Source organism: Mesorhizobium sp. M1088, from assembly GCF_040318575.1.
Taxonomy (GTDB): domain Bacteria; phylum Pseudomonadota; class Alphaproteobacteria; order Rhizobiales; family Rhizobiaceae; genus Mesorhizobium.
The window spans coordinates 225,579-277,102 of record NZ_JAMYMO010000007.1 but is presented as its reverse complement, the minus strand read 5'-3'; the positions used below and the strand labels follow the sequence as shown (position 1 = coordinate 277,102).

47 protein-coding genes and 2 pseudogenes (1 of these 49 only partly in view) are annotated in these 51,524 nt (G+C 62.4%); 32 read left to right on the top strand and 17 right to left on the bottom strand.

Going from position 1 to position 51,524, the window contains the following annotated elements; genetic code table 11:
- Positions 1-204: 204 nt before the first annotated feature.
- Positions 205-501, bottom strand: coding sequence for a co-chaperone GroES (gene groES, locus NKH49_RS12285; protein WP_006203049.1), 297 nt, complete (start codon positions 499-501; stop codon positions 205-207).
- 217 nt (positions 502-718) lie between these two features.
- Here groES and NKH49_RS12280 point away from each other — a divergent pair, with 217 nt between their 5' ends.
- Entirely contained in the window at positions 719-1,654 is a 936-nt protein-coding gene (locus NKH49_RS12280) for a bifunctional helix-turn-helix transcriptional regulator/GNAT family N-acetyltransferase (protein ID WP_352686993.1), read from the top strand.
- Positions 1,655-1,694: 40 nt separating this feature from the next.
- Here NKH49_RS12280 and NKH49_RS12275 read toward each other — a convergent pair whose 3' ends face one another.
- Together NKH49_RS12275 and NKH49_RS12270 are read right to left on the bottom strand one after the other, a co-directional pair.
- Entirely contained in the window at positions 1,695-1,940 is a 246-nt protein-coding gene (locus NKH49_RS12275) for a BBE domain-containing protein (protein ID WP_352474504.1), read from the bottom strand.
- Positions 1,909-2,340, bottom strand: coding sequence for a hypothetical protein (locus NKH49_RS12270; protein ID WP_352474506.1), 432 nt, complete (start codon positions 2,338-2,340; stop codon positions 1,909-1,911). Before NKH49_RS12270 ends, NKH49_RS12275 begins: the two co-directional genes overlap by 32 nt.
- A 135-nt stretch (positions 2,341-2,475) precedes the next feature.
- Here NKH49_RS12270 and NKH49_RS12265 point away from each other — a divergent pair, with 135 nt between their 5' ends.
- The 4 genes from NKH49_RS12265 (at position 2,476) to NKH49_RS12250 (ending at position 8,845) form a co-directional block, all read left to right on the top strand.
- Positions 2,476-2,955: a MarR family winged helix-turn-helix transcriptional regulator gene (locus tag NKH49_RS12265; RefSeq protein ID WP_352503401.1), complete on the top strand. Its 480-nt coding sequence runs from the start codon at positions 2,476-2,478 to the stop codon at positions 2,953-2,955.
- Positions 2,952-4,130 carry an HlyD family secretion protein gene (locus NKH49_RS12260; RefSeq protein WP_352926235.1) on the top strand — a complete coding sequence of 393 codons (1,179 nt, stop codon included), beginning with the start codon at positions 2,952-2,954 and terminating at the stop codon, positions 4,128-4,130. Before NKH49_RS12265 ends, NKH49_RS12260 begins: the two co-directional genes overlap by 4 nt.
- A gap of 318 nt (positions 4,131-4,448) precedes the next feature.
- Complete coding sequence (locus NKH49_RS12255; protein WP_352503380.1) at positions 4,449-5,984, top strand: DHA2 family efflux MFS transporter permease subunit; 1,536 nt, start codon at positions 4,449-4,451, stop codon at positions 5,982-5,984.
- 173 nt (positions 5,985-6,157) lie between these two features.
- Complete coding sequence (locus NKH49_RS12250) at positions 6,158-8,845, top strand: EAL domain-containing protein (protein ID WP_352926232.1); 2,688 nt, start codon at positions 6,158-6,160, stop codon at positions 8,843-8,845.
- A gap of 43 nt (positions 8,846-8,888) precedes the next feature.
- Here the strand turns inward: NKH49_RS12250 and NKH49_RS12245 are convergent, their stop codons facing one another.
- Positions 8,889-9,407 (bottom strand): CAP domain-containing protein, encoded by a 519-nt coding sequence (locus tag NKH49_RS12245; RefSeq protein ID WP_352503378.1) that lies wholly within the window; start codon positions 9,405-9,407, stop codon positions 8,889-8,891.
- Positions 9,408-9,642: 235 nt separating this feature from the next.
- Complete coding sequence (locus tag NKH49_RS12240) at positions 9,643-10,098, bottom strand: MarR family winged helix-turn-helix transcriptional regulator (RefSeq protein WP_352503377.1); 456 nt, start codon at positions 10,096-10,098, stop codon at positions 9,643-9,645.
- A 62-nt stretch (positions 10,099-10,160) separates the two neighbouring features.
- Between NKH49_RS12240 and NKH49_RS12235 the strand changes: the two genes are divergently transcribed.
- Positions 10,161-10,610, top strand: coding sequence for an SgcJ/EcaC family oxidoreductase (locus NKH49_RS12235; RefSeq protein WP_352541600.1), 450 nt, complete (start codon positions 10,161-10,163; stop codon positions 10,608-10,610).
- A gap of 275 nt (positions 10,611-10,885) precedes the next feature.
- Here NKH49_RS12235 and NKH49_RS12230 read toward each other — a convergent pair whose 3' ends face one another.
- Positions 10,886-11,251, bottom strand: coding sequence for a winged helix-turn-helix transcriptional regulator (locus tag NKH49_RS12230; RefSeq protein WP_352503375.1), 366 nt, complete (start codon positions 11,249-11,251; stop codon positions 10,886-10,888).
- A 108-nt stretch (positions 11,252-11,359) separates the two neighbouring features.
- Between NKH49_RS12230 and NKH49_RS12225 the strand changes: the two genes are divergently transcribed.
- A complete protein-coding gene (locus NKH49_RS12225) occupies positions 11,360-12,064 on the top strand; it encodes a glutathione S-transferase family protein (protein WP_352503374.1) in 705 nt (234 codons plus the stop codon).
- A gap of 101 nt (positions 12,065-12,165) precedes the next feature.
- Here NKH49_RS12225 and NKH49_RS12220 read toward each other — a convergent pair whose 3' ends face one another.
- Positions 12,166-12,537: a winged helix-turn-helix transcriptional regulator gene (locus NKH49_RS12220; protein WP_352503373.1), complete on the bottom strand. Its 372-nt coding sequence runs from the start codon at positions 12,535-12,537 to the stop codon at positions 12,166-12,168.
- Between the two features lie 110 nt (positions 12,538-12,647).
- On the opposite strand from NKH49_RS12220, the gene NKH49_RS12215 reads away from it, so the two are divergent.
- Together NKH49_RS12215 and NKH49_RS12210 are read left to right on the top strand one after the other, a co-directional pair.
- Entirely contained in the window at positions 12,648-13,397 is a 750-nt protein-coding gene (locus NKH49_RS12215; RefSeq protein ID WP_352569766.1) for an SDR family oxidoreductase, read from the top strand.
- A 133-nt stretch (positions 13,398-13,530) separates the two neighbouring features.
- Positions 13,531-14,355 (top strand): DUF2189 domain-containing protein, encoded by an 825-nt coding sequence (locus NKH49_RS12210; protein ID WP_352926230.1) that lies wholly within the window; start codon positions 13,531-13,533, stop codon positions 14,353-14,355.
- 6 nt (positions 14,356-14,361) lie between these two features.
- Here NKH49_RS12210 and NKH49_RS12205 read toward each other — a convergent pair whose 3' ends face one another.
- Positions 14,362-14,994 carry a LysE family translocator gene (locus NKH49_RS12205; RefSeq protein WP_352685524.1) on the bottom strand — a complete coding sequence of 211 codons (633 nt, stop codon included), beginning with the start codon at positions 14,992-14,994 and terminating at the stop codon, positions 14,362-14,364.
- Between the two features lie 119 nt (positions 14,995-15,113).
- Positions 15,114-17,081 carry a pilus assembly protein TadG-related protein gene (locus NKH49_RS12200; RefSeq protein ID WP_502895757.1) on the bottom strand — a complete coding sequence of 656 codons (1,968 nt, stop codon included), beginning with the start codon at positions 17,079-17,081 and terminating at the stop codon, positions 15,114-15,116.
- 338 nt (positions 17,082-17,419) lie between these two features.
- Between NKH49_RS12200 and NKH49_RS12195 the strand changes: the two genes are divergently transcribed.
- Together NKH49_RS12195 and NKH49_RS12190 are read left to right on the top strand one after the other, a co-directional pair.
- A complete protein-coding gene (locus NKH49_RS12195) occupies positions 17,420-18,280 on the top strand; it encodes a TIGR01459 family HAD-type hydrolase (RefSeq protein ID WP_352503369.1) in 861 nt (286 codons plus the stop codon).
- A gap of 9 nt (positions 18,281-18,289) precedes the next feature.
- Positions 18,290-19,273, top strand: coding sequence for a bifunctional riboflavin kinase/FAD synthetase (locus tag NKH49_RS12190; RefSeq protein WP_352926228.1), 984 nt, complete (start codon positions 18,290-18,292; stop codon positions 19,271-19,273).
- Between the two features lie 79 nt (positions 19,274-19,352).
- On the opposite strand, the gene NKH49_RS12185 is transcribed toward NKH49_RS12190, so the two are convergent.
- The gene (locus tag NKH49_RS12185) at positions 19,353-19,907 is read right to left on the bottom strand and encodes an HdeD family acid-resistance protein (RefSeq protein WP_352474525.1); all 555 of its coding nucleotides are present in this window, start codon (positions 19,905-19,907) and stop codon (positions 19,353-19,355) included.
- Positions 19,908-20,060: 153 nt separating this feature from the next.
- Here NKH49_RS12185 and NKH49_RS12180 point away from each other — a divergent pair, with 153 nt between their 5' ends.
- The 3 genes and pseudogenes from NKH49_RS12180 to NKH49_RS12170 all read left to right on the top strand — a co-directional run bounded on the left by NKH49_RS12180 (position 20,061) and on the right by NKH49_RS12170 (position 22,398).
- Positions 20,061-20,495, top strand: a complete 435-nt coding sequence (locus NKH49_RS12180) for a hypothetical protein (RefSeq protein WP_352926226.1) — start codon at positions 20,061-20,063, stop codon at positions 20,493-20,495.
- Positions 20,496-20,614: 119 nt separating this feature from the next.
- Positions 20,615-21,396, top strand: a pseudogene (locus tag NKH49_RS12175) (alpha/beta hydrolase).
- 198 nt (positions 21,397-21,594) lie between these two features.
- The gene (locus NKH49_RS12170) at positions 21,595-22,398 is read left to right on the top strand and encodes a MipA/OmpV family protein (protein ID WP_352926224.1); all 804 of its coding nucleotides are present in this window, start codon (positions 21,595-21,597) and stop codon (positions 22,396-22,398) included.
- Between the two features lie 35 nt (positions 22,399-22,433).
- Here NKH49_RS12170 and NKH49_RS12165 read toward each other — a convergent pair whose 3' ends face one another.
- Together NKH49_RS12165 and NKH49_RS12160 are read right to left on the bottom strand one after the other, a co-directional pair.
- Positions 22,434-22,586 (bottom strand): antitoxin Xre/MbcA/ParS toxin-binding domain-containing protein, encoded by a 153-nt coding sequence (locus tag NKH49_RS12165; protein WP_352926222.1) that lies wholly within the window; start codon positions 22,584-22,586, stop codon positions 22,434-22,436.
- A gap of 134 nt (positions 22,587-22,720) precedes the next feature.
- On the bottom strand, positions 22,721-22,906 hold the full coding sequence (locus tag NKH49_RS12160; RefSeq protein ID WP_352926220.1) for a hypothetical protein: 186 nt from the start codon (positions 22,904-22,906) through the stop codon (positions 22,721-22,723).
- A gap of 42 nt (positions 22,907-22,948) precedes the next feature.
- Between NKH49_RS12160 and ileS the strand changes: the two genes are divergently transcribed.
- Positions 22,949-25,939: an isoleucine--tRNA ligase gene (gene ileS, locus NKH49_RS12155; protein WP_352926218.1), complete on the top strand. Its 2,991-nt coding sequence runs from the start codon at positions 22,949-22,951 to the stop codon at positions 25,937-25,939.
- 195 nt (positions 25,940-26,134) lie between these two features.
- The gene (locus tag NKH49_RS12150; RefSeq protein WP_352453465.1) at positions 26,135-26,815 is read left to right on the top strand and encodes a hypothetical protein; all 681 of its coding nucleotides are present in this window, start codon (positions 26,135-26,137) and stop codon (positions 26,813-26,815) included.
- Between the two features lie 70 nt (positions 26,816-26,885).
- On the opposite strand, the gene NKH49_RS12145 is transcribed toward NKH49_RS12150, so the two are convergent.
- Positions 26,886-27,338: a nucleoside deaminase gene (locus NKH49_RS12145; protein ID WP_352770845.1), complete on the bottom strand. Its 453-nt coding sequence runs from the start codon at positions 27,336-27,338 to the stop codon at positions 26,886-26,888.
- A gap of 76 nt (positions 27,339-27,414) precedes the next feature.
- Here NKH49_RS12145 and NKH49_RS12140 point away from each other — a divergent pair, with 76 nt between their 5' ends.
- The 5 genes from NKH49_RS12140 to NKH49_RS12120 all read left to right on the top strand — a co-directional run bounded on the left by NKH49_RS12140 (position 27,415) and on the right by NKH49_RS12120 (position 33,749).
- Entirely contained in the window at positions 27,415-29,343 is a 1,929-nt protein-coding gene (locus tag NKH49_RS12140; RefSeq protein ID WP_352926216.1) for a pseudouridine synthase, read from the top strand.
- Positions 29,324-29,878, top strand: coding sequence for a 16S rRNA (guanine(966)-N(2))-methyltransferase RsmD (gene rsmD, locus NKH49_RS12135; protein ID WP_352475003.1), 555 nt, complete (start codon positions 29,324-29,326; stop codon positions 29,876-29,878). Before NKH49_RS12140 ends, rsmD begins: the two co-directional genes overlap by 20 nt.
- A 97-nt stretch (positions 29,879-29,975) precedes the next feature.
- On the top strand, positions 29,976-31,340 hold the full coding sequence (locus NKH49_RS12130; protein WP_352817440.1) for a M16 family metallopeptidase: 1,365 nt from the start codon (positions 29,976-29,978) through the stop codon (positions 31,338-31,340).
- Between the two features lie 190 nt (positions 31,341-31,530).
- Positions 31,531-32,889, top strand: a complete 1,359-nt coding sequence (locus tag NKH49_RS12125; RefSeq protein WP_352926240.1) for a M16 family metallopeptidase — start codon at positions 31,531-31,533, stop codon at positions 32,887-32,889.
- Positions 32,886-33,749 (top strand): patatin-like phospholipase family protein, encoded by an 864-nt coding sequence (locus NKH49_RS12120; RefSeq protein WP_352541582.1) that lies wholly within the window; start codon positions 32,886-32,888, stop codon positions 33,747-33,749. The genes NKH49_RS12125 and NKH49_RS12120 overlap by 4 nt, the downstream gene beginning before the upstream one ends.
- Before the next feature lie 172 nt (positions 33,750-33,921).
- On the opposite strand, the gene NKH49_RS12115 is transcribed toward NKH49_RS12120, so the two are convergent.
- The 3 genes from NKH49_RS12115 to NKH49_RS12105 all read right to left on the bottom strand — a co-directional run bounded on the left by NKH49_RS12115 (position 33,922) and on the right by NKH49_RS12105 (position 36,888).
- Positions 33,922-34,464, bottom strand: coding sequence for a dihydrofolate reductase family protein (locus NKH49_RS12115; RefSeq protein ID WP_352926214.1), 543 nt, complete (start codon positions 34,462-34,464; stop codon positions 33,922-33,924).
- A 212-nt stretch (positions 34,465-34,676) separates the two neighbouring features.
- Positions 34,677-36,407, bottom strand: coding sequence for an adenylate/guanylate cyclase domain-containing protein (locus tag NKH49_RS12110; RefSeq protein ID WP_352926212.1), 1,731 nt, complete (start codon positions 36,405-36,407; stop codon positions 34,677-34,679).
- Between the two features lie 103 nt (positions 36,408-36,510).
- Entirely contained in the window at positions 36,511-36,888 is a 378-nt protein-coding gene (locus tag NKH49_RS12105; protein WP_352926210.1) for a dihydrofolate reductase family protein, read from the bottom strand.
- Positions 36,889-37,164: 276 nt separating this feature from the next.
- Here NKH49_RS12105 and NKH49_RS12100 point away from each other — a divergent pair, with 276 nt between their 5' ends.
- The 10 genes and pseudogenes from NKH49_RS12100 (at position 37,165) to NKH49_RS12055 (ending at position 50,142) form a co-directional block, all read left to right on the top strand.
- Positions 37,165-38,115 carry a HamA C-terminal domain-containing protein gene (locus NKH49_RS12100; RefSeq protein ID WP_502907872.1) on the top strand — a complete coding sequence of 317 codons (951 nt, stop codon included), beginning with the start codon at positions 37,165-37,167 and terminating at the stop codon, positions 38,113-38,115.
- Positions 38,112-40,733, top strand: a complete 2,622-nt coding sequence (locus tag NKH49_RS12095) for a DEAD/DEAH box helicase (protein WP_352926206.1) — start codon at positions 38,112-38,114, stop codon at positions 40,731-40,733. The genes NKH49_RS12100 and NKH49_RS12095 overlap by 4 nt, the downstream gene beginning before the upstream one ends.
- A 17-nt stretch (positions 40,734-40,750) precedes the next feature.
- On the top strand, positions 40,751-41,050 hold the full coding sequence (locus NKH49_RS12090) for a DCL family protein (protein WP_352926204.1): 300 nt from the start codon (positions 40,751-40,753) through the stop codon (positions 41,048-41,050).
- A 371-nt stretch (positions 41,051-41,421) separates the two neighbouring features.
- Positions 41,422-41,644, top strand: a pseudogene (locus NKH49_RS12085) (LacI family DNA-binding transcriptional regulator); the annotation flags it as partial.
- Between the two features lie 171 nt (positions 41,645-41,815).
- The gene (locus NKH49_RS12080) at positions 41,816-43,258 is read left to right on the top strand and encodes a DUF6600 domain-containing protein (protein WP_352926202.1); all 1,443 of its coding nucleotides are present in this window, start codon (positions 41,816-41,818) and stop codon (positions 43,256-43,258) included.
- Positions 43,259-43,574: 316 nt separating this feature from the next.
- Positions 43,575-44,636 (top strand): LacI family DNA-binding transcriptional regulator, encoded by a 1,062-nt coding sequence (locus tag NKH49_RS12075; protein ID WP_352926200.1) that lies wholly within the window; start codon positions 43,575-43,577, stop codon positions 44,634-44,636.
- 83 nt (positions 44,637-44,719) lie between these two features.
- Entirely contained in the window at positions 44,720-45,973 is a 1,254-nt protein-coding gene (locus NKH49_RS12070; RefSeq protein WP_352926198.1) for an ABC transporter substrate-binding protein, read from the top strand.
- Between the two features lie 368 nt (positions 45,974-46,341).
- A complete protein-coding gene (locus NKH49_RS12065) occupies positions 46,342-47,271 on the top strand; it encodes a carbohydrate ABC transporter permease (protein WP_352452309.1) in 930 nt (309 codons plus the stop codon).
- Positions 47,271-48,128: a carbohydrate ABC transporter permease gene (locus tag NKH49_RS12060; RefSeq protein ID WP_023674366.1), complete on the top strand. Its 858-nt coding sequence runs from the start codon at positions 47,271-47,273 to the stop codon at positions 48,126-48,128. Before NKH49_RS12065 ends, NKH49_RS12060 begins: the two co-directional genes overlap by 1 nt.
- A gap of 28 nt (positions 48,129-48,156) precedes the next feature.
- On the top strand, positions 48,157-50,142 hold the full coding sequence (locus NKH49_RS12055) for a glycoside hydrolase family 127 protein (protein WP_352926196.1): 1,986 nt from the start codon (positions 48,157-48,159) through the stop codon (positions 50,140-50,142).
- Between the two features lie 18 nt (positions 50,143-50,160).
- Here NKH49_RS12055 and NKH49_RS12050 read toward each other — a convergent pair whose 3' ends face one another.
- On the bottom strand, positions 50,161-50,940 hold the full coding sequence (locus NKH49_RS12050; RefSeq protein ID WP_352926194.1) for a response regulator: 780 nt from the start codon (positions 50,938-50,940) through the stop codon (positions 50,161-50,163).
- Positions 50,941-51,171: 231 nt separating this feature from the next.
- Between NKH49_RS12050 and NKH49_RS12045 the strand changes: the two genes are divergently transcribed.
- Positions 51,172-51,524 carry the 5' portion of a cytochrome-c peroxidase gene (locus tag NKH49_RS12045; RefSeq protein ID WP_352926192.1) on the top strand. It continues 562 nt past the right edge of the window, so 353 of the gene's 915 nt are visible here — the first part of the coding sequence; the start codon lies at positions 51,172-51,174; the stop codon falls past the right edge of the window.

The following is a 51,524-nucleotide window of genomic DNA, read 5'->3' as shown; positions in this document are numbered from 1 at the left end:
GCGGTGCGCCGAACGACTTGTCGATGACGACGTTGCGGCCCTTGGGGCCGAGCGTGACCTTCACCGCGTCGGCGAGGATGTTGACGCCGCGCAGCATGCGCTCGCGAGCGTCGCGGGAGAATTTTACGTCTTTGGCAGCCATTTTTAGCTCCTGGCAGGGGCTTGGATTGAGCCCGAAGATTTAAATGAGGGTGAGGCCGATATTCAGCCGATGATGCCCATGATGTCGGATTCCTTCATGATCAGAAGGTCTTCGCCATTGAGCTTGACTTCGGTGCCCGACCACTTGCCGAACAGGATGCGGTCACCGGCCTTGACGTCCAGCGGGACGAGCTTGCCGGCTTCGTCGCGGGCGCCGGAACCGACGGCGATGATCTCGCCTTCCTGCGGCTTTTCCTTAGCCGTATCGGGGATGATGATCCCGCCCGCGGTCTTGGATTCGGATTCGACCCGACGAACGACCACGCGGTCATGAAGCGGGCGGAACTTCGACTTTGCCATTTTTTATTCCTCGATGAGAATGGTGAGAACAGTTCCTCCGTCCGGCGGCGCCGGACATGTGGTTAGCACTCATCTTGGGGGAGTGCTAACGTGGCGCTGAAATAGGCTGGCAACTCGCGCGAGTCAAGGCGCCCGCTGGGCATAATCAGGACAATTGCTTCAAACGGATACTTGACCAAGTCAACTAAATCGCTGATCTTGCCGGGAGGAGGATGCCATGACCATTCATCATCACCCAGGCAAGGAGCGGATCGACGCGGTGCGGGCCTTCAACCGCTTCTACACCCGCCAGATCGGGCTGCTCGACGAAGGGCTGCTGAAAAGCACCTTCTCGCTGACCGAGGCGCGGGTGCTCTATGAGCTGGCGCATCGCGATGGCCTGACCGCCACCGACCTTGCACGCGATCTCGGCCTCGATGCCGGTTATCTCAGCCGGCTGCTGAAGAAGTTCGAGGAGCGTGACCTGGTCGAGCGCGCCACGATCGAGGCGGATGCACGGCGCTCGTCGATCGCGCTGACCAAGGCCGGGCGGCAGGCCTTCGCGCCGCTGAACCAGGGTTCGCACGACCAGGTCGCGGCTTTGCTCGAACGGCTTTCGGTTGCCGAACAGGACAGGCTGGTCAAGGCCATGCAGACGGTGCAGCGTCTGCTGGGCGGAAGCGCCGAGCCCAAAATTCCCTATATGCTGCGGCCTCTGCAAGTCGGCGACATCGGCTGGATTATCCATCGGCAGGGCCTGCTCTACGCACAGGAATATGGCTGGGACGAAACCTATGAGGCGCTGGTCGCCGAAATCCTCGGCGCATTCGTCAAATCCTTCGATCCGAAATGGGAACGCAGCTGGATCGCCGAGCGGCAAGGCGAGGTCGTCGGCTCGGTCTTCGTCGTGCGCCAGTCGGACGCGGTGGCGAAGTTGCGCCTGCTCTATGTCGAGCCGTCGGCGCGCGGCCTCGGTATCGGCAAGCGGCTGGTCGAGGAGTGTATCGGCTTTTGCCGCGCCACGGGTTACACGACACTGACGCTGTGGACCAACGACGTGCTCGCCGCCGCCCGCCACATCTATGAGGCTGCGGGCTTTAAATTGACCAACGAGGAGCGCCACCATTCCTTCGGCAAGGATCTGGTCGGCCAGAACTGGAATTTGGAGCTGTAGCAGCGCCGCAGAATTTCGAGCATCGGCCTGGGGCGGTCGCTCAGGTCGCAGGCTTAATGTTTTGGTTCAAGCGAAAGAAATTGGTGGGATCATACTTGTTCTTTAGTGCGGCCAACCTCGGATAATTCTCGCCGTAAGCCGCCAGAACCCGATCAGTGCCTTCTTCGCCGAGATTATTCGCATAGACGCCGCCGGTCGAGAACGGTCTCATTGCATCCCACAGGTCGCGCGCCCATCGGATGTGCGTTTCGTCGTCAGACGGGTAGTCCCAGATCGTAAAGCGCATCCCGATTGGCGTAGGGCGTTCCGTCCATCGGTACTCGCGAGATGGCGCCGCCAACCTGCTGCAGGACCAGAAGCGATTCGCTGGGTGCAGTCATGTAAGCCGCAAGCATGGTATCGATCGCCTGATCTGTGATTTCGCGCATGAACTGCGCCTTCCAGTAGTAGCGCCGCCCGCGCGGAAAGAGGCTGTCCCCGGCCGATTGGATTTGAAGATAGGGGACAGGAGCAATCCGGCGCTCAACTGGCGTGCCATACTCTCTCAGAGGTTGAATGATTTGCTGGCCTTCGTCGAGGGGGCCGATGTAGCACGCCGATATGCTGAAGAAGCGTTCGCCCGAGGGCGCCGTCACAAGTGCTGCATCCAGGCTCAGCTCATCCGGGGCGCCGCTCGAGAACCGCATCGCTTCGCGTCACAAGCGCCCGGCGTAATAAATTGCTAACCACGATCGCCCTGCACCGACTGCCATGCACACTCGCCGGCTTCTGGCACAATCCGGCTCCTTGAATTATAAGCACGCTTATTATATATGTCGCTCATGGTTTCCGACGGCATCGACAGATTGGGCTTTTTGATCCACGACGTGCAGCGCCTGATGCGCAAGCGCTTCGAAGCGCGCGCCAGTGGTTTCGGCCTTTCTTCGGCGCAGTGGCGGCTTCTGGTCCGCGTCGCCAAGGAGGCGGGTGTCGCGCAGGCGCGGCTTGCCGAGCTTCTCGAAATCGAGCCGATCAGCGTCTCGCGTCTTGTCGATCGCATGGAGGAGGGCGGCTGGATAGAGCGTCGTCCCGACGCAACCGACAGGCGAGTGCGCATGATTTTCCCGACCGCCAAGGCAAACGCGGCCTACACCCACGTCAAGAGCCTTGCCGGCGAGGTCTATGAGGAATCGCTCGTTGGCGTTTCGCCGGAAGATCGCCGCGTCCTGGTCAGGGCGCTGGAGACAATGGTGCAGAATCTTGCAGATGGTGAGGCGCCGCCCTCGGAAAAAGTGAAGAATACGGAAGGCGCAGCAGCATGAACGCGGTAGCCAAACTAGATGAGAATGCGGCCAAGCTGGAGCTGGAAGCTCCCGCGAAGCCGGCGGCAGCTCCGGTAACGGTCGCTCCGCAGATAGCTCCGGCGCCGGTGGCGCCGAAGCAGAAGCGCCGTGCCGGCCGCTTCCTTTTGATGTTTGTGCTGCCCGCTGCGTTGATCGCCGGCGGCAGCTATGTCTGGGTGACCGGCGGCCGCTATCAGGAGACCGAGAACGCCAATCTGCAGCAGGCCAAGGTGTCGATAGCCGCCGATACGGCGGGCCGCATCGTTCAGGTCGACATTTTCGACAACCAGTCTGTCAACCAGGGCGACGTGTTGTTCGCTATCGATCCCGAGCCCTACCGGATCGCATTGGCCCAGGCCGACGCGGCGGTGGCCGGCGCACGGCTCAATGTCGAGCAGCTGCGTGCGGCCTACAGCCAGGCGCTGGCGCAGGAGAAGTCCGACGAAAGCCAGGTCCAGTACGCGCAGTCGCAATATGACCGCGCCGCCGACCTTGCCCGCAAGGGCATCAACGCCAAGTCGTCTCTGGACGAAGCCAAGAACGACCTCGACAAGGCGAAGCAGCAGCTGGCCGTGGCCCAGCAAGGGATCGTCAGCGCCAAGGCGGCACTTGGCGGCAATCCCGACATCGAGACCGACAAGCATCCAACGGTAATGGCGGCGCTCGCCGCACGCGACAAGGCGGCCTACGATCTGGTCCAGACCACGGTCAAGGCACCAGCCGACGGCATCATCAGCCAGGCCGCTTCGTTCAAGGTCGGCCAGTATGTCGGTTCGGGCACGCCGCTGTTTTCGCTGGTCGAGACCGGCGACACCTGGGTCGACGCCAATTTCAAGGAAACCCAGCTCACCAACATGAAACCCGGCCAGAAGGCCGAGATCATGGTCGATACTTATCCGGGCAAGACGTTCGAAGCCACCGTCAAGGCGATCGGCGCCGGCACCGGCGCCGAGTTCTCGCTGCTGCCCGCGCAGAACGCTACCGGCAACTGGGTCAAGGTCACGCAGCGCATTCCGGTCCGCCTGGAATTGACCGATGCCGACGCCAAGGCGGCGCTGCGCACCGGCATGAGCGCGACCGTCACGGTGGACACCGGCGTTTCCCGCGGGCTGCCGAGCATTTTCCGCCGCGCCACGGCAGGCGAGGCCAGGTAAGAGGCCAGGTAAAGAGGCCTGGTAGCGGCCGCATATAGCAAACAGCGAGATGGATGCAGGATTGGTCCGAGGGAGGCGCAGGAAAAGTTGAATGCGTAGACGGGCTGCGCTGTAGCCTGCCTCAGCAGACAACGTCGCGCAGGATCTTCGGTCCTCAGGTTTCCGGGCGGCAGGCGCCCGCTTTGTCGAGACGCTCAGTCGATGTAACCCCCACATCGATGCTCGCGTCCCACCGCGATGAGGGTCTCTCTACAGCGGGGCCTCGCCGTCCGGAAACCTAATGTACACGTTTTTGTTACCTGCTGGAAGTTTTACGTCATGAGCAGCCCAGAACCCTTTCGCGAAGTACCGCACCGCGGCCTGATCACAGTTGCGCTCATGCTTGCGACGATCATGCAGGCGCTCGACACGACGATCGCCAACGTTGCGCTGCCGACCATGACCGGCGATCTCGGCGCCTCCCCCGACAACATCAACTGGGTGTTGACCTCCTACATCGTTGCCGCGGCGATCATGACGCCGGTGACCGGTTGGCTGGCCGACCGCTTCGGTCGCAAGGAGCTGTTCCTGACGGCCGTGGTCGGTTTCACCGTCTTTTCAATGCTGTGCGGCATCGCCTGGAGCCTTGAGACCATCGTTTTGTTCCGGCTCATGCAAGGCGTGTTCGGTGCGGCCATCGTGCCGCTGTCGCAGACCTTCCTGCTCGACATCAACCCCAGGGAACGCCACGGCCAGGCCATGGCCATCTGGGGCGCCGGCATCATGCTGGGACCGATCCTTGGCCCGACGCTGGGTGGCTGGCTGACCGAGAATTTCAACTGGCGCTGGGTGTTCTTCATCAACCTGCCGGTCGGCATCATCGCCTTCCTTGGCATGGCGGCATATCTTCCCAGCGTCGCCCGGCGGGTGCGCAGCTTCGATTTCTTCGGCTTCACCATGCTCTCGCTCGGTGTCGGCGCGCTGCAGCTGATGCTCGATCGCGGCGGCGAGGTCGACTGGTTTTCCTCGATCGAGATATGGATCGAGCTTGGTCTTTCCATCACCGGTTTCTGGGTATTCACCATCCACACGTTGACGGCGGAGCACCCCTTTATCGACCCGAAGATCTTCCTCGATCGCAATTTCGTCACCGGGCTCGCGTTCATCTTTGTCATGGGCGTGCTCATCCTGGCGAGCATGTCGCTGCTGCCGCCAATGCTGTCGACCATCTTCGGTTATCCGACCCTCACCATAGGCATCGTCTTGGGCCCGCGCGGTGTCGGCACGATGATCGCGATGCTGTTCGTCGGGCGGATCATGCACAGGATCGATGCCAGGATCCTCGTCGTCATCGGCTTCCTGCTGACCGCGCAATCGCTCTACACGATGTCGAGCTTTTCGCCGCAGATGGACAACTGGCTTATCCTCAGTTCCGGCGTCATCCAGGGCCTTGGAATGGGAATGGTGTTCGTGCCGCTGTCCACCGTGGCTTTCGCCACGCTCGACGCACGTTTCCGCACCGATGCAACGGCGCTGTTCAGCCTGGTGCGCAATCTTGGCTCGTCGATCGGCGTATCGGTGGTGACGGTTCTGCTGGTACGCAACACGCAGATCAACCATGCCGAGCTTTCGGCCTACATCAATCCGTTCAATCCCAACCTCTGGGCGGCATCGCCGGCAGCGGCGGGCGGCGATCCGACGGCGCTGTCGCTGATGGATCGCATGGTCAATGTCCAGGCGATGATGATCTCCTACGTCAATGACTTCAAGCTGCTGATGATGATGACGCTGCTTGCTGTCCCGTTTGTTTTCCTGCTGCGCAAGCCAAAGGCTGCGCCGCCCGCCGGTGGGACGCCTGCCGCGCATATGGACTAAGCCTCAGGGCTTACGGCAACCGCGACCGGCCACGGTTTCCGTTGCCGTGCCGGTCGCGTCGGCGTTGAGCCAGGTTCACCTGCCATTAGTATATCCGGACCAATATGCAGTCGCTTTTGGGTTGAAGGCGAGCCTCCTTTGCTTGCCTCAAGCATCAGCGGGAGGAATTGTGTTTGGCCACGAAGTCATCCAGGCAAACCGCCGACGCGCCCGAATCCGCAAATTTAACGACGCTGGCACAACTGGCGACTGCCTCATATGAGGCCCTCGAGCGCGAGCTTCGCGCCACGATTGCGGCACTTCAGGACCAGGCACTGCGGTTCCAGACCGCGATAGAGAACATCTCGCAAGGCATCTGTTTCTTTGACGCCGATGAACGGCTGATCCTGTGCAATCGACGCTACACGGAAATCTATCGCCTTGCCCCGGAGCAATTGCAGCCGGGTGCGGCGCTGCGCGAAATCGTCGAGCGGCGCGTCGCTGTCGGAACCTCGGCAATGAATGCGGACGCTTATCTGGCGTTGGCCCGGGCAGTCAATTCGGGCACGGCTTCGGGGAACTGGACAGCCGAGCTCGCCGATGGCCGGACAATTCAGGTCTGCCATCAGCCGATGCCTGACGGCGGCTGGGTGGCCACGCATGAGGACATCAGCGAGCTCAGCGCCAACCGCTTGGTCGTCGACGAGCGTATCTCCTTGCAGACGCTCATCGACCTGGTGCCTGACTACATGTGGGTGAAGGACACCGAAAGCCGCTTCGTCGTCGCCAACCGAGCCATTGCGTCCGACAGCGGTCGAGACAGCACGAGCGACATGATCGGTCTGAGCGACTTCGACCTTCACGCGCCGGATCTTGCGCAGAAATTTCGCCTCATCGAGCAGCAACTGATGCGCGACGGACAACCGATGGTCGACGAGGAGGAGTTCGTCGTCGATGCGTCAGGCACCGGCAAATGGTTCCTGTCTACGAAACTGCCGTTGCGCAACGTTCAGAACAACATTTTCGGCCTCGTCGGCATTGCCCGTGACATCACTGCGCGCAAGCAGGCCGAAATCCTTCGCGACGGGCAGGCGCATATCCTCGAGATGATCGCAAAGAGCGCTCCCCTCGAAGACGTGCTCGAGCGGCTCATGCGTCTGGTCGAGTCCCAACTGGCGGGGATATTCGGTTCGGTCTTGCTGCTCGACAAGGATGGCAGCCACTTGCGCCACGCCGCCGCGCCGAGCCTGGCGAGAGACTACACCGACGCCGTCGACGGCGCCGCGGTAGGCCCAAGGGCAGGGTCTTGCGGTACCGCAGTCTATCGGCGCGAGCCGGTGATTGTCGCTGATATCATGCAGGATCCGCTTTGGCAGGACTATCGCGAACTCGCGCGGCCACACGGTTTGCGTTCATGCTGGTCGACACCGATCCTGTCGCATCAGGGCGCCGTGCTCGGCGTCTTTGCGATGTATTCTATGACGGTGCGCGAACCGACCGAGGCCGAGACTCGCCTCATCGATTTCACCACGCGCATCGCCGGGATCGCCATCGAACGCAAACAGGCCGAAGACCGGATCCACTTCATGGCCAATCATGACGTGCTGACCGGGCTTCCCAATCGCGCCTTGTTGGAGGACCGGCTTTCACAGGCGGTCTTGTACGCCCAGCGATACGATCGCTGGGTGACGGTGGTGTTCATTGATCTGGACAATTTCAAATTCGTCAACGACACGCTCGGCCACAATGCCGGCGACGAGCTTCTGAAGACCGTCGCAAGTCGCATGGTCGACTGCGTCCGGGCGACCGATACCGTCGTGCGGCTTGGCGGCGACGAATTCGTCGTCGTGCTTTTCGACCAGCCGGCGAACGTCGATCTCGTTTCCGAGACCTTGCAAAAGCTCAGGGCTGCACTCGCCGAACCGGTTCGGCTCGGAGCGCATCTTGTGCGGGCGACGGCCAGCATCGGCATTGCCAACTATCCCAAGGATGGGACGGATCCCGATACGCTGCTGGCAAATGCCGACGCGGCCATGTATCGCGCCAAGGAGTTCGGCCGCGATAATTTCCAGTTTTACGCTCCGGAGTTCAACACCAGGGCGCATGAAAAATTCGTGCTTCAGGAAGAGTTGCGAAACGCCTTGGCGCGTTCGGAATTCACGCTGCTCTACCAACCGCAGGTGGACCTTCGGTCAGGTCGGGTTTTTGCGGTCGAGGCGCTGATACGCTGGAACCACCCAACGCTTGGCACGGTAATGCCGACGATGTTCATCCCGACCGCCGAGGAGACAGGTCTGATCGTACCGATCGGCGACTGGGTTCTGCATGAGGCGTGCCGGCAGAACAAAGCCTGGCAAGACGCAGGACTGCCGCCCTTGACCGTTTGCGTGAATGTGTCGGCGCGGCAATTCAGGGAGCGCAACCTGATCGATCGCATCGTCAGCGCGCTGAAGGACAGCGGCCTGGAGGCCAGGTATCTCGAGCTGGAGGTGACCGAGAGCCTTATCATGCAGGATATCGAGCTGGCGGTCGCCACCATGAACGCCCTGCAAAGCCTGGGTGTCCAGATCTCGATCGATGATTTCGGCACCGGCTATTCCAGCCTCAGTGCACTCAAGACCTTTCCCGTGGCGCGGCTGAAGATCGACAAGTCCTTCATCAAGGATCTCGCCGCCGACGAGAACGATCAGGCTGTGGCCAGCGCGGTGATTTCATTGGGGCAAAATCTCAACCTGAGGGTCATCGCCGAGGGCGTTGAGACAGATGATCAGGTTGCTTTCCTGCGCAGGAACAATTGCGACGAAATGCAGGGCTATCATTTCAGCAGGCCGGTTTGTGCGCAGGAGATCGAGGAATTGCTCGGCGGCGGCCGCAAAGACTGACGGATCGGTCGCCAGCAGGCTTCCGCCGTCCAAATGGTGGAAGTTATCTGCCGAGCACAAGGCACCAGTAGCGAAGCGTGCTGTCGCGGCCGTCGCGCACATAGGCGAGGCCGAAGCGGGTGAAGCGCGGGTCGAGCATGTTGCGGCGGTGGCCTGGCGAATGCACCCAGATATCGAACAGCTTCTGCTGGTCGAAGCGGCCTTCGGCAATATTTTCGGCGGCAGCGCCGGCAATGCCATTGTCTTTGACGCGCGAGGCAAAGTCCTTGCCCCAGCCGGTGGTGTGATTCATTCGGCCGCCGCGTGCCATATATCCGGCCTGCTGGAGCGCCGCCTGCTCGAGCCGGGCATCGGGGGCGAGCGGCCCCAGACCCGCCGAAGCGCGGATGCCGGCCAGCGTGCCGGCGGCGGAAGCAGAGACACCGGCGCTTTCACCGGTAGGCAGCACGGCGGTTGCGCAGGCGGTGAGCCCGGCAAGGGCGCCAAGGCCGGCAGCTCTGAGCAGCACGCGCCTGCTTAGGCTTGGTTGGGCCTGATAATTTTCGATTTTCGTAACGGTCATGCCCGCCTGACATAACCGCGATCATGGCTTTTGCCGGGCAGGGCGGTGAAAATGCGTGATGAATGGTTTTGACGCGATGACACTTTGTCAGATTGATTTCACCGCTCAATCGAAACAGGCCTGCTCGGATGGCAGCATTCGCCCAGACGGCTGTTCGGGCTCGATACTCCCAGGAGCTCGATACCCAGTCAGGCCTTCACGGACAGAGCGTTTCTTTTGCCCTACCTTTGCGGCTTCACGAGCGCTGGCGAGGTATCCTCGGTTGCAAATTTTCGCTGGGGGATATCGCTTGCAGTGACGACCGCAGCGATTCGTACGCCTGAGCACCAAGCAGCCTTCGGTATTGGTCTTCGAGACGCTGATTGAAATCGTGGACGGTCCGGATCACCGCAAGCGCCGCGTCAGTTGCAACGATTAATTTGGCCCGTCTGTCGTTCGGATCATGCGAACGCCGAACATAACCGAGGCGCTCCAGTTCATCGATCAACTCACCCATCGATGCTTTGCCAATGCCCGCACGCTGTGCGAGGACGCTGGGTCGGGTTCCTTCTGCGTCGATGTTGGCGAATACAGCGCCGTGTTTGGGCTTGATTGCCGCATGGCCGCTCTCCCGGAGAACCTGGACCAAGGCGCTCGCCGACGATTGATAAGCATAGAGAAGCAGAGACTGCGTGTAGGGCTGATTATCCATCTTTTCAAACTTATATGGTGCCCATATAGTATGGCAACCGAACTATATGACAGGAGATCAGCATGGCTACCGGCAACGTCCGAACTGAAGGGGTGGAAAGTGTCGCGCACAGGCTGATCGAAGCTTGGAATCGTCACGATGCTCGCGCCTTTGCCGCCGTATTCGCGGCAGATGCCGAATTTACAAACGTCTTCGGGATGCAGGCGACTGGACGTGACAAGATCGAGCAGTTCCATGCCCCAATTTTTGAGAAGATGTTCAAGTACAGCCATCTATCCGCCGAAAGCGTGCGGAACAGGCTTGTTCGCCCTGATGTTGCCACGCTCGACCTGCGGTGGTCCATGACTGGCGCGCTCGATCCGATGGGAAACGAATGGCCGCGTCGGCGCGGATTAATCAGCGTAGTGGCGACGCGGGATCATGATGAATGGTTGATTGCAACGATGCACAATATGGAACTTGGGGACGATCAAATGGCAAAGTCTCAGGAGAAACTTCAAGAGGATAAGTAGGCTCTTCGTTCACGTCAGGATCGAAAGCGACAGCCAGCCAGCATGGTCAAGCCGATCTGATCGGGCAACGAGATCGAACGGCGGATCAGGTGATCAGGATTGGCGAGCTATGCTACAGGAGTTGGTGCCGGATGGCGGTGCCTTGTCCCGGTTTGGCTGGCCACAATGGCGCGCCCCATAGCCGGTCGCCTTGGTCTTGCGGAATCTAATGTATGAACGGCTTGGAGCGCTCTGGCTCTCGCCGGCAGTTCTTTGCGGCGGTGATCGCCGGTCGGCTATTCCGCCGCCACGAGTTTGATTTCCGGCGTCGATGTAGCCCGGTCGGCCCGATCGTCCTCGGTATCTTCCCACCAATCGCCCAGGGCGTCGATGAGTGGCACAAGTTTGAGACCGGGCTCCGTGAGGTCGTAATCCACGCGAAGCGGATAGCCGGTACGCGCCGTTCGCCGCACGATCCCGGCTTCCTCCAGCTTGCGCAGTTCCAGCGCCAGAATGCGGTGCGAAACTGTCGGGTTGTCACGCCTCAAATCGCTGAAGCGCTTGGTCCCGTCCTTGAGGTAGTAGAGCAGCAAGGTGGGCCAGCGACCGCTGAGCACACGCATAGTCTCCTCGATCGGGCAGCGTGAGACGACATCTTTCATGGCGGGGACCTGGTTACAGAATAGTGCGTAATTTACATGGGGCGACCAGCGTTTAGGGTCAAGTTTCGCTGCGCAGCGTAATCCCTAAATCATGGAAGAGACAAAGAAATGGAACCTATTCTCCTTTACGGCTTCCCGCTGGGAAGTTCGATGGGGCTTGTCGCTGCATTTGAACGCGTCGGACAACCCTACCGCCTGTGTCGCGTCGATATGCTCACTGAGATGAAGAACGACGCCTATGCCAGCATCAACGGTCGTCAGGAAACACCGGTGTTGATCACGGACGAGGGCAGGGTGCTCACCGAGACCATGGCGATTGCCGCCTGGCTCGAAGCCCGCGATACGCAACGCCGTATCAGCTTCGATCCTCGCTCGCCGGAGGGCGACCGGATGCATCAGCTGATGGCTTTCGTGAACACCGGTTTCACCGCCGCTTTCACCCCGCTCTGGGCCGCATATGAAATGGAGTCGGCGGAACCGGTGCTGCTGGCGACCTTGCGTGATTTCGGCCGCAAGGTCGTTACCAACCGCCATGACCAGCTCGAGGCGATGATCCTCGACACGGATTTCCTGGTCGGCGACCGGCCGACGCTTGCCGATACCACGCTGATCGGCGTAGCGCGCTGGGCGGAGTTCCACCAGGCGGTCGACGGCGCAGCTTATCCCAGGCTGGCGGCGCTACGCCGCCGCATCGAAGCCGATCCGGCCGTGCGATACGCACAGGCCATCGAGGGTGGCGAAAAGCCGGCGGGTTCGGGTGCCTGTCTTGGCCATGTCCCCCTGGCCGAAGTGATCGATCGTTTCGCTGCCTAGCTTTTGTCACACATCTCAGCCGCGCGGCGCCAAAGTGTGGTGCCGCGCGGTGACCGCCCGTGGCTTTGGCCGGGCAGGGCAAACAATCTGTGCCCGATTAGTCAGGTGATCAGGTGGGATGCGTTGACACGCATCCAGTCGGCCAGCGAATCCAGCGTGCCACGCAAGGTTCTACCCAGCGGCGTTATCTCATACTCCACGCGCGGCGGCATCTCGGCATAGACCCTCCGATAGACCAGACCGCGATGTTCGAACAGGCGCAGCTGCCGCGTGAGCTCCTTTTGCGTAATCGGTGCGACGGCCCTCTGGAGCTCGCCGAAGCGGATCGGACAACCGGTGACGATCAGGCGATAAAGAATGGGAATGGCCCATTTTCCCGAAACCAGATTGACGAAATCGATCATCGGGCAACGATCGGTCGTGCCATTTCCGCCTTCGACTGGCGTTACCTCGATGGCTTTTGCCTGCGCCATGAAATTATTTCCTTTAGTACCCATTCGGTGCCTACTATACAAAGCATACTATCGTGTCGACAATGCCATTCTCATCGTCTTTGGGAAGGCAAATCATGGGTCGCCAAATCATGGGTCGCTTGAAAGGCAAATATGCCCTCATTACCGGGGCAACCAGTGGCATCGGTCTCGAAACCGCGCGCCAGTTCCTGGCCGAGGGTGCGACGGTGGCAATCACCGGCAGGAGCCCGTCCGGGCTGGAAGCTGCGCAGCGCGAGCTGGGCGGATCGGCGCAGGTGATCAGGAATGATGCCGGCAACCTCGCCGATCAGCGTGCGCTTGCCGCCGAACTCGCGCAGTGCTGGCCTCGGCTCGACATACTGAACATCAACGCCGGTGATGTGATGCATCAGCCCCTGCAGGATTGGGACGAGGTGGTCTATGACCGTCTGATGCAGACCAATCTCAAGGGGCCGTTCTTTTTGATCCAAGCCCTGTTGCCGATGTTCTCCAACCCGTCATCGATCATCCTGTGCGGTTCGGTCAGTGCCCATATCGGCCTGCCCCAGAGTAGCGCCTACGCCGCCAGCAAGGCTGGCCTCCTGTCGTTGGCGCGCACCCTCTCGGGTGAGATGATCGAGCGCGGTATTCGCGTCAATGGCCTCAGCCCCGGGCCGACCGAGACGCCGGCCTTGGGCAAGCTGGGTCTGCCCGAAGCGGACGAGAAGGCGCTTGGCGATCAGATACGCGCGCTAGTGCCGATCGGCCGGATGGGCAAACCTTGGGAACTCGCCAAGGCGGCGGTGTTTCTAGCATCGGATGAGTCGAGCTTCGTCGTTGGCACGGAACTGCTCGTCGATGGTGGCGTCGGAAATCTATAACCGGGATTTACCATCGTGACCATCGACTTGGCGACAATCACCCCTAAATCGACTACCATAGTGCTTATACGAGAAGTGGCAGCTACGGGCGGCCATCCTGGCGGCGGCCGCCCCGACCCACGGGAGAAAGGTTATGGCCGGCTTTCATGTCATGGCGGACGCACGTGGAATGCATGTACAGCCCACGGTGCGCCGCATCAGCACCGAGGATCTGCTCGATGCGCTCCGTCTCGGCGTAGAGGATTTCTGGGCCAAGCCGTCGCACTACGTGTTCCTGTGCCTGATCTATCCGGTGGTCGGCCTGATCCTGACGCAGTGGACGTCGGGCTCGAACGCCATCCAACTCATCTATCCGCTGATGTCCGGCTTCGCTTTGGTCGGTCCGTTCGCCGCTATCGGCCTTTACGAAATCAGCCGCCGGCGCGAGTTCGGCATGGATACATCCTGGTGGCATGCGCTCGACGTGCGCCACTCTCCGGCGCTGCCCGCGATTGCGGTCATCGGTATCATGCTGGTGGTACTGTTCCTGCTCTGGCTGTTCACCGCGCAATCGATCTATACCAGCCTGTACGGCAATCAGCCTCCGGCCTCTATTGTCGGCTTTATTCGCGAGGTGCTGACGACCAGCAAGGGCTGGACGCTGATCCTGCTCGGCAACCTGGCCGGGTTCGCCTTTGCCGCGATCGTGCTGGCGACGACCGTCGTCGCCTTTCCGCTGCTGCTCGACCGCGATGTCGGCGCGGTCTCGGCAATCGAGACGTCGGCAAGGGCAGTTCTGACAAACCCGCTGCAGATGGCGCTGTGGGGCCTGATGGTCGCCGTGCTGCTGGTCATCGGCTCGATCCCGCTATTTGCCGGGCTTGCCGTCGTCATGCCCATCCTTGGCCACGCGACCTGGCATCTTTACCGCAGGGTGGTCGAACCGGAGCGGCCACAGCCGGACCGGCGGCCGATGTAGGACCGATCAGCGTTGCGCGTCGGTTGCCATCTTGACGGCCAGCGCGGTCAGCACCGTGCCCATCATCCAGCGCTGGATCACCAGCCATAGCGGCCGCCCGGCGAGGAAGAGGGCGATCGAGCCGGCCGTCACCGCGATGATGGCGTTGACGGTCAGGCTGATCGCGACCTGTGTGGCACCGAGCACCAGAAGCTGCGACAGCACGTGGCCCTTGCCGGGGCTGATGAATTGCGGCAGCAGCGACAGATAGAGCGCTGCCACCTTCGGGTTGAGCAGGTTGGTCATCAGGCCCATGGCGAACAGCTTGCGCGGCCTGTCTCTCGGCAGTTCGCGGATCTGGAAGGGCGAGCGCCCACCGGGCTTCACCGCTTGCCAGGCGAGCCACAGCAAATAGAGCGCGCCGGCAAGGCGCAGCACATCATAGGCAAAGGGCACGGCGAGCAGCAACGCGGTGATGCCGAACGCCGCCGACAGCACGTAGAACAAAAAACCGAGCGCCACGCCGCCCAGCGAGATCAGTCCGGCCTTCGGCCCTTGCGACAGCGAGCGCGAGATCAGATAAATCATGTTCGGGCCGGGCGTCAGCACCATACCGAGGCAGACCAGCGCGAAGGCAAGATGGTTGGCGGGTTCAGGCAAGAGCGCATCTCCGGTGGGGACACTCACCACATGCTTCCATCACCCGCAAGGGCATGGCGGCAGGAGCCTTTGCGCCAGCGCGCCGGGCCCCCCTGCCTTAGTCGCCAATCCCATCGCCTTCAGCCGACGATGCGCAGGTTCGACAATTCGTTGGCGATTTCCTTGAAATTGTCGGACAGCGTCGCGCCCGTCGCATTCCAGAACAGCTTGGCCGGCTTGCTCGGGTCCGCCGGATCCTTGCGGAAGCGCGAATCCGAGGAACACGCCTTCAGCGCATCGATTGCCTTCTTGTCGCCGGCATCCGTAGGCGACAGGTCGAGCGCCACCGTCATCACCAGAATGTTCGAATTCTTTGCGTTGGCGCAGAGCGTTTTCATCTGCTCGTCGAGTGCTGCCGTGTAGTTGGCACCGGTATAGGTGGTCTTGCCGATATCGGTGCTGGTATTCATAAACAGGCGGGTTACGCTTCCAGATCCCGGATAGGTCAGGCCAGTGTAGCCGTAGGAGGCGTAGGTCGACCTGTTGTTGGCGTAGCTGCCGTCGCTGACGGCGCTATAGGTATTGGCTCCGTCGGTCAGCACCACGACCACCTTGTCGTTGCCCCTCTCGCTGTTCGGCCGACCATCGGTGAACGGTGGGTTGCTCGATACAGTTCGCCAGCCCCAGGCAAGGCCCTCCGGCACGTTGGTGTTGCCGTTCGGCGCCATGGCGTCGATGGCGTCCTTGATTTCCTGCTTCTGTGCGTCCTGGCTGACGTCCTTCAACGGCGTGATCGGGTTGGTGGTGCAGGAGGAATTCGGCCCATCGCCCGCGGCTGCGGATTGCGAACCGTATGGTTTTACCAGGAAATATTTGCGCATGTCAGACTGGCGCTGGGAAGCGGTAGGACCGGCGACATAGGGCCAATCGGCCCACCAGTTGTTGCCGTAATTGTAGGACGTGCTGATGACGTCGTTGATGCCGTCACGGTTGAAATCAAGCCACAGAGTGCCAGCCTCATCCGGGGCGAACATCGGCACGAAAAGCGTGGCCGGCGCGGCTGTATCGGGCGTGGTGTCGTCGACATTGTAGGGATATGGCCGTGCTTCGACGCAACCTTGCCAGCTCGCATAGCGGCTTGTGGTGTAGATATATTCCGGTGCGCTCCAGTGGCCGTACTGGCAGGTGCCGTTCTTCTTGTATGTGTCGCAGACATATTGCTTCGAATTGGGTACCTCTTCGCGGCCCGATTCGACCGTCATGTCGGCGTAGAGGCTGAAACGCGTCAGCGGCTGGTCCTTGGTCTCGCCCCAGCCGGTGCCGCGCTTGTACCAGACGCCGTTGAGCTTCTCGGCATATTTGTCCGGATTGTTGGCGGCACTCATCGTCGTCCAGTCGAAATCCTCGTGCTGGATCGGGGACATGCCGTCCTGATCCATCCAGCCGTCCTGGTCGTGGGTAGGGCCGACATTGACCGAGGCCGCAAACGGCACGAGAGAAAACTGCACCGGTTTGGTGATCTGCTTCATCTGCTGCGCCTGAAGCGCCAGCGTATCGACAAGCTGCTTGGCGGCCGACTTCAGCAGGTTTATTCGCTTCTCGCCGGTGCCGGAGCCGAGATCACTCATCGAGCCGGAATTATCCAGCACAAGCGCGACTTCGAGGGTGTTCTTGAGGCGGAGTTCCGAACATTCGGTGAAGGTCGTGTCACTTGCCGTGCCGCCGATCAGCAGGCTGGCGGCCGGTAGAAAATAGGGGTGGAAGGTGAGGCTGGCGCAGAGCTTCAGGGTGCCGCCGCCGGCATTGTTGTTGGGCAGCGTGACGGTCAGCGCTGTATTCGCCGGGTCGATACGTGCGAGATTGGTTTCGAAAAATGTCTTGGCGTAGGCCTTGACGTCGTTGTCGCTGGCGCCGGCAACGATCTGCTGGGCGGCGGCGAGGCCGGCCGCATCAAGGGCGTTCAGCGTTTCGTGCTTTTGGCGCAGCAACTCCCCGTAATCGACACTGAGCGCCAGACCGGCCATCAGTGGCACAATGGTGATTGCAGTCATTAACGAGTAGTTGCCACGTCTGTCGTGTCGGAATTCTCCGACTATTGCCTTCAGCATTCCCGCCCGCCCCATTTTTCCCGGACGATGCCACGCATTTTTAAATTTCCGATTGCTGAAATACGTTCAAGGCCGGTACGGGTTTTCAATCCCTGTTAACCACGCGTCCGCAATCGGCAATGCTGCTCCGAGCTTCCCGCGGCAAAGCCTCTAAAAAAGGGGATAAGGCGCTGGAAAAGAAAAGCTTTCACCATCGCGTGCTCGCCGGCGTCCCCGTGCGACAATCTTGCGGCGCTATGAAAGCTGGTGACAGGGTGAAGCGCTTCGGTTAATCCCAGCCGGTCGCGGCGGACCGTCGGTCGCGGCGCTTGCAAGCATCATGGTACAGGGACAACGGCATGGCGGATTCGCCCGACATCATCGGTTCGCTCGCAGACTTGTCGGGAGCCTATTCAGCCATCCTGTGCGACGTCTGGGGCGTGGTGCACAACGGCGAATGGCATTTCCCGGCGGCGGCTGCCGCGCTGATCGCTGCTCGCGCGGCGAAAATACCTGTCGTGCTGATCACCAATTCGCCGCGTCGCAGCGCCGACGTGGTGGCGCAGATGAACGCCATCGGCGTTCCTCCCGCCGCCTACGACCGTGTCGTGACGTCCGGCGACGTTACCCGCGACCTGATCGCGGAAGGGCCGCGAAAGATCTTCCACATAGGCGCCGATCGGGATTTCACGCTCTATGAGGGCCTCGACGTCGAACTCGTCGAGGAGTTCGAAGCATCCGGCGTGGTCTGCACTGGCCTGTTCGATGACGAGGTGGAGAAGCCGGAGGATTATGCCGATCTTCTGCTGCGGCTGCGTGCCAGGAACCTGCCCTTCATTTGCGCCAATCCCGACATCGTCGTCGAGCGCGGCGAACGCATGATCTGGTGCGCGGGCGCTTTGGCCCGCGAATACGCACAGCTTGGCGGACGCACGCTGATCGCCGGCAAACCCTACGCGCCGGTCTATGATGTCGCCATGAAGGAGATCGCCGTCATTCTCGGCCGCCCGGTCGAGCGTTCGCAAGTTCTGGCCATCGGCGACGGCATGATGACCGACATCAAGGGCGCGGCCGACAATGGCTTCGACGTGCTCTACGTATCGGGCGGCATCCATGCCCGTGATTACGGTGAGACGCTGCAGCCGGATCCGGCCAGGCTCGCGGCCTTCCTGGAAAAATATGGCTACAGGCCGGTCGCGGTGATTCCCAGGCTGCAATAGGTTCAAGCCATGACGGCCATGTTCGAACGCATTTCCGCAACCGCACCGCTGCCGCCCCATTTGCGCGGCGGCGTGGTGGCTATCGGCAATTTCGACGGCGTCCACCGCGGCCACCAGGCGGTGCTCGAACGCGCGCGCGCCGAAGCGGAGCGTCGCGGCGTACCCGCCCTGGTGCTGACCTTCGTACCGCATCCGCGAAAGGTGTTCAGGCCGGACATGCCGTTGTTCGTGCTGACGCCGCCGCCGATGAAGGCGCGGCTGTTGTCGCATCTGGGCTTTGCGGCGCTGGTCGAGCAGCCGTTCACACGCGAGTTCGCCGCCTTGTCGGCGGAGGCTTTCGTCACCGGCGTGCTCGAGCGCAACCTCGGCATAAGCCACGCCGTCACCGGCTTCGATTTCCATTTCGGCAAGGACCGCCAGGGCGGCCCGGCCTATCTGATGGCTGCCGGCGAGCGCCACGGCTTCGGCGTCACGCTGGTGGATGCGTTTCGCGACGAAAGCGCCGAGGTGGTGTCGTCGAGCCGCATACGCAGGCTGCTGTGCGAGGGCAATGTGGCCGAGGCCGCCGGTTTGCTCGGCTACCGTTTCACCGTCGAGGCGGAGGTGATCGGCGGCCAGCAGCTCGGCCGGACACTCGGCTTTCCGACCGCGAACATGAGGCTTTCGCCGGAAGCCACCCTCAAGGAAGGGATTTATGCCGTCCGCTTCCGCCGCGCCGACGGTTCGCTTCACGATGGCGTCGCCAGCTTCGGCCGCCGGCCGACGGTCGACGACAATGGCGCGCCATTGCTGGAGACCTTCGTCTTCGACTTTTCCGGCGACCTCTACGGCGAGATTTGTGCCGTGTCCTTCTTCGGCTACCTGCGCTCGGAGGTGAGATTCGACGGGCTTGACGCGCTGGTCGCCCAGATGAAGCGTGACGAGGCCGAGGCGAAGGCACTGCTCGCCGGCGTCAGGCCGCTTTCCGGGCTGGACGCGGCCATAGCTTTTTAGAGCATGGTCCCGAACCGAAGGTCAGCGAAGCAAAAAAGTGGGAACCGGTTTTCCGATTAAGATCATGCTCAACCAGAATTTATCTCTTCAGCGCCAAGCCAAGAGCGATGAAGCTCCAACCCTGGAAGATCAGGTCGACGGCCAGGAACAGGCCCAGCACCCACACGCTGTTGACCGGCCAGCCCATGGCGATGACCAGTCCCGCCAGCGCGCTGATGACGCCGGCCGCGACCACCCAGCCCCAGCCGGGCTGTGGCCGGTGGCTGTAGCCGACCCAGGCCCTGAGCACGCCTGAGGCAAGAAGCGCGACCGCCAGGAGGAAGGTCAGCACCGTCGAGGCGAGGACCGGATTGTCGAACGCGAAGAAGCCGGCGACGGCGTAGAGGAGGCCGCTGAGCAGCCAATAGAAGAAGCGGCCCCATGTCTTCACACCGAAGGCATGGATGATCTCGACAATGCCGGCCATCAGCATCAGCCAGCCCACGACAAAGACCGAGGCGACGGTTGCGATGAACAGATTGCCGAAGGCAATGCCGCCGAAGACAAGCAGCAGCACCCCGAGCGCGACGAACCATCCCCATTTCGCCCGCGTCTGGCTGATCGCATCTTTCAAGGCATCGCCGTGCAGTGTCATCGCCCTCTCCCTCAAGACTACTTGGCCTTTTTTGTCGGCTTTGAAGGTAACGCCGATAGGCCTTCTCGTAAAGCGAGCAGGCTGTGAGGGTCACACCCATGCTCGGGCGGTACGCCTGCTTTTGGCACGAGCAGCCGCTGCGAGTGTATTTCCGTGAAACGTGGGCTTGCGCCCTCAGGCCAAACCGTGGTCACGCCGAGGTTTAGTTGGAGAATAGCTCCTGTCCGCAAAGCGGCCGCAACGTCGAGCTTTGATACAGAGCCAGACCTCCAAACGCCGCGCAACGCCGGTCGCATCCGCATCCGCATGTCACAACCTTGCGTCCGGCATACGAATTGTCCGGCATCGGAATTCCCCCCTTTTGAACCTTGCAGCGTCGAGCAAATCGAAAATTGGCTGACACGGCAGCGCACCGCCAAATATGGCACGGACGTCGGGCGATTTCTCGCTGATGTTGATCGGACTGATCGCAAGATGATCGTGGCGCTGGTTCGTCGCTATATTTGCAAGCAGGCAATCGATATCTTGTCGATGACGTTTGGCTGTTCGCCTTTCTCGGCGCTTGGCAAGACTGGGGAAGCAAAATGAGCGATGCGGACGAACACCTCGATCTGACGGAGATCAACGCCGTCCGCAGGTTGTTGACCTCAAAGCCTCGAACGGTCCGCTGGGACGAACGCCGGGCACGGCTCGACGAAGTCGGTTCGGTGTGGCCAGTCGCGGAGGACATCCGATGCGAGCATGTGGTTTTCGATGGCCTCGAGGGAGAGTGGTCGCTGGCGCCCGGGAGTGACAGGGATAAGGTTCTGCTCTTTTTCCACGGTGGTGGCTACTGCTCCGGCTCCCTTAAAAGTCATCGTCGAATGGTTACCGAGGCAGGTCGGGCAATGGGAATACGCACCCTCGCGATCGACTATCGCCGCGCACCGGAACATCCTTTCCCTGCGCAACATGAAGACGCACTCACCGCATGGCGCTTTCTGAGCCGGCAAGGCATCGCGTCGGATCGCATCGTGGTTGGCGGAGACAGTGCGGGCGGCAACCTCACTCTGTGCTGGTCAGTATATTGCGCACGGCAGGCGAGCCGTTGCCGCAATGTCTTTGGCTGGTTTCGCCCTGGACGGACCTTTCGATGTCCGGCGCGACACTATCAACCAAGGACGCAATCGACCCTATCATCCACCGGGCGTATTTGGAGGAACTGGCAACGGCCTATGTTCCCAATGGCGTTGGTCGGCGCGATCCGCTGATCTCGCCCTTGTTCGCCGATCTGAGCGGATTTCCCCCAATGCTGATACAAGCCGGTTCGGCCGAGACGCTGTTGTCGGACGCAACTCGGCTCGCCGAAGCCGCTGGCGCGGCTGACGTCAAAGTAGGTCTCGAAATTTGGCCGCATATGATTCACGCTTGGCCGGTTTGGAATGCGGGGTTGAGCGCCGGTCGCCGTGCTCTTCACAGCGCAGGCATGTTTGTCCGCGAATGTTTGTAACCCCTGCCGAGGCAACTGCTATCGTATTCCAAACACTTGATCTGGAATCTTGGTGCGCCAAACAATCGACTGCAACGCGGAACAGGCCGGCCAACGCGGCCAATGTTGCGGATATTAAGTCAAATTTTACCGAACTGGCGCCATGGCTTCAGTCAAGGCTGGTTGTATCCGCCAATGCGTTCGACGTATGGAGTAACGATGCGGTCTGTCCCGACGATCTTGGCCGCATTCATGCTCGGCACCTGCGGCGTTGCCAAGGCCGGCGAGGGCACCTTCGGCTGGCTGTCCGGAGACTGGTACCTGACGGTCGGTGCCACCGGCATGGTTGCTCCGAATTTCGAGGGCGGCAAGAAGTACCTGCTCAGTGCCTCGCCGATCATCTCGCTCGGCAAGGCTGGTCCCGCGGCGCGCTTCACCTCGCGCAACGACAATATCTCATTGGCATTGATCGACGATGGCGGCGTCCGCGCCGGCCTGACAGGCAAGTTCCTGTTTTCCCGCGACGGTGGTGACGCCGACGAATTGAAGGGTCTCGACCCGGTGCGCTGGGGCGGCGAGGCCGGCGGCTTCTTCGAATTCTATCCTTTGGATTGGCTGCGTGCCCGCGCCGAAATGCGGCACGGCATTCGCGCCCATAACGGTTTTGTCGCCGACATCGCCGCCGACGCCTTTTACGATGTGACGCCCGACGTCAGGATTTCGGCCGGACCGCGCGTTTCGTTCGCCTCATCGGACTATTTCGACGCCTATTACGGCGTTGATGCCGAGGAGTCCCTGGCCTCGGGGCTCAGCGAATATCATCCCGGTGGCGGGGTGAAGTCGGCGGGCCCGGGCGGCGCGGTGACCTGGAAGGTGACCGAGCCGATGACGGCCAGTCTGTTCGGCGAATATTCCCGCCTGATGGGCCCGGCCGCCGATTCCAGCCTGGTCAAGGAGCGCGGCTCCAGGGATCAGTTTATGGTCGGCGTGTCGACGACCTATCGCTTCGATTTCTCGATGTGATGTCGCAGGTTACATACTGCGCGCAGCCGCATGGCTCAGGCGACTATGCCGTAGGCGATGCGGTTGGGTTCCTCTTCCACAAGCATCGCACCTGTTTCGGATTGTAGGAGATTGATGGGCGCCTCGTTGAGTACCCGACTTCGCTTGCGCAGCCAGCGCTGCGCCCTTTCATGGTTGCCGAAAAACACGATCCGCCATCGTTGAAATATGAAGTCGCAGGGCGCGTTCGGACTCGGTAATCGTCAGAGTCACATTTCGTTCCTTCCGGCGCGCTAACTGTGAAATGTAAACCGCAGTTGGTACATGCTCTTAGGAGGAAGCATCAGAGTTCGGGCTTTTCAATAGGGCCGGCCTCGTTTAAAAGCCCGGTCATGACGCACTTTATCAGCGCATTCGCGCCTGCGATACGAATTACAGGCCCGGTGCTCCGGGCGGCCTGACCGCCGCCGGAGCCGCCGGGAATCTTGCGCGCGGCCTCTCGCGCTTTTTCCAGATCATGATAGTTCAACGCCCGGGCTCTTTTGCCGCCGGCAACGCATATGGCAGACGAATGACTGATACCGAGACCGCCGAGACGATCGATTATTCCAAAACGCTCTACCTGCCGCAGACGGATTTCCCGATGCGCGCCGGGTTGCCGGAAAAGGAACCGCTGCTGGTCAAGCGCTGGCAGGACATGGACCTTTACCGCAAGTTGCGCGAAGACGCAGTCGGCCGCGAAAAATACGTGCTGCACGACGGCCCGCCCTACGCCAATGGCAACATCCATATCGGCCACGCACTGAACAAGATCCTCAAGGACGTCATCACCCGCTCGTTCCAGATGCGCGGCTATGACTCGAACTATGTACCAGGCTGGGATTGCCACGGCCTGCCGATCGAATGGAAGATCGAGGAGCAGTACCGCGCCAAGGGCAAGAACAAGGACGAGGTGCCGGTCAACGAGTTCCGGCAGGAATGCCGTGAGTTTGCGGCGCACTGGATCAAGGTGCAGGGTTCCGAATTCCAGCGGCTCGGCGTCGTCGGCGACTTCGACAATCCCTATACGACGATGGCTTTCCATGCCGAGGCGCGCATCGCCGGCGAGCTGCTGAAATTCGCCATGTCCGGCCAGCTCTATCGCGGCTCCAAGCCGGTGATGTGGAGTGTGGTCGAGCGCACCGCGCTGGCCGAGGCGGAGGTCGAATACCAGGACTATGAGTCGGACACGATCTGGGCGAAGTTTCCGGTCGTCAGCCTCGCTCGCCAGGTCATCAACATCAAGGATGGGCAGCCAGCCCTTGATCCCAAGCTGACGCAGACGTCGCTCGATCTGCTTGATGCCAACGTCGTCATCTGGACGACGACGCCGTGGACGATCCCCGGCAACCGCGCCGTCAACTACTCGCCGCGCATCAACTATGGTCTCTACGAGGTTACCGCGGCCGAGAACGCCTTTGGTCCTCAGCCCGGCGAAAAGCTGATCTTTGCCGAGAAGCTTGAGGACGACGCTGCCGCGAAGGCCAAGGTCACTCTGAATCGGCTTCGCAGCGTTGGCGCCGAAGAGATTGAAAACCTTACGCTTTCGCATCCCCTCAAAGCTCTGGGTGGCGGCTACGATTTCCCCGTGCCGATGCTCGCCGGCGATCACGTCACCGACGATGCCGGCACCGGTTTCGTCCACACCGCGCCGGGACATGGCCGCGAAGACTTCGACGCCTGGATGGATGCTGCCTCTGATCTTCGCCAGCGTGGCATCGACACCGCGATCCCCTTCACCGTCGACGATGCCGGCTTCTTCACCAAGGACGCGCCGGGCTTCGGCCCGGACCGCGAGGGTGGAGCGGCGCGCGTCATCGACGACAATGGCAAGAAGGGCAACGCCAACCAGGCTGTCATCGACGAGCTGATCAAGCGCAACGCGCTGTTCGCGCGCGGCCGCCTGAAGCACTCCTATCCGCATTCCTGGCGCTCGAAGAAGCCGATCATCTTCCGCAACACGCCGCAATGGTTCGTCTATATGGACAAGGAACTTGGCGACGGCACGACGCTGCGCAGCCGCGCCCTGAAAGCCATCGACGATACCCGCTTCGTGCCCGCCGCCGGCCAGAACCGCATCCGCGCCATGATCGAGGAGCGCCCCGACTGGGTGCTGTCGCGCCAGCGCGCCTGGGGTGTGCCGATCGCCGTGTTTGCGGATGCCGACGGCAATGTGCTGCGCGACGAGGCAGTCAACCGGCGCATCATGGACGCCTTCGAGAAAGAAGGCGCCGACGCCTGGTTCGCCGCCGGCGCCACGGAGCGGTTCCTCGGCAATCACGATGCCTCGAAATGGCAGCAGGTCATGGACATCCTCGATGTCTGGTTCGATTCAGGCTCGACGCATGCCTTCACGCTTGAGGACCGGCCCGACCTGAAATGGCCGGCCGACGTCTATCTCGAAGGCTCCGACCAGCATCGCGGCTGGTTCCACTCCTCGCTGCTCGAAAGCTGCGGCACCAGGGGCAGGGCGCCCTACGACACCGTCGTCACCCATGGCTTCACCATGGATGAGGAGGGGCGGAAAATGTCGAAGTCGCTCGGCAACACCGTCGTGCCGCAGGACGTCATCAGGCAGTCCGGCGCCGACATCTTGCGGCTGTGGGTGGTGGCGACCGATTATTGGGAGGACCAGCGGCTCGGCAAGAACGTGCTGCAGACCAATATCGACGCCTACCGCAAGCTGCGCAACACCATCCGCTGGATGCTGGGCACGCTCGCCCACGACGATGGCGAGGAGGTGCCGCTGGATAGGATGCCTGAACTGGAGCGGCTGATGCTGCACCGGCTCGCTGAACTCGATGAGGTCGTACGCTCGGGCTACGACGCGTTCGAATTCAAGCGCATCACCCGCGCGCTGCTCGACTTCATGGTGGTAGAGCTGTCGGCCTTCTATTTCGACATCCGCAAAGACGCGCTTTACTGCGAAGCGCCTTCCAGCGTGAAGCGCAAGGCTTCCGTGCAGGTGGTACGCCATCTCTTCGACTGCCTGGTGAAATGGCTGGCGCCGATGCTGCCCTTCACCATGGAAGAGGCTTGGCTCGACCGTCATCCGGATGCGGTCTCCCTGCATCTCGACCAGTTCCCGGAAATCCCGGCGGACTGGAGGAACGAGGCGCTGGCGGAGAAGTGGCGCAAGGTTCGGCAGGTTCGCCGTGTCGTCACCGGCGCGCTGGAAATTGCCCGCGCGCAGAAGGTCATCGGCTCTTCGCTGGAAGCGGTGCCGGTCGTCACCCTCGACGACGCCGCGCTCGAAGCGGCGATCGCCGATGTCGACATGGCCGAGATGGCGATCACCAGCGATCTGGTAATCGTGCACGGCAAGGCGTCGGCGGGCAGCTTTACCCTCGACGACGTCAAGGGCGTCGCCGTGGTCGTCGAGAAGGCGGAGGACCGTGGCCTGGTGAAGTGCGCGCGCTCCTGGCGCTACACCGCCGATGTCGGCTCAGATCCGGAATTCCCGGATGTTTCGGCCCGTGACGCCGCTGTTCTGCATGAGCTGAAGGCTTTGAGCCGTCTTTAAGGCGGTGCACAAATGCCACGGCGGGCGGCCGATCGGCCCCCGCGCGTTGCCCTTAACGAGTGGTTGAGGTAAACACGCGAAACTCCGGACGACAAATTGTCGCCGGAATTCCGTCGGAAGAGCATAGGCGATGGGGACCGGACCTTTCTTTGGCCGGCGGCAATCGAGAGGCTGTCTACAGTGGGACTTTTTGGCATGACCGAGAGAACTTACGCGCGCGTTGCGCTGCTGGCGCCGCTTGTCGTATCGGGCCTCGCTTTGTCCGGCTGCATGGGCTCGCCCACTTACGGGACCGACAAGACCGCGGGCGCGCAGCTTGCCGGCGACCTCACCGGGGCTTTTTCCTTCGCACCCAAGCGCAAGGATAGTATCGACTACAAGCCGCGCCCCACGCTGGTGAAGCCAGGGCCGGGGCAGAAGGAAGTCTTGCCGCCGCCGCAGGAAAGCATCGAGACGGCGAGTGCCGAATGGCCCGAATCGCCGGAGCAGCGCCGTGCCCGCCTGCGCGCCGATGCCACCCTGCATCAGGACGACCCGGCCTACCAGGCGCAGGTCATCGATGACGTGCAGACGGATCCGGCGTCGGTCAAGGCCGCGCTGAAGCTGTCGGGCTCGAGCCACCCGCCAGCCTGGACTCCGGCCGATTCGGACAAGAGCCGCGCCGCGGAAATCATGCGCCGCCGGGCTGAAGGCAAACAGGGCGACCCGACCACCCGCAGATATCTGAGCGAGCCACCGGTGCAATACCGCGCTGCCGCCGCCACCGCGCCGCAGGGTGACCTCGGCGAGGACGAGTACAAGAAGGAACGCCGCCTCAAGAGGGAGGCGGCCGCCAAGAGTAAGAGCGGCGGCATGTTCGACTGGCTGCCCTGGTAGGCTGACGGCGCCAGAGACGTTCTTGCCCTGGATTAGCTGACTTGGATGGACCGTCTGCTGGACCAGAAAATCAGGCTCCGCGTCGCTCGCGAAAAAAGTCCTTCAGCAATGCTGCTGCTGCGTTCTCGGCCATGCCCGGATAGATGTCGGGCACATGGTGGCAGGTCGGTGACGTGAAGAAGCGAACGCCGTTGACCACTGCGCCGCCCTTCTCGTCCGCAGCGCCGAAATAAAGCCGGCGCAGCCTGGCGAAGGAGATGGCGCCGGCACACATGGCGCATGGCTCCAGCGTCACATAGAGATCGTGGCCGCTGAGCCGCTCGCTGGAAAGCTTGCGGCAGGCCTCGCGGATCGCCAGCATCTCGGCATGGGCGGTGGGATCGGCAAACTCGCGGGTGCGGTTGCCGGCACTCGCAACGACCGTATCGCCGCCGACGACGACCGCGCCAACCGGCACCTCGCCACGCTGGGAGGCGGCTTCGGCTTCTTTAAGCGCCAGCGCCATGAAATCCTGCCGCTTCACGCGGTTTCCATTCCGATTATCTCCTCGCCACTAGAGCGCGATCCTGTTACTACCCGCGCAAACGAGCAAAGGCCACATGGACGACAAAAACAAGAAATTCCCGCGCAAGGCCGGCCCGAAGCCGGCAGGGTCGCGTGGTCGCGATAGCGCTCCCGGCAAGGGCGGCAAGCCGCCCTTCGGCGCCAAAAAACCCTACACTCCGCGCGGCGACCGGACGGCGGCCGCCGAAGGCGAACGGCCGAAGCGCGACTTCAAAGGCGGCGACCGGCCATTCAGCAAAGGGCCGCGTCCGGAAGGCAAGCCTTATGAACAGCGCGAGGGTCCACGCAAGCCTTATGCGCCGCGCGGCGACCGGCCGGCAGCTGCCGAAGGCGAGCGGCCGAAGCGCGACTTCAAAGGCGGCGACAGGCCGTTCAACAAAGGGCCGCGTCCGGAGGGCACGCCTTATGAAAAGCGCGAAGGTCCGCGCAAGCCTTACACTCCGCGCGGCGACCGGCCGGCAGCTGCCGAAAGCGAGCGCGGCGAGAGGCGCTTCGACCGTCCCAAGCGTGATTTTGGCGATCGTCCCAAGCGTGATTTTGGCGGCGATCGACCGCAAGGGGCACAAAGGGCACAGGTGGCATCGGAAGGCGGCTTCAAGCCGCGCCCGCGTCGCGTCGAGGCAACGGAAGAAGCCGGCGAACGCATTGCCAAGCGGCTGGCGCGTGCCGGTCTGGCCTCGCGCCGCGACGCCGAGGAACTGATTGCGGCCGGCCGCGTCAAGGTCAATGGCAAGGTGTTGTCCTCGCCGGCCTTCAATGTCATGCCCGGCGACATCATCCATCTCGACGGCATGGAGATCCCGCCGATCGAGCGCACCAGGCTGTTCCTGTTCCACAAGCCGGCCGGCGTGGTCACCACCAACCGCGATCCCGAAGGCCGCAAGACCGTCTTCGATGTGCTGCCGCCCGGGCTGCCGCGGCTGATGACCATCGGCCGGCTCGACATCAACACCGAAGGCCTGCTGCTGCTCACCAATGATGGCGGCCTGTCGCGCGTGCTCGAACTGCCGGCGACCGGCTGGTTGCGACGCTACCGCGTGCGCGTTCACGGCAAGGTCGAGGAAAGCGCGCTTGCCGGCCTGCGCGAAGGCATTGCCGTCGACGGTGTCTTTTACGGCGCCATCGAGGCGACCCTCGACCGCGAGCAGGGTTCGAACGCCTGGCTGACACTCGGCCTGCGCGAAGGCAAGAACCGCGAGGTCAGGAACATCCTGGGCGCGCTCGGTCTCGACGTGACGCGGCTGATCCGCATTTCCTACGGGCCGTTCCAGCTCGACGATTTGCCGGAAGGCCATGTGCTGGAGATCAAGGGCCGCGTGCTGCGCGACCAGCTCGGCGAGCGCCTGGTCGAAGAGTCCGGCGCCAATTTCGATGCCGATATCGCCAAGCCGTTTTCCAACAAGCCGGTCAGGCGTGAGCGCGAAGAGGAGCCCGAGCGGCCGAAATTCACCCGCGACGGCGAACGCCGGCCGATCGGCGAGGGCGGCCTGATCAAGAACCGCAAGCGCCGCGAAGGCAGCCGCGACGAAGCGCTCGGCAAGCTGTCGACAAGCCCTGACAGGAGCTTTGGGCCAAAAAAGAGCTTTGGCGAGCGTGGCCCCAGACCTGAACGCAGCGACTTCGGGGACAAACCCCGCGGCGACAAGCCTCGTGGCGGCTTCGGTGGGAAAAAATCCGAACGCGAGCAGCGGCCGATCGAGCCGCCGGGCCAGCGCAAGGCCAATGTCTGGATGGCGCCGGGCGCACGGCCGATCGGCAAGGGCAGGGCGGAGGCAGACGCCGCCAAGGCGGCGGAAAACAAGGCGCGCAAGGCATCGTTCAAGCCGTCTTACGGCAAGCCCGGCGGCAAGCCGCAAGGCGGCGGTGCAAAGCCGTTCGGCAAACCGCGCGGCGAGCGCCCGGATGGCGGTGGCGACCGCCCGCGCGGCGGCCCGAAGGGAAGCAATGCGGATCGTCGGCGGTGAGTTTCGCGGGCGTCCGCTGGCGACGCCCCGCACCTTTGCCATCCGCCCGACCACCGACCGCACGCGTGAGGCGGTCTTCAACGTGCTGGCGCATCGCTTTCCTGAAAAACTGGACGGCGCGCGCGTGCTCGACCTGTTCGCCGGCACCGGCGCGCTCGGCCTCGAAGCGCTGTCGCGCGGCGCCTCCTACGCTGTCTTCATCGAAGAATCCGCCGAAGGGCGCGGCCTGATCCGCACCAATGTCGAGGCCTTCGGCCTCACCGGCCGCACCAAGATATTCCGCCGCGACGCGACGGGCTTGGGCGAGGCGGGCACCATCGCCGCATTCGGCCTGGTCTTCGCCGATCCGCCCTATGGCAAAGGCCTTGGCGAACGTGCGTTGCGCTCGGCCAAGGCCGGTGGTTGGCTCGCCCCTGGCGCGCTCTGCGTCGTCGAGGAAGCGGCGGCGGCGCCGTTCGAGGCAGGGCCGGGCTTTTCGGTTGTCGACGAGCGCAACTATGGCGAGACGGTCATCCGGTTCATCGAGGCCGCCTGAGTTCGGCTTCCACGGTGGCGCCTTCAAAATGACGAACAATTCGCTTTGCCTCGACCAGCAACCCCGCCTATCGTCCCACCACAAACCGGAGCCATCTATGACATTTCAGGCTGAATGGCTGCGCGGAACGCTCTTGGGACTGGCTCTGGTGATGGCCGCGCCGGCTCTGGCGGATAACAATCCTGACGATGGCGTCGTGACCGATTTCCTGCTCGACAACGGCATGGAGGTCGTCGTCGTCCCCGATCACCGCGCCCCCATCGTCACCCATATGGTCTGGTACAAGATCGGCAGCGCCGACGAGCCGCCGGGCAAGTCCGGCATTGCCCATTTCTTCGAGCATCTGATGTTCAAGGCGACCAGCAACCATGCTGCGGGCGAGCTCGACCGTGCCGTCGCCGCCATCGGCGGCTCGGACAACGCCTTCACCTCCTACGACTACACCGCCTTTCACGAGACGGTGGTGCCGCAGGCGCTCGGTGAGATGATGGGCTTCGAGGCCGACCGCATGCGCAATCTCATCCTCAACGACGATGTCATCAAGACCGAGCGGGACGTCATCCTCGAGGAGCGCCGCTCGCGCATCGATAGCAATCCGCAGGCAGTGCTCGACGAGGAAATCGACGCCACGCTGTGGCAGAACCAGCCGTACCGCATTCCGGTCATCGGCTGGATGCAGGAGATGGAGAAGCTGAACCGCACCGACGCGATGGCCTTCTACAACAAATATTATACACCCAACAATGCCGTGCTGGTGGTGGCCGGCGATGTCGAACCGGAAACGGTCAAGGCGCTGGCCGAAAAGACCTATGGCAAGATCGCGCGCGGCCCGGATCTGCCGCCGCGCATCCGCCCGGTTGAGCCCGAGCAGAACACCAGGCGCACGGTGACGCTGACCGACGGGCGCGTCAGCGTGCCGAGCTTTACCACGCAATGGGTGGTCCCGTCCTATCACACGGCAAAGCCCGGCGAAGCCGAAGCGCTCGACGTGCTGTCCGAAATCCTCGGCGGCGGCAACCGCAGCCGGCTCTACCAGGAGCTTGTCGTCAGGCAAGGCATCGCCGCCGAGGCCGGCGCCTTCTTCCAGGGCACCATGCTCGACGACACCAATTTCACCGTCTACGGCGCGCCGCGCGGCGATGCCAAGCTTGCCGACATCGAGGCCGCGGTCGACGCCGAGATCGCCCGCATCGCGAAAGACGGCGTCACCAGCGACGAGCTGGAAAAATCCAAGGACCGTTTCGTACGCTCGATGATCTTTGCCCGCGACAAGCAGGAGGACATGGCCAACATCTACGGCTCGACGCTCGCCACCGGCGGCAACGTCCAGGACGTCCAGCAATGGCCGGACCGCATCCGCAAGGTCACCGCCGACCAGGTCAAGGAAGTCGCTGCCCGCTATCTCAATCTCGACCACGCAACGACCGGCTATCTTCTGCCGCAAACCCAGGCTGGGAATTGATTTGATGATGAGTTTGAGCGTCGGCGCCGCCCCTCACCTGCCTGCCGGCATCCTCTCCCCGTATAGGGACGGGGAGAGGGGCGCCGTCATCGACGGTTTCGCCAATCTTCAGCGTTTGCAGAGCGAGCGCCGGGACAGCGGCCAGCCCCTTCTCCCCGTCACTATACGGGGAGAAGTGCCCGGCAGGGCGATGAGGGGCGGCGCCGACCTTGGCAATTGGCGCGCCGGCCCTCTTCTGGCCACCCTCATTCTCTCCCTCGTCTTCCTCCTCCTGCCGGCGCTTTCCGCTCGCGCCGCCGTGAACATCCAGGAGGTGACCTCGTCGAAGGGCATCACCGCCTGGCTGGTGGAGGATTATTCGGTGCCGATCGTCGCTATCCGCTTCGTTTTCGATGGCGGCGCGACGCAGGACCCGCCCGGCAAGGAAGGGCTTGCCAATCTGATGAGCGGCCTGTTCGACGAAGGTGCCGGCAACCTCGACAGCGAGGCCTTCCAGATCAAGCTCGACGACGTCGGTGCAGAGATGAGCTTCGAGGCGCAGCGCGACGGCATCTACGGCTCGATGCGCATGCTGGCCGACCAGCGCGACGGCGCCTTCGACCTGTTGCGCGTGGCAGTCAACCAGCCGCGCTTCGACCAAGTGCCGATCGACCGCATCCGCGCGCAGATCCTGTCCGGCATCATCGCCAACGAGCGCGATCCCGATACGCTCGCCCAGCGCAAATGGCTGGAAGCGATCTATGGCAATCATCCCTATGCGCGGCCCTACCAGGGCACCAGGCAAAGCATCGCGACGATTACGCCGTCCGATCTCAGCACCTTCCACAAGGCGAATTTCGCCCGCGACGGCCTGCATGTCGCGGTGGTCGGCGCCATCGACGCCGAGACGCTGAAGCAGAAGCTCGACCTGGTGTTCGGCAGCCTGCCGGAAAAGCAGGCGCTTACGCCCGTTCCCGATATCGACCTGAAGCTCGGCCAGCAGCTCGAGGTCGTCTACGACCAGCCGCAGGCTTCGCTGCAACTCGCCTATCCCGGCGTGAAGCGGAACGCGCCGGATTTCTTCGCCGCGGTGCTGATGAACGAGATCCTCGGCGGCGGCACCTTCACCTCGCGGCTGTTCGACGAGGTGCGCGAGAAGCGCGGCCTGGCCTACAGCGTCAGCTCCGACCTCGTCGACCACCAGCATTCCGAGGCGCTGTCCATCACCACCTCGACCCGCGCCGACAGGGCGGCCGAGACGCTGGCCGTGGTGCGCGACGTGGTCAAGCGCATGGCCGAGGAGGGGCCGACCGAAGCCGAGCTGGCGGCGACCAAGAAATACATGATCGGCGCCTATGCCATAAACAATCTGAATTCCTCCGGCGCGATCGCCTCAACGCTGGTCGAGATCCAGCTCGGCAAGCTCGGCATCGACTACATGCAGCGCCGCGCCGCCCTGATAAACGCGGTGACGCTGGATCAGGTGAAAGCGGTGGCGAAAAAGCTGCTCTCCGCCGAGCCGGCCGTTATGGTGGTCGGGCCGAAGCTCGGCGCGGCCAACAAGGGATGAGCCCTAGCTTCGGCATCGCCTTTGGCGGCGGCGGGGCGCGTGGGCTGGCGCATATCCATGTCATCGAGGCGCTGGACGAGCTGGGCATAAGGCCGGCAGCAATCGCCGGCTCGTCGATCGGCGCCATCATGGGCGCGGGCATGGCCTCGGGCATGACCGGCAAGGACATCCACGACTATACGCGCTCGATCCTCGGCCGTCGCGCCGAAGTGGCGACGCGCATGTGGCGGGCGCGGCCCGGCACTTTTGCCGAGGCGATGCAGGGCGGCCTGCGGGTCAGCCAGTTCAATGTCGAGCGCATCCTCAAGGCGTTCCTGCCCGACGCCATTCCCGAGACCTTCGCCGAATTGAAGATACCGCTGAAGGTGACGGCAACGGACTTTTATGGCCACAAGCTCGCCGTGTTCGACGAAGGCGAGCTGCATTCGGCGCTGGCCGCCTCGGCGGCGATCCCGGCGGTGTTCCGCCCGGTGATGCGCGACGGCAGGCTGCTGATCGACGGCGGCATCTACAATCCCGTGCCGTTCGACCTGATCGAGCTCGACGCCGACATCATCATCGCCGTCGACGTGGTCGGCGCGCCGACCGAGGCCGGCCGCAAATTCCCGACCTCCGTCGACCTGATGTTCGGCGCCACGCAGCTGATGATGCAGTCGATCATCGCCAGCAAGCTGAACCAGAGCCGGCCCGACATTCTGATCAGGCCGGCCGTTTCGAAATACCGGGTGCTCGATTTCATGAAGGTCGAGGCGCTGATGGCCGAGACGGTGGCGATCAAGGACGAGCTGAAGCGCGAGATCGAGAAGGCACTGAAGGCGCGGGAAGACGCTGCGGTCGAGGGCAGGCAGCGGACGGTGTAGGGGCGCTGCCAATCTCCCCCCTTGAGGGGGAGATGTCGCCGAAGGCGACAGAGGGGGTCGGTTCGACCGGGCGCGGCCCCCCTCTTGCGTCGGTAGGGGTTGGCGCATTACGCGAGACGCCCCCCTCTGCCCTGCCGGGCATCTCCCCCTCAAGGGGCGAGCTTGGCTGTCATCACCGCTTGCCCATCCCAGCCGCATACTCCAGCGCCACCACGCCGTTGCTGAATTGCGTGGCCGAGATCAGCTCGAGCGGCAATTGTGCGCCGGGCGGGAACAGCAGCTTGCCCTGGCCGACGGCACCGGGGTAGCTGAGCAGCCTGATGCGGTCGGCCAGGCCGTGGCGCAGCAATTCCTGCGCGACGCTGAGGCTGCCATGCACATAGATGTTGCCGCCGCTGCCTTGCTTCAGCCCTCTGACCGCTTCCGGCAACGCGCCCTGCAGCAGCTCGGCCGGCTGCCAGTCGAGCGCCTGCAAGCTGGTCGAGGCGACATATTTCGGCAGCGCGTTGAAACGGTCGGCGAATTCTCCGGTCTCCTTGGGCCACGAGCCGGCAAAGATCTCATAGGTCGTGCGCCCCAACAGCATGGCGCCGCTGTCGGCAAGCTCGTCGTCCTTGAATTTCTGCATCTCATCGTTCCAGGCCACGCTCGGCAGCTTCTCGACCTCGGCAATGCCATCGACGCTGATGAATTCGGTGATGATGAGTTTTCTCATGGCGGGTTCCTTTCTGGCAGGGCCGAATGGCGCGGGCTTATGCGACATGCGCCGTCAACTAGCGCGGCGCTTTTTCAGGGGGAGGGTTTTCCCTGTTCGCTTCCAAAGACCGATACCGTGGGAAAAGCTTCTCCGACCTGCCCGTCGTTCGGTCATGCCACAAGGTCCGCATCGTTTTTGCCGATTGGCTCTGGTTCGTAGCTACCGGCTGCCTACAGGTTGGCAATACCGGCTTTCAGCAGTCCTTCGCGGACGTGCTGCACATCAGACTCCTGGGCAAAGTGCAGGGTGGCGATAAATGAATCGAGGTCGAATTGGGGATCGAGCGTTCTGATCTTGCCTAGATGCGCCGCGGCCGCGATTTCGTCGCCGAGCCAGCCGTAGCAGGCAGCGGCGAAAGCGTGCTGAGCCGAGTCCATGGTTGACAGATGCATGAAAGCTTCGATCGCCTCGCCATACTGGCGCGCGGCGAAATGCGCTTTTCCCAGATGGCTCCAGAACCTCTCCGGGTGGTGCGGGTTCAACTGCATTGCCTTGCGGATCCATTCAATTCCCTCTTCCGGCCTCCCGAGCCACGTCAATAACTCGCCTTGCTGCACCACCACGAGATCGTAATTGGGATTGAGGGCCAGCGCCCGCTCTTGATGGTAGCGCGCTGTGGTCAGCTCATTGTTGTTCACGTTCACTGCCGCGAGAATGCGGTGGACATCGGCATCGTTGTTGTCCAGCGCCAGCGCCCTGTCCAGCGCCGCCATGATGTTGTTCCAGACGGCATCCCTGTCTTCGCACCAGTTATGGACCCAGGCCTGGCCAAGAATGCAGGCCCGCCAGGCATGGGCATGGGCATAATCGGGGTCGAGCGTGACGGCCCTTTCGATCAAGGTTTGCGCGCGTTCATTATCCGCAACCGTGCTTCGGTGATGCAGCACCTTGGCAGCAAGCACACATTCATACGCGGCCATGTTTGCAGGTTTCGCCCGCGCGAGCTGGTCCCGCTGAGCCGCCTCGACACGACCGGGCAGCGTGGCTGCGATCGCCGCGGTCACCTCATCCTGAATCGCGAATATGTCGTCCAGCTTCCGGTCATATTTGTCTGCCCAAATATGAGCGTCGTTCGCCGTGTCGATGAGCTGAACCGTCACGCGCACCCTGTCGCCGATCTTGCGGACGCTTCCCTCCACCAGGTATTGGACGGTGAGTTTCTCGGCCACCTCGCGCACATTCACGGCGCGGTTCTTGTAGACGAAGCTGGAATTGCGCGAGATCACGAACAGCTCATGGTGGCGGGACAGTTCGGTGATGATGTCCTCGGTCAATCCGTCCGCGAAAAATTCCTGCTCGGGGTCGCCGCTCATGTTGGTGAATGGCAGCACCACTATCGAAGGTTTCGAGATGGATCGCTTTGCCTCGACTTCCGGCAGGACAGAACTGTCAAACCCAACGCGATAGAGGCGAACCGGGCGGCTGATGTTCTTTAACGTCTTCTCGCCCAGGTCCTCCATGGCAATTTCGAGACGGTCGGCAATTTGGGTCGCCACCGCTGCGGTCACGCAGATACCGCCGACGTCGGCGAGTTGCTCGATGCGCGAGGCAATATTGACGCCGTCGCCGAAAATATCCTCATCGTCGAAAATGATGTCGCCGAGATTTATGCCGATCCTGAATTCGATACGCCGTTCTTGCGGCACATCCGAATTGCGCCGTTTCATGCGCTGTTGGATTTCCACGGCGCATTTCACGGCATCGGTCACGCTCTGGAACTCAACGAGCATGCCGTCTCCGGTGGTCTTGATGATCCGGCCCTTGTTCTTCGCGATGGCGGGATCGACCAGTTCTATGCGATGGGTCCGAAGACGTGCGAGCGTGCCGGATTCATCGGCCTCCATTAGCCGGCTGTAGCCCGCCATATCGGCAGCCAGAATTGCGGCTAGTCTCTGTTCCATCGCTGAACCACAAACCAAGCTTATCCTTCCAGAGCTGCCAAATCCAGCAATTTGGGCTTGTGGCTGAATCAGGACGTCCGCAGCAGCAGCAAGAAAGGGCGGATCAGAACCCTCCGCCTGGTGGCTGCGAACTCGATCGCCTCAATCGCGGGAGGAATCCGCGCAGCGTCAAGCTGGTCGAGGCGACATATTTCGGCAGCGCGTTGAACCGGTCGGCGAAGTCTCCGGTTTCCCTGGGCCAGGAGCCGGCAAAGATCTCATAGGTCGCGCGCCCCAACAGCATGGCGCAGCTGTCGGCAAGCTCGTCTTCCTTGAATTTGTGCATCTCATCATTCCAGGTCACGCTGGGCAGCTTCTCGACCTCGGCGATGCTATCGACGCTGATGAATTCGGTGACGATAAGTTTTCTCAGGGCGGGGTCCTTTCTGCCAGGGGGCGAACCGAGCGGCCTTCCGAGAACCGCGCCGTCGGTGAGGTCCACCGTCCGCGTCGCGAATGACCGCAGTGCGCCGCATATCGGTCGACTACGAAATAAGAGCGGCTGACAATAGGGGACGTTCGTTAAAACCAGCTGTTCATCTACGCTACGAGCCATTGAGGATATCGAGAAACGATTCGCGTTCGCCTCTTACATCTGGATAATTGAAGTAATTATAGCGGCTACGGCTGTTGAACTTCAACGAAGTCGTGTTAAATCTACGATTCAATATTTGGCTGATTTTGAGGGCAAGTAGGTGAGCCTGAACAGGGGGCAAGTCTGTCGACGATAAACGCGACCGTTCTCGAGTCCGCGCTCATAGGTAATCCAGAAGCGCTAGCCGTACATCTCACACTCGTTGAGCGTGACGTTCTCCTTGCGGGACATTCGGTCAAGATTCACTGCCACTGTCTTGCCGTAGACGGCAATGGCCGCATCCAGATGCGCCGTCTTGCAGAATTCATGAGGAACGCAGCGGCGGACTATGCGCTGCCGCGCTCCAAGATCGCTGAGGCGAAGGCGCGCGACGCGAAGTATAACAGCACTGAAGCGGTCGCCGAATTGGTTGAAAGAGCCAAGCGTTCTTTCACCGACCTTGCGAAAACGGGCGAAGGTGGCGAGATGCTGCTTTTCCTGCTCGCCGAGCGCTTCCTCAAGCTGCCGCAGATCCTTTGCAAGATGGATCTGAAGACGGACGACCGGCTCCACTACCATGGCGCGGACGGCGTCTACGCCGGCGTGACGCCGGAAGGCGTCCTGAAACTCTACTGGGGCGAGTCCAAGATCTACGAGGACGCGGGTGATGCGATCCGAGCCTGCCTCGACTCCCTCGCTCCCTATCTGATCGAGCCGGAACACGAAGGAGCCGAGCGAGAGCGCGATCTCCTGCTGCTGAGCGACAAGGTGGATCTTAGCGATCCGACGCTCACTGCTGCGCTCCGGCAGTACTTCGATCGGTCGTCGCCCCAATCGAACCGCGTCCGATACTGCGGGCTGGCGCTAGTGGGCTTCAAGGCGTCGTTTTACCCCGAGGAGAACTCCCAGGCAATCGCGGACGACATCGCGGTGGCGGCGCGCAATGCGCTGGTCGGGTGGATCGAGAACATTGGCAAAGGCCTGACCAAGAACAAACTCGAACAGCTAGAGATCGAGTTCTTCTGCGTGCCCCTGACGTCTGCGCAGGGCTTTCGGGATGTATTCCTCGAGACGATGGGCTTGAAGAAGAAATGAGCCTCGGGGATCTTCAGTCGTGGCTGCTCGCGGTAGGCCTGCGCGAAGACTTGGACAAGATCGTCCGCCTGACTGTCCGGTCCGATCTGGACAACCTTGCGGAAGAGCCTGACGAGCCAACTGCGCAGGGTATCGAATGGCAACGCCTCGTTCTCGCGGGAAGCATCCTAGCCCGGTCCGAGGCGCGGGCGGACCAGGAGGCTGCCCTCAGGATTGCAGTCGCCGCGATCACCCTCACCGAAGACAAGATCGTCAGGGACGCAGGAGCTGTGCTGCTCGGGAAGCTTTCCAACTTCCGCGCCGTCTCGCTGGCGGTCGGACGCGAACTCGTGGCACCCGGTCTCGACGAACGGCTGGGGGTTGCGCTCCGCCTTGAGTCTCAGCGCCGTGAGATGGACCGTTCGGTCCTCGTCACAACCACTGGGACGTGGATACAGGTGAATGACTTCCAGCAGCGATTCTGGACCAATGCCTCGCAGGCAAACTGGCTTTCGGCATCTGCGCCCACCGCGTCGGGCAAGACGTTCGTCGTACTGCAATGGCTCATTGACCAGCTCGGCGCTTCCGAGGCGACGGTGGCAGTTTATCTCGCTCCCACCCGGGCCCTCGTCTCGGAAATCGAGACGAATCTGTACAGCCTTCTGGGCGACGCAAAGGACATCATGGTGTCCTCGCTGCCTCTGCGCAGCAAGTACGACGTGGCTCGCGCGGGCGGCGCGCGACTCGTTCTGGTCCTTACGCAGGAGCGGATGCACCTACTCGCCAACGTGCTTGGCGACGCATTCCTCGTCGATCTCCTCATCGTGGATGAGGCGCACAAGATCGGCGACGATGGAAGGGGCGTCATCCTACAGGAGGCGATAGAGCGCTCGGCCCGCACGAACCCAAAGATGAAGCTCGTCTTCATTAGTCCTGCAACTCAGAATCCGGGCGAACTCCTGGCGGACGCACCGGAGGGCATCGAGACAGTAGCGGTCGATAGCGACGTCCCGACCGTCCTCCAGAACTTGCTGCTGGCGAGACAGGTTTCCGGAAAACCTAAGCGTTGGACACTGGAGTCGCGGCAAGCGGACGCCACGATCCCGATCGGAACGCTTGAGCTTGCGACCACGCCGGCCAGCTTCATCAAGCGTCTTGCCTTTATCGCGGCGGCCGCCGGCAAGCGCGGCGGGACGCTCGTCTACGCCAACGGCGCAGCCGACTCCGAGGACATCGCCGACCTGATCAGTCAGCTTCAACCGAAGCCTGAGCCAAAACTCGGTGATCCGGAGCTAGCTGCTCTGGCCGAGCTCGCGCGAAAGGGCGTGCATCCACACTTCCGGCTCGCGCCTATGGTTGAGCGGGGCGTGGCGTTCCATTTCGGCAACATGCCTTCACTTCTCCGTCTCGAGATTGAGCGGCTGTTCCGGTTGGGCAAGATTCGTTTCCTCGTCTGCACGTCGACGCTGGTGGAAGGGGTCAACCTCTCCTGCCGCACGATTGTGGTTCGGGGTCCTCGCAAGGGACTCGGCAATCCCATGGAGCCGCACGACTTCTGGAATCTGGCGGGTCGGGCCGGGCGCTGGGGAGACGAGTTCCAAGGCAACATTATCTGTATCGATCCGAATGATACAATGGCATGGCCGAAAGGTGTTCCGCTCCGCGCGAGATATCCGATCAAACGGGAGAGTGATGCCGTGCTCGACCTTGGCGATGGGATCGTCGACTATCTGGCGAAGCGAGCGGAGCAAGCGCTTTCGGATCTGGAAGGCACTAAGGAGTTTGAGCAAGTTGGAGCCTACCTTCTCACATCCTATATGCGGCTGGGGTCAATCTCCCAGGCAGATCTCGCAAAGCGCCACGACCCCGCCTTTATCGCTAGACTCGACGAAGTGCTACAGGGTCTTGCAAACCAGTTAGACATCGATGTGCAGTTGGCCGCTCGCCACCCCGGCGTCAGTCCCGTCGGACTGCAGCGCCTCCTGGAGACCTTCAGGAACTATGAAGGCGAGCCGGAGAACCTGCTGCCGGTCGAGGTCGCGAGCGACGATAGCTATGACCGGTTCGTCACGATCATGCGCCGGATCAACGGAAGTTTGTTTCCGGCGTTCGAACCTGAGGGGCGCATCAGGCTTTTCGCCCTAATCGTCTTCCAGTGGCTGAAGGGCAGGTCCCTTGCTGAGATCATCCGCAGGAACATCGCCTGGCACGAAGAGGTCAAGCGAGCCTATAGCCTGCCGACGCTTATACGCGACACTATGGCCCTGGTTGAACAGATCGCCCGCTTCAAAGCGCCGAAGTACCTGTCGGCCTACATGGACGTGCTGCATCTGCATCTCAGGTCAATAGGCCGTGAAGATCTGATCGACCATGGATTGGACATCGGCACCCAGCTCGAGTTCGGCGTCTCCTCCCGCACGCTTATCTCCCTGATGGAACTAGGCCTGTCCCGCATGAGCGCGGTGGCACTCTACGAAAAGATCGCTCGCGACGATCTCAATCAAGAAGAATGTCTCGAGTGGGTTGTAGAGCGCGCCGATCAACTCGAGGGCATGGACATTCCTGCTGTCATTGTTCGGGAACTGCGCGAGCGGCTGCTTTCGACAAACAGAGCCGAGAACGCAACGGCTCTTGAGTGACATGAAAGGAGGATGAAATGGCTAAGAAGAAGCCGGTGACTCTCGGCCCTAAGCACTTCGAGAAGAAAGGCGATGCCGTTGCCTACTTAAAGGCGATGCTTCATCGTTATGATGTCGGGGACCGGGTTAACGCCGCCGACTCCATCGTGTTGGGGGCTGCCTTGGCCCGTCATCCAGAAGCCAAGGAGAAGATTGGCAGCGGTGTTAATAGCTTCAGCGTGCGAAGCGCTGATTTCGGGAGCAAGTGCTTCTGGGTGAACAGGACGGATGGCACCACCATGAGATTCTCCCATACGGCCTGTGTTTGGAACACCTAAGTCTGCCTTCTATGCTGATTACACGGCGCGTCTAGTAACTGGTCAGCAAGCACTGGTTGGTAGCGATGCCAGCTGTGCAGCTTATGCTGCGCGAAACCAGACCACCCGCTTTCGGCCAGAACGCGACGTAAGGTATCTGCTCGGCAATTACCGCCCCTGACGCAAAGTGATCGCAGACACCCCGTACTCAACGAGAAATCTCGAACACCCTTAGCAAAGTCATCCCCCTTGCCATACCCGCATTTCGGTCCTAATCTCCCTCTGAGAAAACCTTTTCTCAAATCGCCCCGCATCCGCTGACCTCACTATTCAGAACCCCGCCGGGCATTAAGAGAAAAGCTTTTCCCCCTGGGCGGATCGATATCCAAACCATGGCCTCCGACGCCCAGCCAACGCCCGCCAAGCAGCCCGTCACCTTGCGTGAGGTGGCCGCCATCGCCGGCGTGAGCGTGGCCACGGCGTCCAAAGCGCTGAACGGGCAGGGGCGGATGACCGCCGAGACACGCGAGCGGATTCGCGAGACGGCGCAGCGGCTTGGCTTTCGCCCGAACAGCCTGGCGCAGAGCCTGTTGCGGCGGCTCCTTTACCGTCGGGCCCGCTGACCAACGACCTATCGCCGCGCCTTCGGCGCGCATTTGTGATGGTCACCGCCCTCATGAAGCAACTTTGATATTTCGTATCATCGTGCGATGCCAAGCCGTTGCCGGAGCGGATGCGGGTAACGTCAGCAAAGTGGAACAATCCGGCAGCCGGCGGGTTTGTACGATGAAGGGCGATCTGTTTCGGAGGAAGATTACGATGAAACGCGTCCTTGCCCGACATGCGGTGCGACTGATGCTGGGCGGCGTAACCGCCTGCCTGCTCACAGTCGTCGAGATTCCCAACCCAATTGCGCCATTGTCGCTCGTGTCCGAGGCAAGGGCTGCCACCACCGTTTCGATCAGCACGTTCTACGAAGACCTGTCTTCCTATGGTGATTGGGTCTCGTATCACGGAGCGACCGTTTTCGTGCCGGTTGATGTGCCTGACGATTGGCGTCCGTATACGCTTGGACACTGGGTCTATACCGAGCAGTATGGCTGGCTCTGGGTGTCCGACGAGCCATTCGGCTGGGCGACGTACCATTACGGCCGGTGGGGCTATGCCGACGATATCGGCTGGTACTGGGTTCCGGGCACCCGCTGGGCGCCAGCATGGGTGAGTTGGCGTCGTGACAGGGAGCACATCATTTGGGCGCCGCTGCCGCCCCGCCGCGATCCGGATTTGATTTCAATCGAGGTGACCTTCGACACGACGCCGGATTATTACTGGGTTGTGGTCCCCACCCGCGAATTCCTTGCCGCGGACATTTCTGTGGTCGTTATTCGTGATGAGCCGGAGTTTGTGCGCATTGTCGAGGCGGCCGAACCGGCCGGCGACGTGACGATCCAGAACAATTTGGTGATCAACAAAGTCATTGATGTCGATGTGATCGAAAAGGAGACGAACCAGAAGGTGACTGCCGTCAAGGTCAGCAAGACCGACGCGCCCGAGCAGTCCGGCAAACTGGAAAACGATACGGTCGCTGTCTTTGAGGGCGAGGTGAAAGCCGACCCTAAGGCCAAACCAGCTAAGCTCAAAGACATCGAGGAGGTGAAGCAGGTTCAGGCTGGCCGGAAATCGAAGCCGACCGAAGGCGCTGCAACGACCGAGCAGGCCAAGCCCGAAGAAACCGCCAAGCCTGAGAAGCCGAAGGCCAAGGAGCAGCCGGCCACCGAGCAGCAGCAGGCCGAGCCCGGCAAGGCGGCCAAGCCTGAGAAGCCGAAGGCCGGGGAGCAGCCCGCCGCCAAGCAGCAGCAGGCCGAGCCGGAACAGGCGGCCAAGCCTGAGAAGCCGAAGACCAAGAAGCAGCCCGCCGCCGAGCAGCAGCAGGCCGAACCGGAACAGGCGGCCAAGCCCGAGAAACCGAAGGCCAAGAAGCAGCCCGCCGCCAAGCAGCAGCAGGCCGAGCCGGAACAGGCGGCCAAGCCTGAGAAGCGGAAGGCCAAGAAGCAGCCCGATGCCGAGCAGCAGCAGGCTGAGCCGGAGCAGGCTGCCAAGCCTGAGAAGCGGAAGGCCAAGGAGCAGCCAGCGGCCGAGCAGCAGCAGGCCGAGCCCGAGCAGGCGGTCAAGCCCAAGCCACAGAAACAGAAAAACAAGGCGTGCGATCCACAGACTGAGAACTGCTAGCTCTGCGGGTAGACTGCGGCACCGCGATTATTCGGTCGCGGTGCCCGCTGAACGGCAATGCACGCCAAAGCTGCTCGCCCTCTTTCCTTCGGGCCCCCATGGCAGATCCTGGACCCAGGGCAGCGAGTCGTAGTTGACTGCCGAACATGCCTGTAACCAGGCCATTCCCTCTTGCCATCCTTGCATCCTTCCCCTAATCTTCCTTTTGAGAAAACCTTTTCCCAACTCTGCCGGCATCCGCTGACTTCACCATTCAGCGGCTCGCAGGCCGATAAGAGAAAAGCTTTTCTCAAATGGGAGGATCGATATCCAAATCATGGCGTCCGACGCGCAGCCAACGCCTGTTTCTGCCAAGCAGCCGGTCACCCTCCGTGAGGTGGCGGCACTCGCCGGCGTCAGCGTCGCCACCGCCTCAAAAGCGCTGAACGGGCAGGGGCGGATGACTGCCGAGACGCGGACGCGCATTCGCGAGACGGCGCAGCGGCTTGGCTTTCGCCCGAACAGCCTGGCGCAGAGCCTGTTGCGGCGGCGCTCCTTTACCGTCGGGCTTTTGACCAACGACACCTATGGCCGCTTTTCGCTGCCGCTGATGGCCGGCGTTTCCGATGCGCTCGTCGATGCCGGCGTCTCGGTGTTTTTGTGCAATGTCGAGGACGACCCACGCCTTGCCCAGTTGCATGTCGATGCCATGCTCGACAAGCGCGTCGACGGCATCATCGCCACCGGCAAGCGCATCGATCGCCATCTGCCGGTCGACCTCGCCAATCTCGGCATTCCGGCGATCTACGCCTTTACCGAGCCGGATCCCGGCGCCATCGCCTTCGTCTCCGACGATGCCGGCGGGGCGCGGCTGGCGGTCGAGCATTTTTGCCAGCTTGGGCGGCGGCGCATCGCCCATGTCAGCGGTCCCGCGAGCTTTGCCGTGGTGCATGCGCGGGCCGAGGCCTATCGCGAGGTGCTGGCCGAGAAAGGCCTGCCGGTCATGGAGCCGCTGCTTGGCCCGTGGTCGGAGGCCTGGGGCCACGAGGCGGTGAGGAAGCTGTTCGACGGCGAGGGGTTCGACGGCACGCGGGAGCGGCCCGATGCCGTCTTCTGCGGCAACGACCAGATCGCCCGCGGCGTCATCGACGCTTTGCGCGAGCGCGGGATCGGCGTGCCGGACGAGGTCGGCGTCATCGGCTTCGACAATTGGCAGATCGTCGCCGAGGCGACCCGCCCGCCGCTGACCTCGGTCGACATGAATCTGGCCGCGCTCGGGCGCGAGGCCGGCCTTGCCTTGCTTTCGCTTGTCGGCGGCGAACCCGCTCTGCCGGGCATCAGAAAACTGCCGTGCCGGCTGGTGGTGCGTCAGTCATGCGGCCGTCCGCCGGACGGCTGAACGAAACGGGCCGTGTCGATAGTCACCCGCTTGGGGGCGCGGCTAAATTAAAACGCTAAATTAAAACCATGTGGAGGAGAAGCATGAGAACCACCATTACCGGGCTCGCCATCGCCGCGAGCATTTTCGGCACGCTGGCGACGGTCGGCTCGGCCGCCGCCGATACCGCCAACATCTGGGTTCGCGCCGACGGCTCGAACTTCATGCCGCGCGTCGTCGATGCCTTCAACAAGGGGCATCAGAACCAGATCAAGCTCGACATCATCCCCAATGCCGAAATCATCCCGAAATACGGCGCGGCCGCTGCCGGCGGCACGGCACCCGATGCGCTGTCGCTCGACCTGATCTACACGCCGTCCTTCGCCGCCGCCGGCCAGCTGGAGGACATCACCGACTGGGCGAAATCGCTGCCTTATTTCGCCAGCCTGTCGACGGCGCATGTCAAGACCGGCACCTATAAGGGCCGCATCTACGGGCTGCCGTTCTCGGCGGACTCCTCGGTGCTGATCTGGAACAAGAAGCTGTTCAAGCAGGCCGGCCTCGACCCGGAAAAGGGCCCGACCAACTGGGCCGAGATCGAAGCCGACGCCGAAAAGGTCAACGCGCTCGGCGGCGACATCAAGGGCTTCTACTTCTCCGGCAATTGCGGCGGCTGCAACATCTTCACCTTCACGCCGCTGATCTGGGCCTCGGGCGGCGACATCCTGACGGAGGACGGCTCCAAGGCGACGCTGGACACGCCGCAGATGCGCGGCGCCATCGACCTCTACCGTTCGATGGTCAAGAAGGACCTGGTGCCTTCAGGCGCGCAGACCGACACCGGCTCCAACTTCTTTGCCGCCTTCGCCACCGGCAATATCGGCATCTCGCCGTCCGGCGCCTTTGCCATCGGCGCACTCAACACGCAATATCCCGATATCGACTACGGCATCACCTTCCTGCCCGGCAAGGACGGCGGCTGGTCGTCGTTTGCCGGCGGCGACAATTTCGTCGTCACCAAGGGCACCACCAAGGTGGCGGTGGTGAAGGAGTTCCTCGATTTCGCCTATTCGCTCGAGGGCCAGACCATTTTGGCGAAATACGGCAGCCTGCCGGTGCGCGGCGACATCGCCAATGAGGCGCTGAAGGAACTCGACCCGCGCTACAAGGTTGCCGCCGAAGCCATGGCCAAGGGCCGCACGCCCTATTCGGTGGTGTTCAACGACCTGATCAACTCGGCCAACGGTCCGTGGAACCAGATGATGAACGAGGTCTTCTTCGGCGAAGACGTCGACGGCGCCATCGCCAACGCGCAGGAGACCATGCAGTCGATCATCGATTCGGCGCCGCAGAAGTAAAGCGCCGGCGCCCACCTCCCCCTCGAGGGGAGGTCGGACCGAAGGTCCGGGTGGGGTCGTTGCGGCAGTGCTCGACGTTCCTGTCGGCGCGCTTCGCGGAGGACCCCACCCCCGGCCTTCGGCCGGACCCTCCCCTCGAGGGGGAGGGGACGTCCCGCCAATGGAACAACAGGCATGAGCACCATCACAGTACGCCGTCGCAACGTTGGCTCCCCCTTCTCCCCTTGTGGGAGAAGGTGTCGCCGAAGGCGACGGATGAGGGGTGCTCCAGCTTGGCTCGGACGGCATTCCTTCCAACACCCCTCATCCGTCTCGGCGCTTCGCGCCGATCCACCTTCTCCCACAAGGGGAGAAGGAGAAGGCCAGCGATGACCACCATCACAGCAACCACCGCCGCGCCAGCGCGCGCATACAAACTGGTCGGCGCCGGCCGCCGGCAGTGGATCGGCCTGCTCTATGTCGCGCCGGCCGTCGCGCTTGTCGTCGTCTTCTTCATCGTGCCGCTTTGCATGACCGCCTGGATGTCGCTGCACAACTGGCCGCTGATGGGCGCGCATAGCTTCATCGGGCTCGACAATTACTGGGCGATCCTGCGCGATACCCGCTTCTGGAACGCGCTGAAATTCACCGGCTATTACACGGTGGTGGTGACGATCGCGATCTTCGCCGTCGCCTTTCCGCTGGCGCTGTTCATCGAAAGGCCGCGGCAGCTGACCGGCTTCTACCGCACGTCCTTCTTCATGCCGGCGGTCATCGGTTTTGCCTCGGCGAGCCTTTTGTGGTCGTGGCTGCTCAATGTCGATTCCGGACTGTTCAGCCCGGCCGCCTTCGAGCTTGGCCTGACCGAGAAGAAATTCAACCTGCTGGCGACCTTCCAGCCGGCCTTCTGGTCGATCATCGCCATGGTCGTGTGGAAGGTGGCGGGCTTCACCATGATCATCCTGATGACCGGCCTGCAGTCGATCCCGCCGGATCTGCAGGAGGCGGCGATGATCGACGGGGCAGGGCCATTCGCGCGGTTCCGGGCGATTACCTTGCCCTTGATGCGCCGCACGCTGGCGCTGGCGCTGATCCTGTCGGTCGCCGGCTCGATCCTCGCCTTCGACCAGTTCTACATCATCCTGCGCGGCGGCCCGCGCAACCAGACGCTGACCGCCGTCTACTGGATCTTCAACCAGTCCTTCGTATCGTTCAAGCTCGGCTATGGCGCGGCACTTTCGATGGTCCTGCTGGTCATCCTGGTGGCGCTCAGCCTGATCCAGCTGCGGCTGCTGCGCAATCCGGAAGGGGTCGACTGATGGCGCAGGCTCGCACCCGCAAACGCCGCATCGGCATGCAGATCGCCGAGCACTCGACCGGCATCATCGCGTCCATTCTGTTCCTGGCGCCGATCGCCTGGACGGTGCTTTCGGCCTTCAAGCCGGCGCAGGAGGCGCGCCAGCCGCCGCTGCCGCCGTGGCCGACCAGCGGCATCTCGCTCGAGAACTACGCGACGCTCAACACCTTCGGCGACGGCCTCTGGCTGCCGGCGCAAAACAGCATCTACGTCTCGGTGATGACGGTGGTGCTGTCGGTGATCGTCAGCGTGCTCGCCGGCTACGGTTTCTCGCGCTTCCGCTTTCCGCTGAAGAACCTGCTGTTCGTCGTTATCCTGTCGACGATCATGATCCCGTTCCAGTCGATCCTGACGCCGATCTTCCTGGTACTGACCAAGATCGGCCTGCACAACACGCTGACCGGGCTGGTCTGCGTCTACGTCACGCTGCAGCTGCCGTTCTCGATCTTCATGATGCGCAACGCCTTCGACGCGGTGCCGCGCGAGATCGAGGAAGCGGCGCGCATGGACGGCGCCAACAACGTCACCATGCTGTTGAGGGTGATGCTGCCGCTGGTCTGGCCGGGAATCGTCACCATCGCGCTGTTCGCCTTCCTTGGCGCCTGGAACGAGTTTCTGGCGGCGCTGGTGCTGATGACAGACCAGTCGAAATTCACGCTGCCGATCATGATGACCGCGCTGCAGTCCGGCCGCTTCGGCGCCATCGACTGGGGCGCCGTGCAGGCCGGCGTCACCGTCATGATGGTGCCGTGCCTGGTGCTCTTCCTGCTGCTGCAGCGCTTCTACATCCGCGGCCTGATGGCAGGGGCCGTGAAGTGACCACAAGAAATCGAACGGGAGTAAATTGATGACCGCATCGCAATCCGCCAGTCAGGGCGCCAAGCCAAAACTCGCCTTCCGCCCGCTGCCGGTGCCGCAGGTCGACGTGCGCGGCTTCTGGGGCGACCGCGTCGATGCCGTCGCCGCAAAGACCGCCGGCATCCTTTACGACCGCTGCGTCGAAGCGCGCATGCTCGAGCAGATCGACCCCGACCGGCCATCGCCGGGCGTCGTCATTCCGTTCCACTCACCTTCACCGGACGAGGCGGCCACCGCCGGCAACGAGTTCACCGGATCGACGGTGACGACGCAGATGTTCTGGGACTCCGATTGGGGCAAGACCATCGAGACCGCCGCCTATTCGCTCTATCGCCGCCGCAACGACGAGCTCGAGAAGAAGATCGATGCCGTCATCGACATGTATGGAAAGCTGCAGCAGCCCGACGGCTATCTGTCGAGCTGGTACCAGCGCATCCAGCCGGGCCTGCGCTGGACCAACCTGCGCGATTGCCACGAGCTCTATTGCGCCGGCCACCTGATCGAAGGCGCGGTCGCCTATTACCAGGCCACGGGAAAACGCAAGCTGCTCGACATCATGTGCCGCTATGTCGATCACATCGCCGAGACGTTCGGTCCCGAGCCCGGCAAGAAGAAGGGCTATTGCGGCCATGAGGAGATCGAGCTGGCGCTGGTCAAGCTGGCGCGGGTGACGGGCGAGCGCAAATACATGGAGCTAGCCAAATACTTCATCGACCAGCGCGGCCTTGAGCCGCATTATTTCGACGAGGAGGCGCGCGCCCGCGGCGCCGACCCCAAGGCCTATCATTTCAAGACTTACGAATACAACCAGTCGCACAAACCGGTGCGCGAGCAGGACAAGGTCGTCGGCCATGCGGTGCGGGCGATGTATCTCTATTCGGGCATGGCCGACATCGCCACCGAATATGGCGACGACACGCTGCGGGTGGCGCTCGACCGGCTGTGGGACGACCTCATGACCAAGAACCTCTACGTCACCGGCGGCCTCGGGCCGTCGTCGCACAATGAGGGTTTCACCGCCGATTACGACCTGCCCAACGACACCGCCTATGCCGAAACCTGTGCTTCGGTCGGCCTGGTGTTCTGGGCAAGCCGGATGCTCGGCATGGGTCCCAATGCGTGCTACGCCGACATCATGGAGCGGGCGCTCTACAACGGCTCGATCTCCGGCCTGTCGCTCGACGGCTCGCTGTTCTTCTACGAAAATCCGCTCGAAAGCCGCGGCGCCCACCACCGCTGGAAATGGCACCGCTGCCCGTGCTGCCCGCCCAATGTCGGGCGCATGGTCGCCTCGATCGGCAGCTATTTCTACGGCCTGTCGGACGACGCACTCGCCGTCCATCTCTATGGAAACGGCACGGCTCGTTTCGATATCGCCGGGACGCAGATAGAGCTCACCCAGACCAGCAATTATCCATGGGACGGCGCGGTCTCGATCTCCGTCGAACCGGAAGCTCCGACCGCGTTCACTTTGCACCTGCGCCTGCCGGCCTGGTGCCGCAAGGCAGCGCTCAAGGTCAACGGCGCCGATGTCGATCTGGAGGCTGTCACCAGCGACGGCTATGCCGCGATCCGCCGCGAATGGCGCAAGGGCGACCGCGTCGAGCTCGACCTCGAAATGGCCGTCGACCGCCTCTACGCCAACCCGCAGGTGCGGCAGGATATCGGCCGCGTCGCACTGGCGCGCGGCCCGCTGATCTATTGCGTCGAGGAGACCGACAATTCCAGCCAGCTGCACCGCATCGCACTACCGCGCACGGCCGACATCGAGGCGCATCAGCAGCCGAACCTTCTGGGCGGCGTCGTGACACTTTCGGCGATTGCCAAAAAGGAGGCTTTCGAAAACTGGGAAGAGGGGCTCTACCGCACCGATGCGCCGGCGGTCGAGGACGCGAAAATCACCGCCGTGCCGTATTTCGCCTGGGACAACCGCGACCCCGGCGAGATGCTGGTCTGGCTCAGAAGCGCGGGGTAGGCTGGGCGCGGCAGCGGCTCAAAGTACCTCGACCGCAGTCGCGAATATGTAGCCGGCGCCACGCTCCGTAACAATGAGCTTCGGCTCGCTCGGATTGACCTCGAGCTTGCGGCGCAGCCGCAATATCTGCACGTCGATGCTGCGGTCGAACACCTCTTCGTCGTGCACGCGGCTGGCAGCGAGAAGCTGCTCGCGGCTCAGGATCTGCTGCGGCGATTTCAGGAAGGCTGCCAGCAGGTTGAACTCGCCGGCGGTCAGCGGCGTCGCCTCGCCCGCCGCCGACCTCAGGCGCCGCATCCGCATGTCGAGCTCCCAGCCGGCAAAACGATAGCGTATGGGTTTCTTGCCGCGCGGCTGCGGCTGCGTCGACCGCGATCGCCGCAGCACGGCGCGAATGCGCGCCAGCAGCTCCCTGAGGCCGAAGGGCTTGGTGATGTAGTCGTCGGCGCCGAGTTCCAGGCCGACGACGCGATCCACCTCGTCGCACCTGTGGCCGGTGATGATGATGATGGGCGCTTCCGGCGGACTGCCGAGTTGCCGCATGATGTCGAACCCGTCCTCATCGGCAAGCCGCATGTCGAGGATCATCAGGTCTACGGGCTTTTCATTGAGGACGCGCGACATGGCCTGGCTGTCGGCGACCGCGCTGACCCTGAAGTTTTGGCTCTCCAGGTAATTGGTGAGCATATCGCGAATTTCGGGGTCGTCGTCGACGACAAGGATATGCTTCGGCGCCGCTGGCTGCTCGATACTGCCTCTCGACTGCTGTTCGTGGCGAATGTTTTGTTCGGCTGACATCTCGCACCGTCCGCAAGCATGGAACTCATGACCGAGCCGTTGCTTTATTTAAACGTCGATTTTCGGCGATTTGGTGAACGCCGATGATCTACGTGATCGCACACCCTGCCGCAGGCTCGCTCGATGGCACATCAGCAGATTGGTAAGGTTCGGGCGGGGCTTTTTGTTCCACTTTGCCTGGCAATGGCGGCACCTTTTGCGTTGGCCCAGAGCAATCAGCCGGCCCCGCCGATGGGCGAGCCGATTGCACCGATCACGGCCAGCGGCCCCTCCGACCGGGCGAAGATCGCGCTTGGCGAGAGCCTGTTCAACGATGCCCGCCTGTCGCATGGCGATGTCGTCGCTTGCAGTTCCTGTCACAGGCTCGATTTCAGCGGCGACGACGGTCTGGCCCGTTCCGTGGCGGCGGATGGCAAGCCGCTCGATTTCAACACGCCGACCGTCTTCAACGCGGCGCTCGATTTTCGGCTGAACTGGCGCGGCAATTTCCGCACTTTCGAGGAGCAGAACGAGGCAGCCCTGCTCGATGACAGGCTGATGAATACGAGCTGGGAGGAATTGCTGACCAAGCTGCGCTCGAATGC

What these genes read in the sequence shown, in the direction of transcription:
- NKH49_RS12225 (WP_352503374.1), top strand. Translation starts at nt 11,360, where the DNA reads ATGGAACCTATTCTCCTTTACGGCTTCCCGCTGGGAAGTTCGATGGGG.
- NKH49_RS12170 (WP_352926224.1), top strand. Translation starts at nt 21,595, where the DNA reads ATGCGGTCTGTCCCGACGATCTTGGCCGCATTCATGCTCGGCACCTGC.
- NKH49_RS12070 (WP_352926198.1), top strand. Translation starts at nt 44,720, where the DNA reads ATGAGAACCACCATTACCGGGCTCGCCATCGCCGCGAGCATTTTCGGC.
- NKH49_RS12200 (WP_502895757.1), bottom strand. Translation starts at nt 17,081, where the DNA reads ATGCTGAAGGCAATAGTCGGAGAATTCCGACACGACAGACGTGGCAAC.
- NKH49_RS12150 (WP_352453465.1), top strand. Translation starts at nt 26,135, where the DNA reads ATGACCGAGAGAACTTACGCGCGCGTTGCGCTGCTGGCGCCGCTTGTC.
- NKH49_RS12210 (WP_352926230.1), top strand. Translation starts at nt 13,531, where the DNA reads ATGGCCGGCTTTCATGTCATGGCGGACGCACGTGGAATGCATGTACAG.
- NKH49_RS12265 (WP_352503401.1), top strand. Translation starts at nt 2,476, where the DNA reads ATGGTTTCCGACGGCATCGACAGATTGGGCTTTTTGATCCACGACGTG.
- NKH49_RS12270 (WP_352474506.1), bottom strand. Translation starts at nt 2,340, where the DNA reads ATGCGGTTCTCGAGCGGCGCCCCGGATGAGCTGAGCCTGGATGCAGCA.
- NKH49_RS12240 (WP_352503377.1), bottom strand. Translation starts at nt 10,098, where the DNA reads ATGGATAATCAGCCCTACACGCAGTCTCTGCTTCTCTATGCTTATCAA.
- NKH49_RS12230 (WP_352503375.1), bottom strand. Translation starts at nt 11,251, where the DNA reads ATGAAAGATGTCGTCTCACGCTGCCCGATCGAGGAGACTATGCGTGTG.
- rsmD (WP_352475003.1), top strand. Translation starts at nt 29,324, where the DNA reads ATGCGGATCGTCGGCGGTGAGTTTCGCGGGCGTCCGCTGGCGACGCCC.
- NKH49_RS12255 (WP_352503380.1), top strand. Translation starts at nt 4,449, where the DNA reads ATGAGCAGCCCAGAACCCTTTCGCGAAGTACCGCACCGCGGCCTGATC.
- NKH49_RS12245 (WP_352503378.1), bottom strand. Translation starts at nt 9,407, where the DNA reads ATGACCGTTACGAAAATCGAAAATTATCAGGCCCAACCAAGCCTAAGC.
- NKH49_RS12280 (WP_352686993.1), top strand. Translation starts at nt 719, where the DNA reads ATGACCATTCATCATCACCCAGGCAAGGAGCGGATCGACGCGGTGCGG.
- groES (WP_006203049.1), bottom strand. Translation starts at nt 501, where the DNA reads ATGGCAAAGTCGAAGTTCCGCCCGCTTCATGACCGCGTGGTCGTTCGT.
- NKH49_RS12235 (WP_352541600.1), top strand. Translation starts at nt 10,161, where the DNA reads ATGGCTACCGGCAACGTCCGAACTGAAGGGGTGGAAAGTGTCGCGCAC.
- NKH49_RS12075 (WP_352926200.1), top strand. Translation starts at nt 43,575, where the DNA reads ATGGCGTCCGACGCGCAGCCAACGCCTGTTTCTGCCAAGCAGCCGGTC.
- NKH49_RS12120 (WP_352541582.1), top strand. Translation starts at nt 32,886, where the DNA reads ATGAGCCCTAGCTTCGGCATCGCCTTTGGCGGCGGCGGGGCGCGTGGG.
- NKH49_RS12065 (WP_352452309.1), top strand. Translation starts at nt 46,342, where the DNA reads ATGACCACCATCACAGCAACCACCGCCGCGCCAGCGCGCGCATACAAA.
- NKH49_RS12215 (WP_352569766.1), top strand. Translation starts at nt 12,648, where the DNA reads ATGGGTCGCTTGAAAGGCAAATATGCCCTCATTACCGGGGCAACCAGT.
- NKH49_RS12195 (WP_352503369.1), top strand. Translation starts at nt 17,420, where the DNA reads ATGGCGGATTCGCCCGACATCATCGGTTCGCTCGCAGACTTGTCGGGA.
- NKH49_RS12140 (WP_352926216.1), top strand. Translation starts at nt 27,415, where the DNA reads ATGGACGACAAAAACAAGAAATTCCCGCGCAAGGCCGGCCCGAAGCCG.
- NKH49_RS12130 (WP_352817440.1), top strand. Translation starts at nt 29,976, where the DNA reads ATGACATTTCAGGCTGAATGGCTGCGCGGAACGCTCTTGGGACTGGCT.
- NKH49_RS12220 (WP_352503373.1), bottom strand. Translation starts at nt 12,537, where the DNA reads ATGGCGCAGGCAAAAGCCATCGAGGTAACGCCAGTCGAAGGCGGAAAT.
- NKH49_RS12125 (WP_352926240.1), top strand. Translation starts at nt 31,531, where the DNA reads ATGAGGGGCGGCGCCGACCTTGGCAATTGGCGCGCCGGCCCTCTTCTG.
- ileS (WP_352926218.1), top strand. Translation starts at nt 22,949, where the DNA reads ATGACTGATACCGAGACCGCCGAGACGATCGATTATTCCAAAACGCTC.
- NKH49_RS12080 (WP_352926202.1), top strand. Translation starts at nt 41,816, where the DNA reads ATGAAGGGCGATCTGTTTCGGAGGAAGATTACGATGAAACGCGTCCTT.
- NKH49_RS12060 (WP_023674366.1), top strand. Translation starts at nt 47,271, where the DNA reads ATGGCGCAGGCTCGCACCCGCAAACGCCGCATCGGCATGCAGATCGCC.
- NKH49_RS12260 (WP_352926235.1), top strand. Translation starts at nt 2,952, where the DNA reads ATGAACGCGGTAGCCAAACTAGATGAGAATGCGGCCAAGCTGGAGCTG.
- NKH49_RS12110 (WP_352926212.1), bottom strand. Translation starts at nt 36,407, where the DNA reads ATGGAACAGAGACTAGCCGCAATTCTGGCTGCCGATATGGCGGGCTAC.
- NKH49_RS12190 (WP_352926228.1), top strand. Translation starts at nt 18,290, where the DNA reads ATGACGGCCATGTTCGAACGCATTTCCGCAACCGCACCGCTGCCGCCC.
- NKH49_RS12115 (WP_352926214.1), bottom strand. Translation starts at nt 34,464, where the DNA reads ATGAGAAAACTCATCATCACCGAATTCATCAGCGTCGATGGCATTGCC.
- NKH49_RS12275 (WP_352474504.1), bottom strand. Translation starts at nt 1,940, where the DNA reads ATGCGCTTTACGATCTGGGACTACCCGTCTGACGACGAAACGCACATC.
- NKH49_RS12095 (WP_352926206.1), top strand. Translation starts at nt 38,112, where the DNA reads ATGAGCCTCGGGGATCTTCAGTCGTGGCTGCTCGCGGTAGGCCTGCGC.
- NKH49_RS12055 (WP_352926196.1), top strand. Translation starts at nt 48,157, where the DNA reads ATGACCGCATCGCAATCCGCCAGTCAGGGCGCCAAGCCAAAACTCGCC.
- NKH49_RS12185 (WP_352474525.1), bottom strand. Translation starts at nt 19,907, where the DNA reads ATGACACTGCACGGCGATGCCTTGAAAGATGCGATCAGCCAGACGCGG.
- NKH49_RS12050 (WP_352926194.1), bottom strand. Translation starts at nt 50,940, where the DNA reads ATGTCAGCCGAACAAAACATTCGCCACGAACAGCAGTCGAGAGGCAGT.
- NKH49_RS12090 (WP_352926204.1), top strand. Translation starts at nt 40,751, where the DNA reads ATGGCTAAGAAGAAGCCGGTGACTCTCGGCCCTAAGCACTTCGAGAAG.